This window comes from Neolewinella aquimaris (assembly GCF_014197245.1).
In the GTDB taxonomy this organism is placed as follows: domain Bacteria; phylum Bacteroidota; class Bacteroidia; order Chitinophagales; family Saprospiraceae; genus Neolewinella; species Neolewinella aquimaris.
In genome coordinates this window covers 115,343-173,013 of the sequence record NZ_JACIFF010000003.1, presented here as the reverse complement: position 1 = coordinate 173,013, position 57,671 = coordinate 115,343, and the positions used below count along the sequence as shown (strand labels likewise).

At 58.5% G+C, this 57,671-nt stretch carries 41 protein-coding genes (1 of these 41 cut by a window edge); 22 read left to right on the top strand and 19 right to left on the bottom strand.

Annotated elements, in window-relative coordinates; all coding sequences use genetic code 11:
• Positions 1–788: the final stretch of a cellulose synthase family protein gene (locus GGR28_RS07380; RefSeq protein ID WP_183495130.1), read on the top strand. 811 nt of this gene lie to the left of the window's left edge; 788 of the gene's 1,599 nt are visible here — the last part of the coding sequence; the start codon falls outside the window, past its left edge; it ends in the stop codon at positions 786–788.
• Positions 789–1,021: 233 nt separating this feature from the next.
• Here GGR28_RS07380 and nqrF read toward each other — a convergent pair whose 3' ends face one another.
• From nqrF to GGR28_RS07350, 6 genes are all read right to left on the bottom strand, one after another.
• Positions 1,022–2,296 carry an NADH:ubiquinone reductase (Na(+)-transporting) subunit F gene (nqrF, locus tag GGR28_RS07375; protein WP_183495129.1) on the bottom strand — a complete coding sequence of 425 codons (1,275 nt, stop codon included), beginning with the start codon at positions 2,294–2,296 and terminating at the stop codon, positions 1,022–1,024.
• Positions 2,297–2,358: 62 nt separating this feature from the next.
• On the bottom strand, positions 2,359–2,970 hold the full coding sequence (gene nqrE, locus GGR28_RS07370) for an NADH:ubiquinone reductase (Na(+)-transporting) subunit E (protein ID WP_183495128.1): 612 nt from the start codon (positions 2,968–2,970) through the stop codon (positions 2,359–2,361).
• Positions 2,971–3,053: 83 nt separating this feature from the next.
• Complete coding sequence (locus tag GGR28_RS07365) at positions 3,054–3,812, bottom strand: NADH:ubiquinone reductase (Na(+)-transporting) subunit D (RefSeq protein WP_183495127.1); 759 nt, start codon at positions 3,810–3,812, stop codon at positions 3,054–3,056.
• Between the two features lie 46 nt (positions 3,813–3,858).
• Positions 3,859–4,602 (bottom strand): FMN-binding protein, encoded by a 744-nt coding sequence (locus GGR28_RS07360; protein ID WP_183495126.1) that lies wholly within the window; start codon positions 4,600–4,602, stop codon positions 3,859–3,861.
• 18 nt (positions 4,603–4,620) lie between these two features.
• Positions 4,621–6,024 carry an NADH:ubiquinone reductase (Na(+)-transporting) subunit B gene (locus GGR28_RS07355; RefSeq protein WP_183495125.1) on the bottom strand — a complete coding sequence of 468 codons (1,404 nt, stop codon included), beginning with the start codon at positions 6,022–6,024 and terminating at the stop codon, positions 4,621–4,623.
• Positions 6,025–6,078: 54 nt separating this feature from the next.
• Complete coding sequence (locus GGR28_RS07350; RefSeq protein ID WP_183495124.1) at positions 6,079–7,692, bottom strand: Na(+)-translocating NADH-quinone reductase subunit A; 1,614 nt, start codon at positions 7,690–7,692, stop codon at positions 6,079–6,081.
• A gap of 295 nt (positions 7,693–7,987) precedes the next feature.
• Here GGR28_RS07350 and mnmG point away from each other — a divergent pair, with 295 nt between their 5' ends.
• Both mnmG and hisH read left to right on the top strand, forming a co-directional pair.
• Positions 7,988–9,853: a tRNA uridine-5-carboxymethylaminomethyl(34) synthesis enzyme MnmG gene (gene mnmG / locus GGR28_RS07345; protein WP_183495123.1), complete on the top strand. Its 1,866-nt coding sequence runs from the start codon at positions 7,988–7,990 to the stop codon at positions 9,851–9,853.
• A gap of 184 nt (positions 9,854–10,037) precedes the next feature.
• Positions 10,038–10,628, top strand: a complete 591-nt coding sequence (hisH, locus tag GGR28_RS07340; RefSeq protein WP_183495122.1) for an imidazole glycerol phosphate synthase subunit HisH — start codon at positions 10,038–10,040, stop codon at positions 10,626–10,628.
• Positions 10,629–10,735: 107 nt separating this feature from the next.
• On the opposite strand, the gene GGR28_RS07335 is transcribed toward hisH, so the two are convergent.
• The 3 genes from GGR28_RS07335 to GGR28_RS07325 all read right to left on the bottom strand — a co-directional run bounded on the left by GGR28_RS07335 (position 10,736) and on the right by GGR28_RS07325 (position 17,815).
• Positions 10,736–13,357 carry a DUF5686 and carboxypeptidase regulatory-like domain-containing protein gene (locus GGR28_RS07335; RefSeq protein ID WP_183495121.1) on the bottom strand — a complete coding sequence of 874 codons (2,622 nt, stop codon included), beginning with the start codon at positions 13,355–13,357 and terminating at the stop codon, positions 10,736–10,738.
• Between the two features lie 170 nt (positions 13,358–13,527).
• Positions 13,528–14,823, bottom strand: coding sequence for an amidohydrolase family protein (locus GGR28_RS07330; RefSeq protein ID WP_183495120.1), 1,296 nt, complete (start codon positions 14,821–14,823; stop codon positions 13,528–13,530).
• 10 nt (positions 14,824–14,833) lie between these two features.
• The gene (locus GGR28_RS07325) at positions 14,834–17,815 is read right to left on the bottom strand and encodes an amidohydrolase family protein (protein ID WP_183495119.1); all 2,982 of its coding nucleotides are present in this window, start codon (positions 17,813–17,815) and stop codon (positions 14,834–14,836) included.
• 113 nt (positions 17,816–17,928) lie between these two features.
• Here GGR28_RS07325 and GGR28_RS07320 point away from each other — a divergent pair, with 113 nt between their 5' ends.
• From GGR28_RS07320 to GGR28_RS07305, 4 genes are all read left to right on the top strand, one after another.
• A complete protein-coding gene (locus GGR28_RS07320; RefSeq protein ID WP_183495118.1) occupies positions 17,929–18,351 on the top strand; it encodes a DUF1801 domain-containing protein in 423 nt (140 codons plus the stop codon).
• A gap of 279 nt (positions 18,352–18,630) precedes the next feature.
• A complete protein-coding gene (infB, locus tag GGR28_RS07315) occupies positions 18,631–21,504 on the top strand; it encodes a translation initiation factor IF-2 (protein WP_183495117.1) in 2,874 nt (957 codons plus the stop codon).
• Between the two features lie 10 nt (positions 21,505–21,514).
• Positions 21,515–22,189 (top strand): SOS response-associated peptidase, encoded by a 675-nt coding sequence (locus GGR28_RS07310; protein WP_183495116.1) that lies wholly within the window; start codon positions 21,515–21,517, stop codon positions 22,187–22,189.
• Positions 22,190–22,194: 5 nt separating this feature from the next.
• On the top strand, positions 22,195–22,749 hold the full coding sequence (locus GGR28_RS07305; RefSeq protein ID WP_183495115.1) for a GNAT family N-acetyltransferase: 555 nt from the start codon (positions 22,195–22,197) through the stop codon (positions 22,747–22,749).
• Here the strand turns inward: GGR28_RS07305 and GGR28_RS07300 are convergent.
• Positions 22,746–23,540: a DUF1206 domain-containing protein gene (locus GGR28_RS07300; protein ID WP_183495114.1), complete on the bottom strand. Its 795-nt coding sequence runs from the start codon at positions 23,538–23,540 to the stop codon at positions 22,746–22,748. The two genes, GGR28_RS07305 and GGR28_RS07300, sit on opposite strands and share 4 nt — an antisense overlap.
• A gap of 161 nt (positions 23,541–23,701) precedes the next feature.
• On the opposite strand from GGR28_RS07300, the gene GGR28_RS07295 reads away from it, so the two are divergent.
• From GGR28_RS07295 to GGR28_RS07280, 4 genes are all read left to right on the top strand, one after another.
• Positions 23,702–24,973 carry an adenylosuccinate synthase gene (locus GGR28_RS07295; RefSeq protein ID WP_183495113.1) on the top strand — a complete coding sequence of 424 codons (1,272 nt, stop codon included), beginning with the start codon at positions 23,702–23,704 and terminating at the stop codon, positions 24,971–24,973.
• Positions 24,974–25,031: 58 nt separating this feature from the next.
• Positions 25,032–25,367, top strand: coding sequence for a TfoX/Sxy family protein (locus GGR28_RS07290; RefSeq protein ID WP_183495112.1), 336 nt, complete (start codon positions 25,032–25,034; stop codon positions 25,365–25,367).
• A gap of 91 nt (positions 25,368–25,458) precedes the next feature.
• Complete coding sequence (locus GGR28_RS07285; protein ID WP_183495111.1) at positions 25,459–27,444, top strand: collagen binding domain-containing protein; 1,986 nt, start codon at positions 25,459–25,461, stop codon at positions 27,442–27,444.
• 181 nt (positions 27,445–27,625) lie between these two features.
• Positions 27,626–28,342: a hypothetical protein gene (locus GGR28_RS07280; RefSeq protein WP_183495110.1), complete on the top strand. Its 717-nt coding sequence runs from the start codon at positions 27,626–27,628 to the stop codon at positions 28,340–28,342.
• Positions 28,343–28,358: 16 nt separating this feature from the next.
• On the opposite strand, the gene GGR28_RS07275 is transcribed toward GGR28_RS07280, so the two are convergent.
• On the bottom strand, positions 28,359–29,318 hold the full coding sequence (locus GGR28_RS07275) for a TIGR03885 family FMN-dependent LLM class oxidoreductase (RefSeq protein ID WP_183495109.1): 960 nt from the start codon (positions 29,316–29,318) through the stop codon (positions 28,359–28,361).
• A 97-nt stretch (positions 29,319–29,415) separates the two neighbouring features.
• On the opposite strand from GGR28_RS07275, the gene GGR28_RS07270 reads away from it, so the two are divergent.
• The 9 genes from GGR28_RS07270 (at position 29,416) to GGR28_RS07230 (ending at position 43,958) form a co-directional block, all read left to right on the top strand.
• Entirely contained in the window at positions 29,416–31,056 is a 1,641-nt protein-coding gene (locus tag GGR28_RS07270) for an alpha-amylase family protein (protein WP_183495387.1), read from the top strand.
• A 301-nt stretch (positions 31,057–31,357) separates the two neighbouring features.
• Positions 31,358–32,359: a Gfo/Idh/MocA family protein gene (locus tag GGR28_RS07265; protein ID WP_183495108.1), complete on the top strand. Its 1,002-nt coding sequence runs from the start codon at positions 31,358–31,360 to the stop codon at positions 32,357–32,359.
• 134 nt (positions 32,360–32,493) lie between these two features.
• Positions 32,494–34,422, top strand: coding sequence for an endo-1,4-beta-xylanase (locus tag GGR28_RS07260; RefSeq protein WP_183495107.1), 1,929 nt, complete (start codon positions 32,494–32,496; stop codon positions 34,420–34,422).
• 63 nt (positions 34,423–34,485) lie between these two features.
• Complete coding sequence (locus GGR28_RS07255; protein ID WP_183495106.1) at positions 34,486–34,869, top strand: hypothetical protein; 384 nt, start codon at positions 34,486–34,488, stop codon at positions 34,867–34,869.
• Positions 34,870–34,912: 43 nt separating this feature from the next.
• Positions 34,913–36,460 (top strand): ComEC/Rec2 family competence protein, encoded by a 1,548-nt coding sequence (locus GGR28_RS07250; protein WP_183495105.1) that lies wholly within the window; start codon positions 34,913–34,915, stop codon positions 36,458–36,460.
• 130 nt (positions 36,461–36,590) lie between these two features.
• A complete protein-coding gene (locus GGR28_RS07245) occupies positions 36,591–38,015 on the top strand; it encodes a pyridoxal phosphate-dependent decarboxylase family protein (protein ID WP_183495104.1) in 1,425 nt (474 codons plus the stop codon).
• 402 nt (positions 38,016–38,417) lie between these two features.
• Positions 38,418–40,712: a GH92 family glycosyl hydrolase gene (locus GGR28_RS07240; protein WP_183495103.1), complete on the top strand. Its 2,295-nt coding sequence runs from the start codon at positions 38,418–38,420 to the stop codon at positions 40,710–40,712.
• Positions 40,713–40,938: 226 nt separating this feature from the next.
• Entirely contained in the window at positions 40,939–42,480 is a 1,542-nt protein-coding gene (locus GGR28_RS07235) for an FAD-binding domain-containing protein (protein WP_183495102.1), read from the top strand.
• Positions 42,477–43,958, top strand: coding sequence for a deoxyribodipyrimidine photo-lyase (locus GGR28_RS07230; protein ID WP_183495101.1), 1,482 nt, complete (start codon positions 42,477–42,479; stop codon positions 43,956–43,958). Before GGR28_RS07235 ends, GGR28_RS07230 begins: the two co-directional genes overlap by 4 nt.
• A gap of 105 nt (positions 43,959–44,063) precedes the next feature.
• On the opposite strand, the gene GGR28_RS07225 is transcribed toward GGR28_RS07230, so the two are convergent.
• A complete protein-coding gene (locus GGR28_RS07225; RefSeq protein WP_183495100.1) occupies positions 44,064–45,020 on the bottom strand; it encodes an isopenicillin N synthase family dioxygenase in 957 nt (318 codons plus the stop codon).
• A 35-nt stretch (positions 45,021–45,055) separates the two neighbouring features.
• A complete protein-coding gene (locus GGR28_RS07220; protein WP_183495099.1) occupies positions 45,056–46,105 on the bottom strand; it encodes a gliding motility protein GldB-related protein in 1,050 nt (349 codons plus the stop codon).
• A 64-nt stretch (positions 46,106–46,169) separates the two neighbouring features.
• Here GGR28_RS07220 and GGR28_RS07215 point away from each other — a divergent pair, with 64 nt between their 5' ends.
• Positions 46,170–46,922 carry an outer membrane beta-barrel protein gene (locus GGR28_RS07215; RefSeq protein WP_183495098.1) on the top strand — a complete coding sequence of 251 codons (753 nt, stop codon included), beginning with the start codon at positions 46,170–46,172 and terminating at the stop codon, positions 46,920–46,922.
• Positions 46,923–47,106: 184 nt separating this feature from the next.
• Positions 47,107–51,489 (top strand): T9SS type B sorting domain-containing protein, encoded by a 4,383-nt coding sequence (locus GGR28_RS07210; protein ID WP_183495095.1) that lies wholly within the window; start codon positions 47,107–47,109, stop codon positions 51,487–51,489.
• A gap of 1 nt (position 51,490) precedes the next feature.
• Here the strand turns inward: GGR28_RS07210 and GGR28_RS07205 are convergent, their stop codons facing one another.
• From GGR28_RS07205 to GGR28_RS07180, 6 genes are all read right to left on the bottom strand, one after another.
• Positions 51,491–52,168 (bottom strand): Crp/Fnr family transcriptional regulator, encoded by a 678-nt coding sequence (locus tag GGR28_RS07205; RefSeq protein WP_183495093.1) that lies wholly within the window; start codon positions 52,166–52,168, stop codon positions 51,491–51,493.
• Positions 52,169–52,206: 38 nt separating this feature from the next.
• The gene (locus GGR28_RS07200) at positions 52,207–53,037 is read right to left on the bottom strand and encodes a coiled-coil domain-containing protein (protein WP_183495091.1); all 831 of its coding nucleotides are present in this window, start codon (positions 53,035–53,037) and stop codon (positions 52,207–52,209) included.
• Between the two features lie 49 nt (positions 53,038–53,086).
• The gene (gene dnaB / locus GGR28_RS07195; protein WP_221233831.1) at positions 53,087–55,348 is read right to left on the bottom strand and encodes a replicative DNA helicase; all 2,262 of its coding nucleotides are present in this window, start codon (positions 55,346–55,348) and stop codon (positions 53,087–53,089) included.
• A 165-nt stretch (positions 55,349–55,513) separates the two neighbouring features.
• Positions 55,514–56,716: a hypothetical protein gene (locus GGR28_RS07190; RefSeq protein ID WP_183495090.1), complete on the bottom strand. Its 1,203-nt coding sequence runs from the start codon at positions 56,714–56,716 to the stop codon at positions 55,514–55,516.
• Positions 56,717–56,732: 16 nt separating this feature from the next.
• Complete coding sequence (locus GGR28_RS07185) at positions 56,733–57,257, bottom strand: DUF421 domain-containing protein (RefSeq protein WP_183495089.1); 525 nt, start codon at positions 57,255–57,257, stop codon at positions 56,733–56,735.
• A gap of 48 nt (positions 57,258–57,305) precedes the next feature.
• Complete coding sequence (locus tag GGR28_RS07180) at positions 57,306–57,668, bottom strand: rhodanese-like domain-containing protein (RefSeq protein ID WP_183495088.1); 363 nt, start codon at positions 57,666–57,668, stop codon at positions 57,306–57,308.
• Between the last annotated feature and the right edge of the window lie 3 nt (positions 57,669–57,671).

The window sequence follows — 57,671 nt, the reverse complement described above, 5'->3', positions numbered from 1 at the left end:
CGCTGACGGAGGACCTGGACCTGAGCATCCGTAGCCAACTGGCGGGGTACAAGATTCGGTACCTGGAGCGGGTGGGCAGTCCGGCGGAACTTCCGGTGGAAATGAACAGCTTCAAGAGTCAGCAGCACCGCTGGATGAAGGGGGGCGCGGAAACGGCCCGCAAGATGCTGCCCGACGTATGGCACAGCGAGCTGGCACTAGGACATAAGGTGCAGGCGACCGCTCACCTGCTGGCTTCGTCGATCTTTCTGTTCGTATTCCTCTGTGGGGTGTTTAGCGTGCCCCTGCTATTTCTCTTCAGCGAACTGGCCCAGTATGGCTTCAGCAAAAATTTCTTTGCCCTCTTTCTCGCCGGGTTGCTGTCCGTGATCGGTATCTACTACGTAGCAAACGTGCAGAGCGTGGCGAATAAAGAAAAGAACTTTGCTAAGTCGGTATTCAAATTCGTCTTCCTGTTTCCCCTCTTTCTTGCCCTGAGCATGGGCCTGTCGCTGCACAATTCTGTGGCGGTGCTGCAGGGGTACCGGGGAAAGAAGAGCCCGTTCGTACGCACGCCCAAGTTCAACATCAGTACGGTGCGCGACAAGCTCAAGTCGAAGAAGTACCTATCCGGTAAGCTGAACTTAATCACGGTGGGTGAAGGGGTGCTGTGCGTATACTTCCTCTTTGCCGTCTGGGGGGCCTTCTACCTACAGAATACCACGTTTGTGGTCTTCCATGCCTTGCTGGCACTGGGGTATGGCGCGATCTTCTTTTTCAGTGTGAAGCACCTCGGCCTCGCTAAGTAAAACGCGGCCTCCCCCGATAGCTATTGGGGCGGGAGCACGATGCTGCCTCCGGCAGCGGTGTAGAATGCTGCCTCCGGCAGCACTGGATGCAACACTGATACGGGCCGAAGAAAGCCTCCCGAAGGTATTCCCAGCAAAGTCCACGAAAAAGCCCGCAGCGCGTATGCGCTGCGGGCTTTCCCCGCGCTGCCGGAGGCAGCTTTGTACTTTCGCGGTCAGGAGACCGCGTTGTACTAGCTACCGAAGTCGTCGAAGGCGATGTTTTCCTCGGGTACGCCGAGCTCATCGAGCATATTCTGAACGGCCTGCAGCATCAGGGGCGGGCCGCAGAGGTAGTACTCGATTTCTTCGGGTTCGGGGTGATCCTTGAGGTAATTGTCAAGGACGGCCTGGTGGATGAATCCGGTCATGCCGTTCCAGTTGTCTTCGGGCAGGGCGTCGCTGAGGGCGATGTGGTACTTAAAGTTGGGGAAGTCCTTCTCAATGGCTTCGAATTCCTCCGTGTAGAAGAGTTCGGCCTTGGAGCGGCCACCGTACCAGTAGCTGACCTTGCGGTCCGTCTTCATGGTGTGGAAGAGGTGGAAAATGTGGCTCCGCAGGGGGGCCATGCCGGCGCCACCACCGATGTAAATCATTTCCTTGTCGGTGGGCTTGATGAAGAACTCACCGTAGGGGCCGGAGATCGTCACCTTATCGCCGGGCTTCTGGTTGAAGACGTAGCTGGAGCAGACACCGGGGTTCACGTCCATGTACGCGTTCTTCTGCCGGTCGAAGGGCGGTGGCGCGATCCGGATGTTGAGCATGATGATGTCGCCTTCCCCGGGGTGGTTCGCCATGGAGTAGGCGCGGAACTGTTCTTCGTCGTTCTTCATCTTGAAGTCCCACATGCCGAACTTGTCCCAGTCGGGCTTGAATTTATCGGCGGGAGCTCCCTTATGGAAAATCGGGTGGGGCGTGATGTCGAAATTTTTGAAGTCGACTTCGATCTTGGGTACGTCGATCTGGATGTAGCCGCCCGATTCGAAATCCAGGCTCTCCCCTTCCGGTAACCGCACCACGAACTCCTTGATGAAGGTCGCGACGTTGTAGTTCCGGTCGACGGTGCATTCCCACTTCTTGATGCCGAAAATTTCTTCGGGGATGTGGATTTCCATATCCTCACGCACCTTCACCTGGCAGGCCAGACGCTTGTGCTCAGCTACTTCCCGACGGGTAAGGTGGTTGAGCTCGGTAGGCAGTACGTCGCCGCCGCCCTTAGTGATCTCACACTCACACATGGCGCAGGTACCGCCGCCGCCGCAGGCGGAAGGCAGGAAGACGCTCTTGTCGGACAGGGCCGTAAGCAGCGTGTTGCCCGGCTGAACCAGTAGGGGATTCTCCGTATCTCCGTTGACGATGATCTTTACTTCACCCTGGGGGACGAGTCTCCGACGGGCCACCAGCAGCATGGTGATGAGGGCAAGCACGATGGCCGTAAAAACTACAACCGCTGCTCCGATGGTAATCATGGTGGGATATTTTACGTATAAGCCGGTTCCGGGACCGACGGTTTATCTATTCAGGGTAAAACTTACTCGGCAACGCCGCTCCAACCGGCGAAGACGGCGGGATCGATACCGGTAAGGCTCAGAAACGCAATGCCCATCAGGCCGGTGATCAGGAAGGCCATTCCCAATCCACGCAGGGCGGGGGGAACGTTGCTGTAGCGAATGCGCTCGCGAATGGCCGCCAGAGCGATGATGGCCAGAAACCAGCCAAAACCGCCACCTAAACCGAAGGCGATCGACTCGGTCAGGTTGTACTCCCGGCTCACCATAAAGAGGCTACCCCCGAGGATGGCGCAGTTCACCGTGATGAGGGGAAGGAAGATTCCCAGGGCGGCGTAGAGGCCGGGACTGAACTTCTCCACCACCATTTCCACCAGCTGTACCGTAGAGGCGATAACGGCGATGAACAGAATGAAGCGCAGGAATTCGAGCTCCGCGGGAATGAGGATAAATTCGTTGATCACCCAGTTGATCGGCATGGTGATGCCGAGTACGAAGATGACGGCAAGTCCGAGTCCGGTGGCGGTGGTCAGGGTCTTAGATACGGCCAGGAACGAGCACATACCGAGAAAGTAGGCGAGCACCATGTTCTCGATGAAGGCCGACTTGATGAAGATGTTGAGGAAGTCTCCCATGGGGTGAAGGATTGAAGGATTGAGGGGGGAGAAGGAAGGATCGGGGGTAAGTAGGGATTGAGGGATTGAAGGGGGGGAAGGCCCTACGATACGTCTACCAACTTCGTGTTGTAGCTGCGCTGAATCCAGATGAAGACGGCGATCACGAACATGGCGGCTGCGGGCAGTACCATGAGGTTGTTGTTGGCGTACCAGCCGAAGAAGCTTCCGATGCCGCTTTCGGCGGCGGTGTTGATCCAGTACTGGGTGGTGTCGCCGCTGGGGCCGATGATGTTCATGGCGATACCGGAACCGGCGAAGAGGCTCCCCTTGCCGAACAGTTCGCGGACGACACCGACGGCGACCAGAATCAGACCGTAGCCCAGTCCGTTACCTACTCCGTCGAGGAAGGAACGCCAGGGCTTGTTGGCCATCGCGAAGGCTTCCAGGCGGCCCATCACGATACAATTCGTGATAATGAGACCGATGTAGACCGACAGTTGCTTATATACGGGGAAGGCGAGGACCTTAAGTGCTTCGTTCACCAGAGTTACGAGGGTAGCGATAATTACCAACTGCACGATCAGACGTACGGCCTTCGGGATAATGTTGCGCATCAGCGAGGTAAACAGGCTCGAGAACGCGCAGACGAATACCACCGCTACCGCCATGACCAGGGAGGGGTACACGAGCGAGGTGACGGCCAGGGCCGAACACACACCGAGTACCTGGATGGTGATGGGGTTGTTGTCGAGCAGGGGGTCGGTAATCAGGATCTTCTCCTTCTTCCCGAACAGGGGCTCCTTTTCCTGACCGGCGGGATCGGCTACGACACCGGTTCTAATTTCAGTTGATTCTGCCATGTTTGTAGCTATAGGTCACCACCGGCATCGACCGGCGGGGATAAGTTTACTTTAGGTTCATGCTGGTGGCACCGTTTTCGGCACGCTGCTCCTCAATGAAGGGCTCATATGCCTTGAGTCCGTTCCAGAGCATCTTGGTTACGCCGTCACCGGTTACGGTAGCACCGCTCAGGCCGTCCACGTCGTGATCCGGGTCGACGGCACCGCCCTTACGGACGATGATGCTGACGAACTTATCGCCATCGAAGATCTTCTTGCCCTTAAACTGCGATTTCCACCCGGAATTGTCCTTGATCTCGGCGCCCAGTCCGGGAGTTTCGCCGGCGTGGTCGAAGCTGGCTCCGGTGACGGTATTGAGGTCGGAGGCCAGGGCGATGTTGCCCCAGATGGCGTCCCAGAGTCCATTGCCCCGTACGCTGAAGACGTAGTACTTGTCGCCGTTCAGGTCGAAGATATTGACGGGGTAGATGCGGGCATCCTCCGGCTTCTTGTACTCCTTGGCAAGGTCGAGGGCGGAAAACTCCTGATCGACTTGTTCGCCGGCGGAGTTCACGAGCACCTGTTCCACCTGGTTATCGAAAATTTCCAGCACCTGCTCGTCGGTCAGGGTACCGATCGGCGTACCGGCTTCAGCCAGGGGTTCGGCCACGGTGGCGAGAATTTCCCGCTTGTTGAAGATGTCCTCGTTGCGCGCGGCGGCGTCGGCGGTCACCGTACGGAAGCCGGCCAGTACGAGGGCTACGACCACCGTCATGATGACGCCGAAGGTGTAGATATATTTGGTACTCATGGTCGAGTGATATTTAGGTTAGTAGTTCCCTACGTTACCGACGGGTCGGTAGCCTTCGGCATTCTGGGGGGTGAAGATCTCCACGTCGTCGTTCCGCTTGGTGATCAGTTCGTCGCGGGTCTTAGCCATCTCCGAGGTGCGCTTGGCACGACGCTTGATGTTAGCCTGGTACACGTAGTGGTCGATCAGGGGAGCGAAGGTGTTGAGCAGCAGGATGGAAAGCATCCAGCCCTCGGGATAGGCCGGGTTGAGTACCCGAATAATCAGGCCGATGAAGGCGATCAGGAATCCGTAAATCCACTTGCCGGTCGGGGTGTCGGCGCTACTGACCGGATCGGTGGCCATGAAGGTGATGGCGAAGAGGAAGCTGCCCATGATCATCTGCCGCAGCGGGTGAATGGCCATAAACTTGAAGATACCGGGGGTGTCCTCGGTCAGCTCGGCGGGAGCAATGGCATTGAGCATGAAGCCGGCAACCAGCAGTCCGATGATTCCACCGACGATGATGCGGTAGTCGGCAATGCGGGTAAACATGATGAAGGCCATACCGAAGAGGATCAGCGGTACGCTCGACTCACCGATGGAACCGGGAATCGTGCCCCAGAAGATTTCACTCTGAGTATAAACGGCCGATACGCCCTCCCAGCCTTCTTTGGCGGCAATACCCAGTGGCGTTGCCCCGGTGAAGCCGTCAGCGACCAGCGTGCCGCCCTGACCGAAGGTATTCCAACCCAGGCCGGCGAAGATCCAGTCGAAGCCGTGGTGCACGAAGTTGTAAGCCTCGCTGGCGTAAACGCCTACATCGATCTTTTCGATACCGCTGATCCATACTTCGTCACCAGATATGGTCGTGGGGTAAGCGAAGAAGATGAAGACCCGCGCCAGCAGTGCGATGTTCCAGATGTTCATGCCCGTGCCACCGAAGGCTTCCTTACCGAGAATAACGGCAAAGGCCACCGAGACGGCCAGGATCCACAGGGGAATATCGGGAGGCATGATGAGGGGAATCAGGGCACCGGAAACCAGAAAGCCCTCCTCCACGGAGTGGCCCTTCTTGGCCGCGTAGAGAAACTCGATACCGAGACCGACCACGTGGGTGACGATGAAAATCGGAATGACCTGAATCAGGCCGTACACGATCTTAAGGTGAAAGCCCTCCAGCAGGCCGGTGTGCTGGCCCAGCGCCGAAAAGTGCTGCTGGCCGATGTTCCAGGTACCGAAGATGTAAAGCACCTGCAGGGCAAGCACGACCCACACCATCTGGCGCTTAAGGTCCATGCCGTCGCGTACGTGCACGCCACCCTGGGTGACGGCGGGTGGCTGGAAGAGGAAGGTATAGAAAGCGTCGTAAGTCGTGTGCAGGAAGGGGGAAGTCCCGTGATCCGGCTCAAACTTCTTAACAAAATCGTGCAATGCTTTCATGTCAAGCTTTATAGTTGCGGACTGCTGAATTCAAACAGTCCGTTTATTTTATAGTTATCCCTGGGCGATCATCGTGTCATGCCCCTGACGCAATATCTGTTGCAGGGGTTGTTTGCTCACGCAGGCGAACTCCGCCAGCGCTACATCTTCCGGAACGAGCTCGTAAATGCCCAACCCTTCCATGCTCTCGAGGTCGTTGACGATGATGGATTTCATCAGTTGGGTCAGGTAGATATCCATCGGCATCACCTGTTCGTAATCGTTGTTGACCACGAAGGCCCGCTTCTCCCCGTGGCTGTTGGTGGTGATGTGGATATTATCACTCAGCACCGGAATGGTGGGGGAGATGGACGCCCGCGGCTTGAGGGGCAGCAACCAGCCGAACACTTCGGCTTCGTTACCCTCGGGAATTGCGGTGACCTGGTTGTCGAAGAAGCCCAAAAAGCCTTCCTCCGACTTCTGGATACCGGAGAGCACGTCGCCACTGATGATGCGCGAGTTCGGCTCCAGGGTCTGGCCGGCGATCAGCTCGCCGATGTTGGCACCGGCCCGGGTGCGAACGTAGCTCGGGTCGCTGAAGGAACCACCGGAGATGGCCACCAGGCGGGTAGTGTCGTAGCGTCCGTGCTGGAAGAGTTCGCCGAGCAGAAGTACTTCTTCCACACCAAGGGTCCAGACGGTGTTCTCACCTACGCCGCAGGGGTGGATGTGGTGAATTTGTACGCCAACGTTGCCGGCCGGGTGGGCACCACGGAAGTAACGCTTCTCGGCTCCGGAGACGGCGGCAAAGGGGGAGTCCGATTCGCCGCGACCATCGAGGCCGAGGTAAACAAGACCGGGCGTCAGGCGACGCAGTACGTTGACGCCGGCCTGGAAGACATCCATACGTCCACGTACGGTAAGGTTCAGATTAGGGCCGACGGGGGAGGTGTCGAAGGTCGAGACAAAGATGTCGCGGGGCACCACGTCGGGGTTCGCGACCAAATTGTAGGGACGCTGGCGGATACATGGCCAGGCACCGCTTTCCAGCAGAAATTCTACCAACTCCTCGCGGGAGGCACCGGCGGCGGGCAGTTCGTAGCTGCGGCTTTCCTGTTCCTTATCGGCCAGAATGACGATTTCGGAAATGGAGCGCTTCAGTCCGCGAGTCACCGAGATCACCTCACCGGAGACGGGAGCGGCGAACTTGATGCGCGAGAGTTGCTTGTCGAAGAAAACCGGATCGCCGGCTTTCACTACGTCGCCTTCCTCGACCAGCAGTTTGGGAATGGGGCGCAGGCCGAAGAAGTCGGGGGGTGAAATGGCGAAGCGGGTCACCTTGGCGTCGCGGATGGTTTCCTGGGGTTCGCCGTCCATCGGGATATCGTATCCCTTGGTGAGGGTGTATACGTGTGCTTCCTTCAGGTAGCCGGGTTTCTTGCTTGCGAACATCTGCCGGAAATCGGGGAACAGTCCGGCACGGTTCTCATCGTCGAGACCCATCTGCTTTGACTCGATGACCATGAAGTTATCGGCCACGCTAACCACGATGTAGAAGAAAATGAGGAGCGCCAGGGCGGCAAGGCCGTAGAAGACCAGGTTCCCACCGGACATCGATGACTGCGACTGAAGCGATACCGCGGCAAGTAGCAGTAAAGATAGGCCGGCCGGTCTCTTAAAATTATTCATACGCGGGGTATGCATTGTTACGGTTGACTCGACTGGGGTAAGCCGAAAGAGATCAAAAGTCGGTCAATTTACCTGACTTTTGGGAATTGCGGCAAAGTTACGACATCGGCAACATCTAGGCCACCCAAGCCTACGCTTGTTAAGTATTGGGCCTTATTTAGATTTTGTATAATTAATCGCCCCACCACTCAACCCTGCTTTACGGGTTTGCCCGGCACCCGCGCGCCCGCCCTAATGAAAACCGTAACTTTGTGCGTTTACCGCGCGTTAGTAACACTCCGCCAAACCGAAAATTATGTTTCCTACCTACGACGTCATTGTGGTCGGTGCCGGTCACGCCGGCTGTGAGGCTGCCGTCGCTGCGGCCAACCTGGGCGCCAAGGTACTCCTGGCCACCATGAACATGCAGACGATCGCCCAAATGAGCTGCAACCCGGCCATGGGCGGTGTCGGTAAAGGACAGATCGTACGTGAGATCGACGCCCTCGGCGGCTACTCCGGCATCGTGACCGACGAGACCATGGTGCAGTTCCGCCTCCTCAACCTAAGCAAGGGACCCGCCATGTGGAGCCCGCGCGCCCAGAGTGACCGCATGGCCTTCGCCCTGAACTGGCGCGAAAAACTGGAAGCCCACCCGAATATTGATTTTTGGCAGGAGATGGTCGTTGGTCTGGTGGTGAAGGATGGAAGGATTGAGGGCGTGAGGACCGGCCTCGGTATGGAGATTCCCGGCAAGTCGGTGGTGCTTACCAACGGCACCTTCCTTAACGGCACCATCCACATCGGCGAAAAACAGTTTGGCGGTGGAAGGGCCGGAGAGCGATCGGCCACCGGCCTTACCGAACAATTAAAGGAACTCGGCTTCGAGGCTGGCCGCATGAAGACCGGCACCCCCGCCCGCCTCGACGGCCGTACCCTCGATTATAGCGCCATGACGGTGCAGCACGGCGACGAAAATCCCGGCCGCTTCAGCTATACCGATACCCCGCCGCTGACCGATCAGCTGCCCTGCCACGTGACCTACACCAGTCCGGAAGTGCACGAAACCCTGCGCGAGGGCTTCGACCGCAGCCCCATGTTCAACGGCCGCATCCAGGGACTCGGGCCCCGCTACTGCCCCAGTATCGAAGACAAGATCGACCGCTTCGCCGGCCGCGACCAGCACCAGTTGTTCGTGGAGCCGGAGGGCCGCAACACCTGCGAGATCTACGTGAACGGCTTCAGCTCCAGTCTGCCGGAGGATGTACAGTATAAGGCCCTGCGCAAGGTGCGCGGCTTCGAGAACATGAAGATGTTCCGTCCCGGCTACGCCATCGAGTACGACTTTTTCCCGCCCACCCAGCTCGGCCCTACCCTGGAGACGCGGCTGGTCGACGGCCTTTTCTTCGCCGGACAGATCAACGGCACCACCGGTTACGAGGAAGCGGGCTGCCAGGGCCTCATCGCGGGTATGAACGCGGCACTGGCCGTTCAGGAACGCGATCCCTTCATCCTGCGGCGCAGCGATGCCTACATCGGCGTGCTCATCGACGACCTTATTAATAAGGGCACCGAGGAGCCCTACCGCATGTTTACCAGCCGGGCCGAGTACCGCATCCTCCTGCGGCAGGACGATGCCGACCTCCGTCTTACCCCCATGGCCGCCGCACTAGGCGTACGTGACATGGATGGCCGCATAGCGCGGGTGCAAAGTAAACGGGCAGGAGTAGCGGACATTTCCGGTGAGCTCCGTCAGCACAGCATCACCCCGGAGCAGATCAACGGCTACCTCGAGAGCGTCGGTACCGCCTCCCTGAAGCAGGGCGTAAAACTGGATTCCATCCTCGCCCGTCCTGGCGTAAGCCTGGAGGGAATGGCCGATGCCGTGCCCGCCCTGCGCGACTTCCTCACTCCCTACGATGCCGAGACCGTCAATCTGGCCGAAGTCACCCTCAAGTACGAAGGCTACATCGAGCGCGAGCGGCAGGCCGTCGAGAAGATGAGCCGCCTGGAGGGCATCAAGTTGGGCAAGGCCTTCGACTACGAGCAGCTCACCGCCCTCTCAAAGGAGGCCCGCCAAAAACTGAATAAGCTCAAGCCGGTGACCATCGGCCAGGCCAGTCGCATCAGCGGGGTGAGCCCGGCGGACGTGAGTGTGCTGCTGGTGCATCTCGGCCGGTAGTACGATGCTGCCTCCGGGGCGGTACGATGCTGCCTCCGGGCAGCGATAGTACGAGGCGCTCTCCGAGCGCGCGGGACTAGTTATTCAGAATGGATGAAGTCGCTGCCGGAGGCAGCGTCGTACTATCGCGGCCGGGAGGCCGCATCGAACAGCGCGGCCAGAGGCCGCATTGTACTTTCGCCCCATGGTAGCAGTAATCGACTACAACGCCGGCAACATTCGCTCCGTCCTCTACGCACTCGAGCGCATCGGGGTGGAGCACGAGCTGACCAGCGATCCCGCCAAAATCCGCGCGGCCGATAAGGTCATCTTCCCCGGTGTCGGCCACGCGGCCTCCACCATGAAGCACCTAAACGAAACGGGACTGGCCGACCTCATTCGCTCCCTCACCCAGCCGGTGTTCGGGGTTTGCGTGGGCATGCAGCTGCTGTGCAGCCACAGCGAAGAGGGCGACGTGGAGTGCCTCGGCATCTTCCCGGAGCGGGTACACCAATTTCGCCCCACCAACGGCGACAAGGTGCCCCACATGGGCTGGAACGAGGTGAAACTCGCTCCCACCAACGACTGGGTCAGCAAGGAGGTCGACGGCGATTTTTGCTACTACGTCCACAGCTATTACGTCGAGCCAGGACCGGATACCGTGGCCACCACCACCTACTGCGGGCGGGAATTTGCGGCCATGCTGCGGAAGGATAACTTCTACGCCGCCCAGTTTCACCCCGAGAAGTCGGCGAAGGTGGGGGAAAGAATTATTCGGGATTTCTTAGCGGTCTGATGGTCGTCGGCCGAGCAGCGCTCGTCCGCCAACTGAAGGTGTGCCCTCGGCGGACGAGCCTCGTTCCTCGGTCGGCCGACGAGGCGCCGACGAGGGGCCGACGAGGGTCAAAACTCATCATCCACATCATCGCCCCCGCCGAAGGTGGTCGTGAAGCTCAGCCGCACCCCGAAGTCGTCGTACTTGCCGTCCCGGAAGGAGGTAACGAATTCCAGACGCAGCACCCGCAACAGGTTATCCAGGGAGTAGCCCACCTCGGTATAGTGCTCGCTGGTGGGCGTGTAGAGGTAGTTGACGAAAAGATCTTCCTTCAGTCCCATCAGGTGCAGCTGCCAGATGTTGGTGAGCAGCAGTTTGCGAAACTGGTAGTGGGCGTAGACCTCCACGTACTCCTCTCCGGTGCTGTTGCGGTAGTAGGGCAACAAACGGTAACTGCCGATGGGGTCGAGGCGGGTGAGGATGATCTCGGAAGTCGCGAAGTGCTTGAAGTCGGGGAAGTCCACATAGGTATTGCTCACGAAAGCACCACCACGGATCAGCAAGTTGACCGCTCCCTTTCGCCCGGCTTCGAAGCGGTGACGGTAGCTGGCCTCCAGCAGCGTAAAGTCGGACACACTCTCCGCCAGGGAGGGCAGTCCGGTCTGCACGCGAAACCCGAGCGTCGGCGCGGAATTTTCGATCATACGCTTCCTTCCGTTGCGGATGAGATATTTGAGCCCCGGCCGCCAGGCCGCCTGGACCTCCAATAGCGCTGCATTTTCTACCCGGTTCACGGCACCCCGCTCCTCATTAAAGGGCTGGTTAGGAGCATAGGCGAAATCATCCTCGCCGCCCCAGCGGTGGTCGGTAGTATTCCTGACGGCGCGGCGGTCTTCGTAGGTGACGGAGCCGCCCAACTTAAAGGCGTCGCTGAATCGTTTGCTGTAGCCCGCCGTTCCGTATGCTCGCTCGTAGAGGCGGACGTAACTATCCCCCCACAGTAGGGCCGTAAAGCTGTTAAGGATGGGGTCGATGGCCGGACTGGCATCGAACTGCCGCAAGTAACGACCACCTGAAATATAGTACTTGCCCGCCCCCTGCTTATTCGTCCAGTTGCGGTAATCAAGCTCCCAGCTGCCCCGTTTCCACGCAAATCCATAGCGGGTGCGCAGACTGAGCTCGCCGAATTTCACCTTATGGCTGCTGGTATCCTCAACGACGGTCCGGCGCAGGTTCTTGGTGAATTTCGCTCCCACGGCGTAGCCCTCCACGGGATTAAACTGCAGATCGGGGCTCACGTCGAAGCGCAGGGCGGGGGGCAGCGGCTTTTTTCCTGGCTTGCTTTCACTCGGCGGTTTCTCCCCACGAGCTTCGGCGATAGAATCAAGCCGCTCCACCCGGGCAATGCTGTCCTGATAGCGGTAACCGACGATTTCCTCCTGCGTGAGCGGTATGGGCCGCACGGCCTCCCAGGCGGCCGAGTCCCGGATGGTCTTTACGCTGTCGTCCTTAAAGGTGTAGTTGCCCACCACCTCGGGTTTATCGGTGGCTTCCTGTTCCTCCTTTTCGTAATTGCGCATCAGCTTCATAAGCTCCTTGCGGGTGAGCTCGCCGCCGGATTCGAGTGTTTCCTCGTAGCCGGCTACCTGGTTTTCGCGGCGGGTAGTGGCGGCCGCCTCCGGCTGGGTTTTTTCATCGATGACCTCCACGTAGCCCCCGAGATCGGGGTTAAGCTCGATGTCGTAGTTGCTCGTACTGGCGATGTAGCTGGCACTGATCTTGATGCCGATGATGCCGCCGCTGCCCTCGATGGTAGTGGTAGTGGGCATCCAGATGCGATCGGCCACCTCATTGTAGTTCACCTTAATGTCTATGGTGAATCCCATGCCGTAGGTACGCAGATCGAGGCTGTGGAGCGCCCAGTCGTCCTGCACGATATAGACGTAGCCTTCGAAAACATCCTCTCCCCGACTGCGCGGTATGACGCGAATCTTGTTGATAAGCTTTCCCTGGTCCAGGAAGACGCCCTCGTGCTCGAATTTGTAGTAGGCAAACGATTTGGGCGAGAGCGGACTTACCACGCTGGCCACTTCGGGCTGGTAAAAGGAAGAAAAGATGTAGCCGCTGACCGAAAAATTCTCTTCCCCCACGACGTACTTCGACACCACCTCCTCGGTGAAGGTATTCGGCCGGGTGTAGCTGATGCGGCTGGTGGTCTCGCTGGTGAAGCTCTTGCCGATCATTTCGGTAACCTCCTTCCGCTCCTCCTTCGGCACCAGCTTTTGGTAAAGCTTCGGGATCTTGTCCACCTTCCCCTTACCCTTCAGGTACACGTCGGCCGTGTAACGGTCCACCTGGTTGCGGTGGTAGTCGGCCTTGGCAATGGCCCGACGGATAACGCTGTAGCTGAGGTCTTCCGCCCCGCTGAGCACTTCTACCTGGTCCAAATCGAGGGCTTCGGTGCGCAGTTGTACGTCGAGCGATCCGCGGCTGCTCTCCACGTTCACCACCTGCGTTTGGTAGCCGAGGTACTGAAAGACGATGGTGTTGCTCCCTCCCCGCAGTTTAAGCTCGTAGCGCCCTTCAATGTTGGTGGTCGCACCGGTACCGGTCTGCTGTACGTAAATGGATGCGTAGGGCAGCGCTTCTCCAGTAGCCTCGTCGGTCACCCGACCGGTCAGGGTCTGCGCGGTCGTCAGGCCGGTCAGGAACAGCAGGGAAGTACAGAGGAGTTGGCGGGCGACGGTCATGCAGTGCAATTGGAAGTACCCGACGAAAGTAACGACCTCCGATCTACTCCACCCTCCTATTAGAAGTACGCAGTCAACCACCTGACGAACGGCCCAAAACCAGGAGTGGCCCGCATCTCCCTGAGGAAAGCGGGCCACTACACTGAAAAATTGCTGGGTACGGTAGGCGGTTACCGGGTCACCCGGCTATATTTTTCGGTAAACTTGCGGTAGAGCTCGGCCTGTTTGTTGTCCAGGTTGACATCTCTTCCATCGATGTACGCTTTCTCGACAACGCTGCTGCGCATGTCCAGCAAATCGCCATTTACGATCACAAAGGTAGCACTTTTTCCGGTGGCGATGCTTCCGTAATCCGCCGCGATGCCGACGATCCGGGCCGGGGCCAGCGTAATCGCCTCTACTGCTTTCTCGTAGGGCAGGCCGAATCCGACCGCCTGTCCGGCCACGAAAGGCAGGTTGCGCTGCTGCCAGTAGCCTTCGTGACTAATGGCGAATTCCACTCCCGCTTCTGCCAGCAGGGCCGGGTTGCGGTAGGGCTGGTCGACGGCATCGTCCTGTGAGTTGGGCAGGGCCTGGGTGCTGCTCAGGATCACCGGCACGCTTTCCCGCTTCAGAAAGTCGGTGATCAGGTAAGCCTGACTACCGCCCACCACGACCGGCTTGGCCCCGATGCGCTTCATCAGCAGTACGCCGGCCTGGATGTTACGGGCTTCGTCGGCGTGGAGGTAGGCATTGGCGTTGCCCGCGATCGCCTCGCAGAAGGCCTCCAGCTTCAGCAGTCGGCTGCCCTCCCCTTCCGGCCGGCCGCAGTAGCCAATGGCCTGCTCCAGGAAGGATTCGAGTTCACGCACCTGCTCGTCGTAGTTCTCGTTTGGCTTCAGGTCGCCGGTCTGCCAATTGTAGCTGTTGCGGTTGGGCCAGTTGATGTGGATGCCATCATCGGCCAGCACCGCGGCGTCCTCGAAGTTCCAGCCGTCGAGTTGCATGATGCTGCTGCGGCCGCTCACCAGGCTTCCTTCCGGGGTGGCCTGGGCCAGCAGTACGCCGCGCGCCCGTACGGTAGGGATTACCTGGGAGTCGGTATTAAAGGCAATCAGGGCCCGCGCGTTGGGATTGAAGGTCCCCACTTCGCGCTGATCGTTGGTGGCCCGTACGGCACCGATCTCGGTAAGGCCCAATTGGCTGTTGAGGGCGATCAGGCCGGGATACACCTCCTTACCGCTGGCGTCCAGCGTTTCGTAGCCGGCGGGGACCGGCAGGTTACTCCCTACATTCTCGATTTTACCGTTACGGATGAGCAGGGTGGCATTTTCGATGACCGTTCCGTCGCCTACGTGTACCGTTACACCGGTTACGGCCAGGGGGGCGGCCTGTCTTGCTGCCGGCGTGGGATTCTGGGCGGGGACGCAGGTGCAAAGAAATAGGACCAAAAGCAGGGTCAGTGGGTTCTTTATGCTATAGTTCATGGTTCTTTCTTTAGTGGTTTACGCTATCGCAGTGAAGCAGGCGGCGGCTGTTGCCCTTCGGCGACTGCGTTTTGGCCCCGCTTTTCTTGTCGTCGAGGCTTGCCTGGATAAGGGCATTGCGTTCGGCGAGCAGCTCGGTACGGCGGGCCTCGTTTTCCTCGCGGTTGAAGTATTCCTTGCCGTCAACGTAGGTGCGTTCGGCGCGGGCGTAGATGCTCATGGGGTGATCGTTCCAGAGCACGAGGTCGGCATCCTTTCCCGTACGAATACTGCCAACGCGGTCGTCGATGTGCAGCATTTTAGCCGGATTGAGGGTAACGAATTTCCAGGCTTCCTCCTCATTCACGTCACCGAACAGGACGGCCTTAGCGGCTTCCTGGTTAAGGCGACGGGCCATTTCGGCATCGTCGGAGTTAAAGCCGGTAAGTACACCCTGTTCGTGCATCAGGGCACCATTGTAGGGGATGGCTTCATTCACCTCGAATTTGTAGGCCCACCAGTCGGAGAAGGTTGAGCCGGCCGCGCCGTGTTCGGCCATCTTATCGGCCACCTTGTAGCCTTCCAGGATGTGGGTAAAGGTGTTGACGCGGAAGTCGTGGCGTTCGGCCAGTTCCATCAACATATTGATCTCTCCCTGCTGGTAGCTGTGGCAGGTGATGAAGCGTTCTCCGTTGAGGATTTCCAGTAGGGTTTCCAGTTCCAGGTCGCGGCGTACGTTTTCGCCGGCCTTCACGGCACGGCCGTACTCCGCGGCGCGGCTGAAGTAGTTCTCGAAGATCTGCTCCACGCCCATGCGGGTTTGGGGATAGCGTACCCGATTCATATCGCCCCAGTTGGACTGCTTCACGTTCTCTCCGAGGGCAAACTTGATGAAGGGGTCGGCACCCTCGAACATCATTTCCTGGGGAGTTGCGCCCCAACGAAGCTTGATCAGGGCCGACTGGCCACCGATCGGGTTGGCCGAACCGTGTAGAAGCTGACTGGTGGTCACCCCACCCGCGAGCTGGCGGTAGATGTTTTCGTCCACGGCATCGACCACGTCGGCCATGCGCACTTCGGCGGTGCTCGACTCGGTGCCTTCGTTCACGTCGCTGAGGGCAATGTGGCTGTGCTCGTCGATGATGCCGCTGGTGAGGTGCATGCCCGTAGCATCGATCACCTGTGCCCCGCGATCGGACAGGTCCTTACCGACCCGGCTGATCTTCCCGTCTTCGATGAGTACGTCGGTGTTTTCCAGGATACCGTCGGCTTCGTTGGTCCAGACGGTGGCGTTGCGGAAGAGCACCTTTCCTGCCTCGGGCATTTCGGTCAGGCCGTAGGAAATATTGGGATAGGTGAGCCGGCTCTTGTATTCCGGACGTTCGTCTTCCTTTTTCTCGTCTTTCTTAGCTTCTTCCGCCTTAGTTGCCTTAGCCGGAGTAGCGGTGAAGGTGACGATGTTGCCTTCGGGATCGCGGCCGGTGCCGGTGTAGCCTTCCCCGTCGGGGGTGGCATTGATGCGGTAGTAGCCTCCCTCCTTGCCGGGGCGGAAGCGGAAGGTGATCACGCCGCCGCTCTCCGTGAAGGTGACGTCGGCGGTAGTGGTATCGCCGGCCGGGCTGACGCTCATTTTCTGGCTGCCCGGATCGCCCGTGATGTTTGCGGAAAATTTACTGTCTCCCAGGGTGATGTCGTATGCATCAGCCAGATCTACGGACTGTAGGGGCTTGAGCTCAAAGGCTTGTCCCTGCACCCAGTTCTGGTAGATGGTGGCTTTTTCCGTAAAGGGATCCTTATCGGTCACAATGAAGTTGGCCAGCTTGCCCTTTTCCAGGGTGCCTACGAGTTGATCGATGCCGAGGAGTTTGGCCGGACCGGTCGTGAGACCGGCAAGCACGGTAGCGGGATCGGCACCCGCCTCGATCGCCTTGCGCATGGCATCGTGGAGCTCGGTGGGCTTTTCGAGTCCGTCAGCGGTGAGGACGAAGGGAATGCCGGCCTGCGCTACGGCGGCGACGTTACCGGGAGCCCGCTCCCAGTGACGGAGTTGGCCGACCGAGATCAGGTCGGCGGCGAAGGGGTCGCTTACATCGTAGGTTTCGGGAAACTTAAGGGGAAGGATAAAGGTGGCCCCCGAAGCCTTTAGTGGTTGTAGCCGCTGGTACTCGTCGCCGCTTCCCCGGATCACATATTGCTTCCCGAATTCATCGCCGACCTGATCGGCGCGCAGGGCATCCTGCCAGTTGTCGACGGCAAAGATTTGGGGCAGGTCCTGTAGTTTGCTCCAGGCCTCGAGACTCAGGTTGGTTTCCTCCCCGCGCTGCTTTGCGTACCAGTCGGCGTCGAGGTAGGTCTGCCGCAGCAGGGCGATCTCACCCATGCGGGAGTTGGGGTAGGCCTGTCCGGACGATCCCTTGTCGAAGGAAAGGTGGTGGGCGGCGTTGCGCTTGATGAGCACTTCGTTGTCGTTGCTTTCGGCCAGGGTGACCACGGCTGCCGTCCCGCGACTGATGCCGTCGGGGTGGTGGGTGGAGACGGTACCGAATCCGGCCTCCCGCAGTGTCTTTGCCGCTTTGGCATCGATCGTAAACAGGGCCGAGGCGTCCGTTTCCGGGCGCAGGGCCTGGTTCCAGGCGTAGGCGCCATCGGTGTTGCTTTCCAGCTGGGGTGGGGTGCCACGACCGCGGCTTCCCTCCTTTACTTCGGGCATACCGTAGTCACCGTACACTTCGATGAAGCTTGGGTAGATGTGTTTGCCGCTCATGCTGACTTCCACTGCTCCTGCGTTCACCGCCCCCCCGGCGACAACGGAGACGATCTTCCCGTCGCGAATGGTAAGGGTAGCGTCTTCCAGCGTTTGCTCCGGACTCACGTGTACCGTGGCTCCCGTGAAGGCGTAATGGCCCTCGCGCTGGTCGTAAACACCGTTGTAGGGGAATGTAACCTGGGCGCGGGCGTAACCGGCGCAGAGGATCAGGGCCAGGACGGTGGCCGGCCAGAGTCTTATCGACATGGAGGTAGAATTATTGAGGCGATGAATTCGGTTGGTCTTTGGAGAGCGTAAATCCTAAAAAGCGTGGCGGAAAAATACGAACTTACGCAAATACAGCACATATACCCAGCACCATGGCAACGAATAAGACGCAACCTACCCAGCAATCGGTAGCCGAATTCATTGAAGGCATCCCGGATCCCGACAAGCGTGCCGACAGCCAGGCCATCATCGACCTGATGACGGAAGTGACCGGTGAACCGCCGGTGATGTGGGGAGACAGCATCGTCGGATTCGGGACCTACCACTACGTATACGCGAGCGGTCGGGAGGGCGACTGGATGGAAGTAGGCTTCAGTCCGCGCAAGAATGACCTCACCGTTTACCTGATGGGTGGCATAAAGGGAGAAACGGAGCTGCTGGCGAAACTGGGCAAGCACAAGACCGGTAAGAGTTGCCTGTACCTTAAACGGCTTACCGAGGTGGACGTGGATATCCTGCGCTTGCTCGTCGAGTCTACGGTAGCGAGAGTAAGGAAGGGAAATATCGCGTACTGATTGCCTTCAGGGACAAGGTGTGGGTCGTAAAAGAATCATTGGGGGTGGGGAATAAACCATGTTTGCGTACAGGCGTTTACCCAGACACGGTACAAAGCAGGTGAGCCTGCCGCATTGTACCTTAGATTGAGTTATATTTGCGTCGCATTCGGATAGTGTTCCGGAAGTTGTCCTCCAACGCGGCGTCAGGCAGATGGGGGAAATCGGCTTTTTAGGGTAGTTCTAAATGGCCCCGCGGCGGCACCCCGCGGTAAAACAACGACGTGCTTAAGAGATCGAATGAGTAAACGACTAATTAAAGTAGCGAAGGAATTGAACGTGGCGACCTCGACGATAGTCGAGTTCCTGACCGGTAAGGGCTTCGAGATCGAGAATAAGCCGATCGCGCAAGTCAGTAACGAGATGGAATCCGCCGTGCGTCAGGAATTCGCCAAGGCCATATCGGACAAGGAGAAAGCGAGCAAGATGGAGTTCGGCACCCGCCCAACGGCCCCGCCGCCCCCACCGCCTCCGCCCGTCGTGCGCGCTACCCCACCGCCACCGCCCCCCCGTCCGGTAAGCGTCCCGGCCCCGCCGCCCGTGCAGCCCCAGCCGGTAGCAAAAGCTACCGTGCCCGCCCCGCCGCCGCCCGCTCAGGCCCAGCCGGAAGCCAAGCCCGTGCAGAAGCAGGAGGAGACAGCCGCCAAACCGCAGTCGCCCGCTCAGTCGGCACCCCAAGCGCCGCAGCAACCGCCCGCCGCCCAGGAACCGCAAAAGCGCGAAGTGCCCGGCCTGAAGGTGATGGGAAGGATCGATCTGGACGCCAACAAGCGCCGGCCCGCCAAAAAGGACCAGCCCCGGACCAAGCCCGATCAGCGCAAGCCCGCCCCCCAGCCACAGGCCAAACGAGCCCCGCAGGAACAGGCGCCGCCCAAACCTGCCGCGCCCGCCGCAGCAAAGCCGAACAAACCGGAACCCACCGCACCCGTCACGGAAGTGAAGGCTACGGATACTCCCGATTTGCATGTTACGGCCGAACCAAAACTGCGTGGCCTGAAGGTGCTCGGTAAGATCGAGATTAAGAAGCCCGAAAAGCGCGGTGCCACCTCTACCGACGACAGCCGCAAAAAGCGGAAACGGAAAAAGATCACCACCGGACCGCCCCAGACCGGCGGCCAGCGCGGTGGAGCACGTGGCGGCAGCGACCGCGGCCGCACCGGTGGTCGCAACGACGAACCCCGTGAGGTTTCCGCTAAGGACATCGAAGACAAGATCAAGGCCACCATGGCCCGCCTACAGGGCGGCGGCGGCAAGAAGAAACGTCAACGCCAACGTCGTGACAACCGCGATCGCATCCGCGAGAAGCAGGAAGCGATGGAGCACGAACAGACCAACGACAAGCTGCAGGTGACGGAATTCGTGACCGCGCAGGAGTTGGCTAACATGATGGACGTCGGTATCGGCGAAGTCATCACCGCCTGTATGAATGCCGGCGTGATCGTCTCCATCAACCAGCGACTCGACGCCGAGATCATCGAACTCGTTGCCGAAGAATTCAACCACGAGGTCGAGTTCATCAACGTCGACGAATCCGAAGAGGAGGAAGAAGAATTCTTCGACGATCCCGAAGACCTGGAGTCTCGCCCACCGATCGTGACCGTAATGGGACACGTCGATCACGGTAAGACCTCGCTGCTCGACCGCATCCGCGACTCCAACGTAATCGCCGGAGAAGCCGGTGGCATCACCCAGCACATCGGTGCCTACGAGGTGAAACTGGACAACGGAAAGGAAATCACCTTCCTCGATACGCCCGGTCACGAAGCCTTTACGGCCATGCGTGCGCGGGGTGCGAAGGTGACCGACATCGCCATCATCATCATTGCCGCCGACGACAACGTGATGCCCCAAACCAAGGAGGCCATCAGTCACGCCGAAGCCGCCGGAGTACCCATGATCTTCGCGATCAACAAGATCGACCGTCCCGGTGCCAACCCCGACCGCATCAAGACCGAACTCGCCTCCATGGGCTACCAGGTCGAAGAGTGGGGAGGCAAGTACCAGTCGCAGGACATCAGCGCCCTCAAGGGAGAAGGCATCACGGAACTCCTCGAAAAGGTGCTCCTCGAAGCCGAAATGCTGGAACTCACCGCCAACCCCGACCGCCCCGCCGTAGCTACCGTGTTGGAAGCCTCGCTGGAAAAAGGTCGTGGCTACGTAACCAAGATTCTGGTACAACACGGTACCCTGAGGGTGCAGGACATTCTTGTCGCCGGCGAAGCCAGTGGACGCGTCCGTGCCATGTTCAACGAGCGCAACAAGCGGGTAACCGAAGTTGGTCCCGGTTCGCCGGTGCTCCTGCTCGGTCTCGATGGTGCCCCGCAGGCCGGTGAGATCATGAAAGTGATGGCCAGCGAGCAGGAAGCCCGTCAGCTGGCCAGCCGCCGCGCCCAAATCAGCCGCGAACAGGCCAACCGTGCCGCCAAGCGCGTTTCGCTCGATGAGATTGGCCGTCGTCTTGCCCTCGGTACCTTTAAGGAACTCAACCTCATCGTCAAGGGCGACGTGGACGGTTCCGTAGAGGCCCTGTCCGATTCGCTCATCAAGCTATCGCAGGAGACCGTACAGGTAAACGTGATCCACAAGGCCGTCGGTCAGATCATCGATTCCGACATTCTGCTGGCTACCGCTTCGGATGCCATCATCGTTGGTTTCCAGGTGCGTCCCAGCTCATCCGCCCGCAAACTCGCCGAACGCGAAGGGGTGGAGATCAAAAGCTACTCGATCATCTACGAAGCCATCGACGAGATCAGCAGCGCCATCGAAGGCATGCTCGAGCCGACCCGCGAGGAGAAGACCACCTGTCAGGTCTCCGTACGGGAAGTGTTCAAGATCTCCAAGGTTGGTACCATTGCCGGCTGTTTCGTGGAGGAAGGAAAGATCACCCGCAACACGCTCATTCGCGTCATCCGCGACGGTATCGTCGTCTTCCCCCTCAAGGAAGGACAACAGGGCGAACTCGCCAGCCTCAAGCGCTTCAAGGACGACGTCAAGGAAGTACGCAACGGCATGGAGTGTGGTCTTAACATCAAGAACTTCAACGACATCCGTGAAGGTGACGTGATCGAAGGATACGAGATCATCGAGATTAAGCAGAAGATGCAGTCTAATTAGATCTCTCCCCATGTGTGGTCGCTATTCCGTAGTCATCGATGAAGCCAAGCTGCGTAAGCAGTTTTCCAGGGAGCTTGTACATCCTGATGGCGGACTTAAGGCCAACTACAATATGGCTCCTACTCAGGACGGGTTGGTGATCACGGACCAGGCGCCGGACCGGCTATCCTCCTTTCGCTGGGGACTGGTGCCCTTTTGGGCCAAGGACCTTGGCATCGGAGCCCGGATGATCAACGCCCGGAGTGAGGGGATCGAGGACAAGCCCAGTTTTCGCAAGCCCATCCGCGAACGGCGGTGCCTCGTGATCGGCGACAGTTTCTACGAATGGCAACGCAAGGACGGCAAGAAAACCCCCTTCCGCATTATGCCCGCCGACGAGCAGCTACTGGTTATGGCCGGCATCTGGGAGGAATGGCGACCGAAGGACGGCGGCGATACCGTATTCACTTATTCGGTCATTACCGGAGCACCCAACGCGGAGATGCAACCCATTCACGACCGGATGCCCATGCTGCTGCTGGACGACGAAATGCAGAGTCAGTGGCTCGATCCGAACGCCGCTCTTCCGGATATTCTTGGGCTCCTGCGCACCCCGCCCGATGGCACCCTGCGCCCCTATGCCGTGTCTTCGAAAGTAGGAAACGTGCGTAACAATGGCCCTGAATTGCACGAGCGGGTAAATTAGCCCCCATGCAGACGTACCGCATCGTACCCGCTACGGCGGCTGATTTCCCCACCATTGAGCGACTGGCTCGGCTGATCTGGCCAGAGACCTTCGGAAGTATTCTCTCTACTGCCCAGATCGAGTACATGCTTGACCTCATGTACAGCGAGGCAGCCCTGATGGAGCAGGTAAAAAAGGGGCACGTCTTCCATCTTTTGCTCGACGCACTGGGTGATGAAACATCCGGCTACAGCCACCACGCGCAACTCAGGTACCGGCCGGTGGGCTACGTAAGTCACGAAGTGAATAACCTGCCGGGCACCACCAAGATCCATAAAATCTACTTGCTCCCCGGTACCCAGGGCCGCGGATACGGTCGGGCACTGATCGACAAGGTGGAGGCGATTGCGCGCCGCGCGAACCAAACCAAGCTGCGTCTGGACGTCAACTTTCAGAACCCGGCCGTCAGCTTTTACGAGCACTTAGGTTTCAGGAAGATCGATCGCTTCGATACGGAAATCGGCCAAGGTTACCTGATGGAAGACTGGCGAATGGAAAAAACGTTGCTGCCCCGAGACTAGACCCGCTCGTAGCGCGCCCGGATGAACATGAAGAGCCCGTAGGCTAGCAGCCCCAGTCCGACGATCACAAGTAAGGCGGCTCCGTACGATTGGTTTTCGATGTAGGAGAGCGACTCACCAATGCCCTTGAACTTGCTCGCGTCGTCCATGGTGGCGGCCTTGAAGAGGGAGTAGGCGATGATGCCGTAGACAACAAAGCGGGCGGTAAGCCCTACCTCACCGGTTTTCTTGAAGGTTTCGCGTTCGTCGTGGCTGAGTTGCTGTCCCTCGATACCGTCCATGTGTTTGTTGGTGACGGCCCGGTATAATTGGAAAATCGCGACGCCGGCCATGATGAGGGCGATGGCACCGATAACGTAAGGACCCCAGCTTTCGGAGAGGATGCGGGCGATGATGTCCTGCTTGCTCTGTCCGCCACCGCCGCTGCTGTTCGTGAAGGCCAGTTTGAAGGCATGGGCGCTCAGAATTCCGTAGGCCGTGCCGCTGACGGCGTAGGCGATGCGCTTCACGATGCCTTCCTTATCCTTTCCTTCGTTCTTTTTGTCCTGTACGGCCGTGTACCAGCGCCAGCTGCAGTAGGCAAGCAGCCCCACTCCGATCAGAAACAGGAGGACCTGACCGAAGGGGTTGGTGCCGATCCAACTGATGACGGCCTTCGGCCCACCACCGGAGCCGCCTGCACCACCGACTACGCCGGCGATGGCGAAGATGCCGATGAGTGAGTAGACGATCCCCTTGGCCGTGTATCCGGTGATGAACAACTTGTTTTCGGTAGAATTACTCAGTGCCATTTCGGGAAGTTTATTGATGTAAGGGTGTTTTGCCACCGTAATGTTCGGTCAATCGGGGCGGGGTCGCGGGTGCAATGAAGATAAATAGGTCTACCTTTGCCCACGTTTTTAAACGGGCGCATCGCAAAGAAGCGGTGGAGTGCCCCCAAAAGGCAGTTGTAATGGCCGTAGACGTACTATTAGGTCTCCAGTGGGGAGATGAAGGCAAGGGGAAGATCGTAGATGTTCTGGCCCCTCAGTATGACATCATCGCCCGTTTCCAGGGCGGCCCCAATGCGGGACATACCCTCATCTTCGACGGAAAGAAGTTCGTGCTGCACACCGTCCCCTCCGGGATCTTTCGCAGGGAGCAGCATAACCTGATCGGCAACGGCGTGGTCATCGATCCCATCACCCTCTCCAAGGAACTGGACCAGCTTGACGCCGCCGGCATCGACTACCGCGGCCGGCTCTTCGTTGCCCGCAAGGCGCACATGATCCTGCCGACCCACCGGTTGCTCGACGCCGCCCGGGAAAACGCCAAGGGGGAGCGGAAAATCGGCTCCACCCTGAAGGGAATCGGACCGACGTACATGGATAAAACCGGCCGAAACGGCATGCGCGTGGGGGATTTGACTGCCCCCGACTTTCAGGATCGGTACAAACGTCTTAAAGAAAAGCATCTCCAACTGGTGGGACTGTACCCCTACATTGAGTTCGATCTCGCGGGCGAGGAAAAGGCCTGGTTCGAAGCCGTGGACCGGCTTAAGGAACTTCCCTTCGTCGACGGCGAGTACTACATCAACGAAGCTTTGGATGCGGGCAAGAAAATTCTCGCCGAGGGAGCTCAGGGAAGTATGCTCGATATTGATTTCGGCACCTACCCCTACGTTACCTCGTCCAACACGATCACCGCCGGCGTCTGCACCGGCCTGGGCGTAGCCCCGCAGAAGATCGGAGAGGTGATCGGCATCACGAAGGCGTACTGTACCCGCGTCGGCGGCGGCCCCTTCCCGACCGAGTTGCACGACGGAACCGGAGAGTTTCTGCGGAAAGAGGGTGCCGAGTTCGGTGCTACCACCGGTCGGCCCCGCCGCTGCGGCTGGATCGACCTGGTCCAGCTTCGCTACACGATCATGCTCAGCGGCGTAACTCAGCTGGTGGTCACCAAGGTCGACGTCCTCAACAAATTCGAGACCATTCGGGCCGCCGATGCGTACCGCGTGGAGGGAGAAATCAGCCGCGAGTTGCCCTTCGACCTGGTGCACGAAAATTACGAGGCCGTATACACCGATATCGATGGTTGGAACTCGGACCTGTCCGGGACCAAAACCGAAAGCGAGCTACCGGAAGCCTGCGTCAACTACGTGATGTTTCTGGAGAATAAGCTGGGCGTACCGGTGACCATGGTGTCGACGGGTCCGGACCGGGAGGAATTGGTGTTGCGGAAGTAGCCTGCTCCCGCGTCCCCGCCTGGAAATGCTTAGCTTAGTAAAAAGCTACGCACCTTTCATGGCCGTTTCCGAAGACTACATTGCCTATTTATACGATCAACTTTCCGAGATTGACGAGATCCGGGGGAAGAAGATGTTTGGTGGATACGGCTTCTTCCAGGCGGGGAAGATGTTTGCCATGGTGGGCCAGAACACCTTTCGGCTGAAGGTCGACGAAACCAATAAGCAAGACTTTCTCGAACGGGGAATGGAGCCCCTCCGGTCGGCGTCTAAAAAGCAGGTCATGCCCTACTACGAAGTACCCGCGGAGGTACTCGAGGATCGGCCTACGCTGGTACGTTGGGCCAGGAAATCGATCGATATCGCGCACGCTTCCGGGTTGAAGAAAAAGTAGAATTGCCCGCCCCCTTGACTTTACGTGTTTGAACCCGTAAATTCCATTGACGCCTTACCCGGAATTTACTCACTTAGAACAGCACGCAAAGATGCCCGCTCCACTACTTGCCGGCCTCGGGGCCAAAGGCGTTTCCGAACTCATTGCCATTGGCGGCATCGTCGTCAGTACGGGCACCACCGTTGCCACCCTTCCGAGTAGCACCGTTACCATCGGCTCCATCTCCCTCTCGATGGCTACGGCCGGCACCATTTACGTCGGCGATCGCTTCATTATTACGGGGCACGTCGAGGTTTCCTACGGTGAAGTAAGTGCGGGAGAGGGCAAAATCAAACTCGAGATCGTTGAGGAAGGACACGGGGTGTTGAAGACCAAGGAGGTCAGCGGTCAGGCGCCGAAGGAGCGGGTTACGATCCGGCTGGTGGGGCAGACCATCAGCCACGGCAAGAAGTTTTATTACCTGCGGGCTACTCCGACCGGCGAGGAAGACCTGTCGTGGTGGCCTACGGGCGACACCGTGGTTACGAAGGCTCCGTCCATTTCCAATTCCCTGGCCATCGAGGTGCAGAAACCCCTTTCCTTTTCCACCAAACTGCTTTCGGCCTTCGTCAATCACGGGGAAAAAGCGCGGGCCATTATGAAGGTGACCAATCACAGTGAATCCAGGGCCCGGCTGCTGGCTCGGCTGTCAACCACCAACTACAGCTTACCGAGTGGGAAGTACCTGGATCCGAAAACCAGCGATCTGATCATCATCGACCACCGGGGCAGCCACCCGGGCGACGACCATGCCAACGAGCAGACGTTCTACTTCGAGCCGGTAAAGCATTATTACCACAGTCACTTTATCAAGCACGGCAACCTGCCCCTATCGATCTACGATCAGCTGCTTCCGAGTAAGGAGCAGGTATTTGACCCCATTCCCGTGCTCTGTAAGGGACAGCAAGCGGACCGCCGCGTGGGGTACCTGCCCGGTCATGGATTTCCAGGAATTCGGGAAGGAGAATACGCCTACGCGTGCATTGTGCAGGATGAAAACGAAAGCGGCATACGCGCCTTCGCTACCCTGAGCGACGCATTTGGAAACGCGCTCGAGGCCACCTCTTCAGCTAACGGCAGACTCGCCTTTAGCGGTACCCTCATGGGGCAAATCGCTACCCTAACCATTACGCCCGAAGCGGAGCGGTATGCTCCGTATTCCCGGCGTCTTTTCCTCGATCAGCCGTCCCTCACGGAAAGCGACGACGCCTACGTGTTTCATCCAAAACCCCTTCCCCCCATCGTCGGTGTCATTATGCTGCCTGGCGAGCGTAAAGTGATTCCCGGCACTGTAGTCCAGTTGCTCGACCGGGACGAGGAGGTTGTCAGCGAGACGATCAGCGGACAGGACGGTGGTTTCACGTTTGACACCACTGCCGCCAGCTTCCCCGGGGGCCGGGCGCTGGTACGGGCTCATTTGCCCTGGAACATCACCTACGACTGGGACGAGCCGGTACCCCTCCTCAAGATCCCCCTTCAGGCGGTAGTTGCGGGTGATGCAGTATTCCCCGTGAAGGCAAGCGTTCGGCCCGCGGAGGCAATGGTCACCATCAAGGGGATAACCGGTCTGAAGGACTTTGCCTCCCGGGCGTTCGTACCGGCGGGTGGAGTAACGATTGTCGTACGTACCGAGACCTACAAGGTGGTTGAAACCGCGACGAGCGCCGATAACGGCCAGTTTTCCTTTCGGGTCAACGCAGGCACCTATCTGGTTGAGCTTTCCAATGCCGGCGAACTGGGCTACCGCGAGGTACCGGCTAAGCTGATGGAATTGCGGTCGACCCGCACCGGCGTGCATGTCATTCTTCGCTTCCCCACACCCGAAGTGGAACGCATCACCCCTCACGTGATCCGGTGGCGGGGTGGTTACCGGGAGGGGGATATGCTGGCCGTGCTATTGCAGGGAGAGGTAGTCCGGGCATTCGAGGTTGAGGAAGGAGGCACCTACATCGATCTGCGGGAGTTGCAGGCGGAAGGTGAGCTTCGCGTAGCGATAAAGCGGGGGGAGCATTTGGGTCCAGGGATTTCAGTGCCGTAAGGAAACCAAAAATATACCGTAGGCGGGGGCGCGGGTGCAGGGTTGATGTGGAAGCAGCGAGGCGTCGTTGGCCGACTAAGGTAGTTAGCGCACTGTTAATTAGTTTTAACCTTCTGTTATATATCCAGAAATAACATCTGTAGTATTACGAAGGGCCTATACTAGCGGAAACAGATCGCTCGTGAACTACTTAGTTGCTATTGCAAGTTTAATTCTAGCCGTAAATTCCTTCTCACGGGCACAAACCTTAGAAATAGAGCGGAAGAACCTCCTTCGCCTGTATGAAGAGGATATAATAAATGCCGACGCCTACCGGGATAATGCCGATAGATTTTCAATTATAATAAACGACTTGGGTGGATATCCCAAACTACCCCTTTCGGCGGATAATCAGATTAATTTTGGGGATACCCTGATAACGGGGCTACCAAAGAAAACGAACTTCAATGCATTGAGGGAATGGTCTGCTATGAACTTCGGGTCGTTCGAACGGGATGGTACACTATACGAAGATGTTGAATCGGGCAGACTTATAGTTTCAGGGTCTATTATTATGAATAAGTTCAAAGATGCGCGAAAACTATTCAGGAGGAACGACCCCATAGAAGTACGGTGTCACTTTATACTTAATGCATACGTCAAAGACCAGAAGGTCAAAGTGGAGTTTATCGCACCAAAGTTTGGGTATAAATACGGATGGATAAGCGTCGAAGATATAGTATACAGCGAAACGATACGATACGCAAAATTGTCCGAAATGCTGCCCGTAACTTCGGCAAGCCCAAGCTACTGGAAAGGGGATTTGGATTTATTAATGGAGTTGCCCGGTCGGTTTGATGATATATTAAATTCGATTAAAAACTACCTTGCCGATCATCAAGAGCGCTCAGACTTTTAATGATTTGGTCCATACGCTACAGCCGCGGCAGCACCTCCTTTCCGAAAAAGTCAAAGAAGTACTCCTGATTCAGGCCAACGTTGTGAAAGATGATCTTATCGAAGCCGAGGGCTAAGTCTTTCTTGATGAGCTCCACGTGTTCCTCGGGGTCGAGGGTCATGCGGATCGAAGCTGCGACCTCCTCCTCTCCGATAAACTGGCTGGCGGCTTCGAACTGCTCCGGTGTGCGCAGTTCTCCGTGCACCGATCCCGTACCGATGTTGGTTCGCCACTGTTCGTGGGCCAGTCGGCGGGCTTCTTCCATCGTAGGGGCCACGCTGAGGTCTACCTTCAGGTAGAGCGGTTTGCCCTCGCCGCCGTTGCTGCGAAAGGCATCGATGACGTCGTCGAGCTTGTTGTGGGGCTTCCATACGGTGTAGAGCGCATCGGCCCAGGGAGCGATCTCGGCCGCGGTGCGGGCGGTGATGGCGGCACCGACGGCCAGTGGCGTCTCCTCGGGCAGGGTGAACAGGCGCACCTCTTCGGCGGTGATGAACTCGCCGCGGTGGGTGAAGCGCTCTCCGGCCCAGAGCCGCTTCATGATCGACACGGCCTCGGCCAACTTGCGGTTGCGGGCGGCTTTTTCGGGCCAGTGGTTGCCGGTGATGTGCTCGTTCAAAAATTCTCCGCTGCCGAAGCACGGCCAAAAGCGACCGGGGTACATCTGGCAAAGGGTGGCCACCGCCTGGGCGATGACGACCGGGTGGTAGCGTTCGTAGGGACAATTGACCACGCCGCAGGGAAGACCGGTAGCCTCCAGGGCAGAACCGAGCCAGCTCCAGACGTAGCCGGACTGCCCCTGCGCATTGCTCCACGGAAACAGGTGATCGGAGCTCGCCAGCTCCCCAAATCCGGCACGTTCCGCTTGTTTGGCCAGGTCAAGCAACCGGCGGGGCGTAAACTGTTCGTGGGAAATCTGGTAGCCAAAGGTGGGCATGGGTCGGTATTTGCTCGTTAAATCGTTATTGCGTGCCGGATGTTTATATATGTCCACCACCCAGTGCACCACACCGGCCCAACTTCGTTACAGGACCATGATCGACGACTACTGGTACAAAAACGCCATCATCTACAGCCTCGACCTTGAAACCTTCATGGACGGAAACGGCGACGGGGTGGGAGACTTCCGCGGCCTTAGCGAGCGACTCGACTACCTCCACGGGCTAGGCGTGGACGTGATCTGGCTCGCCCCCTTTCAGCCCACCCCCAACCGGGATAACGGCTACGACATCAGCGACTACTACGGGGTAGATCCACGCCACGGCAGCGGCGGAGACTTCGCGGAATTCATGCACCTGGCCAACGACCGGGGCATGAAGGTCATCATCGACCTGGTCATCAATCACACCAGCGACCAGCATCCCTGGTTTCAGCAGGCCCGGCAGGGGGAGGACAACCCCTACCACGACTGGTACGTCTGGAGCAAGGAGAAGCCGGAGGATGCCGAGGAGGGCATCATCTTTCCCGGCGTGCAGGAACGCACCTGGACTTACGACCGTAAGGCCCAGAAGTACTACTTCCACCGCTTTTACGAGTTCCAGCCCGACTTGAACATGGGCAATCCGGCCGTACGCGAAGAACTGCACCGGGTAGTAGGGTACTACCTCTCGCTCGGGGTGGCTGGTTTCCGGGTAGATGCCGTACCCTTCGTACTGGAAACTCAGGTACCGGGTGGCCTGGATAACGTCAAGATCCGGTTTGAGATACTCGAAGACCTCCGCCAGTTTCTTTCGTGGCGGCGCGGCGACGCCGTCCTGCTGGGGGAGGCCAACGTGGATCCGAAGCAGGCTAAAAAATACTTCGGCGATGGTGGCGGACTGCACATGATGTTCAACTTTTACGTCAACCAGTTCCTTTTCCACGCCCTGGCCAGTAAGGATACCGGTCCGCTGCGCAAGGCTCTCGAACAGACCCGAATGGACCTACCCATGGCACAGTGGGGCCACTTTTTACGCAACCACGATGAGCTCGATCTGGGCCGACTTTCCGAAGAACAACGGCAACTCGTATTCGAGCACTTCGGACCGAAAAAAGAAATGCAGCTCTACGACCGGGGCATCCGCCGCCGTCTGGCCCCGATGCTCAGCGACCGGCCGCAGATCGAGCTAGCCTATAGCCTGATGTTCAGTCTGCCCGGCACGCCGGTGATGCGCTACGGCGATGAACTCGGAATGGGCGACGACCTGAGTCTCAAGGAACGCGATGCCGTGCGCACTCCGATGCAGTGGAGCGAGGACAGCAATGCTGGCTTTAGTTCCGCGTCCACCAAAGATCTGGTGCATCCTCTCATTGATAAGGGACCCTACGCCTTTCGCCTGCTCAATGTCGAGGAGCAGATGCGCCGCGACGACAGCCTCCTCAACTGGACCAAGCGAATGGTGCGCCTGCGCAAGGAATGCCCCGAGATCGGCTATGGCGAGTGGGAACTTGTGGATACCGGTCAGCCCGCCGTTCTCGGCATTCGCTACCGCTTCCGGGGGAAGATCGTCCTGATCTTGCACAACCTGAGCGACGAGCCGCTGGTCGTGGAGCTGAAGAAGAAACCGGAAACCGCGTGCCGTCTGATCGATCTCCGGGAGGTCGTGGCGCTCGCCCCGGAAAAAGACGGCACCCACTTGGTGCGGCTAGGCTCACTGGGGTACCGGTGGTTCCGGTTGAAGGAGGTACGAGATTAAGCAGCCGGACGGCTGAAGGCCGTCGCCACCAGTAGCGTCGCGCTTTAGCCGACAAGCTGCAAGTAACAACCCGTAACAAAGCAGCCGGACGGCTGAAGGCCGTCGCTACTTGTACATCGCTTCAGCCGACACGCTGCCTGAATGAACTGCCTTAAGCAGCCGGACGGCTGAAGGCCGTCGCTACTTGTACATCGCTTCAGCCGACACGCTGCCTGGACTAACCGTAACAAAGCAGCCGGACGGCTAAAGGCCGTCGCTACTATGTCGTAGCTTCGGAAGTTAATCACCAACCCATTTGGCTATGCCCAGCTCCCGCGTTTTCTCCGCTCCCGTAAACTGGGGCATCATCGGGTGTGGCAACGTTACCGAGGTCAAGAGCGGGCCTGCCTACCAGCAGACGGAAGGGTTTCAACTTGCGGCTGTGATGCGCCGGGATGTGGAGAAGCTAGAGGATTACGCCCGCCGGCACCAGGTGAAAAAAACCTACTCCGATGCCGATGAACTGATTCAGGACCCGGCAATCGATGCCATCTACATCGCCACTCCCCCGGATACACATCGCTATTACGGACTCAAAGTCGCCGCCGCCGGCAAACCCTGCTGCATTGAAAAACCCCTCGCCCCCAGTTATGAGGACAGTCGTGCGATCACCACTGCATTCCAGGAAAAGAACCTCCCCCTCTTCGTGGCTTACTACCGGCGGTCGCTGCCCCGTTTCGTGCAGGTGAAGCGGTGGCTGGACGAGGGAGCCATCGGCGCGGTACGACACGTAAGCTGGCAACTCAACAAGCCCCCCGGAGAGTATGACCGCTCGGGAGAGTACAACTGGCGGACCGACCCTACCGTAGCCCCGGGAGGTTACTTCGATGATCTGGCAAGTCACGGCCTCGATCTACTTACTTACTTCCTCGGCGACATCCGAACCGTTCACGGCATCAGTCTAAACCAGCAGGGACTCTACGCTGCAAAAGACGCCATCACGGCCTGCTGGCAACACGGGAGCGGGGCAACCGGAATGGGATGCTGGAACTTCGGCTCCGCCATCGCCACGGACCGGGTGGAGATATTTGGCAGTTCCGGAAAAATTAGCTTTCCGGTATTCGAAGACCAACCGCTATTCCTGGAGGGCGGCGGCGCGCAGGAGCAATGTATGATCGAAAACCCGGCAACCGTACAATTACCCCATGTGGAAAACATGAAACGGCAACTGTTGGACGGAATCCCTCATCCGTCTACCGGCAAATCGGCACTGCACACCAGTTGGGTAATGGATCAAATACTGGGACGAACTGGTGCGACGTAGGCCTTCGGGAGAGCGAAAAGTCGCACACGAAACAATTGGGGTCAAGTGATAATATATTTAATTACATTTATCAACCGCCGCTGTCAAATATGCGTGTCGGCCTTACCCACGTTCCCACACTTAAACGCCCGATTATGAAATTACTCTACACATTGGTTATCCTCCCCCTTTTAGTACTGCTGCCGGCGGGGGGGCTATTATCCCAGAATTTGATCTCCAATCCCGGCTTCGAAGTTGGCACCGGTGATGATTTCACCAATTGGAGCAAGCTCAACGGTGCGGACTACCTGCTGGCAACCGAGGAAGCTGGTGAGGTACGTAGCGGCGACCGAGCGCTGTATGTCTCCAGTCCCGGCTTCCCGGGAGAGCAGTGGAGGGTGCAACTCATTTCTGATCCCGTACCCACTACCGTAGGAAACAGTTACACCTTCACAATCTGGGGGAAAGCCGCGGAGGCGGGGGCAAATATCCGCTTCTCCACTCAGCCCAATGCACTTTATGGCCCCGATACCGCCGTGCCGGCGGATGTTTGGACGCAGCTGTCGTGGACCTTTACCGCGAACGAAACCATGACCCGAATTGCCCTCGATCTGGGCCAAACCGCCGTCACGTTCTTCCTCGACGACGCCGAGATGACCACACTTGACGACACACCATGCGTGGATGAATTTGACGTGCCGGATGATCAGCAGCCGATCGCGACGGGAAAGGGCAAGTTCCTGGGCTCCATCTACAGTGCTGCCCAGCAGAAGGATCACGAGCACTACTTCAACCAAGTTACTCCGGAGAATGCCGGTAAATGGGGGAGCGTCGAACGGGTAGAGGGGGTGTACGACTTCTCCGACATTGACGAGGCCCGCGCCTATGCGGCGCGCAATAACTTCCCCTTCCGCTACCACGTCCTCCTGTGGGGCAACCAGCAACCAACCTGGCTACGCCCCATGAGCGATTCGGAAAAGATCGCAAAGATCCGCGCCTGGTTTCAGGCCGTAGCGGACCACTTCGACGGCAGCTCCGACGCCCGTGCCACCCTGGAATACCTGGAAGTTGCCAATGAGATCATCAACGATCCGCCCAACGGCATCGACAACGCTCCCTATTCGAACAACTCCGCCGACGCCAACAGTGGCGATTACGTTAACGCACTTAAAACGCTGAATGCCGAATTGGGGACCGAGCCCGGCGAATACGACTGGATCGTGAATGCCTTTAAACTCGCCCGCCAGTACTTCCCGTGTGAGGAGACCAAACTAGTCCTCAACGAGTACAACGTGCTCACCAACTTCCTAAACATTACGGACAAGTACCTCGAGGTCGTCGACCTTCTGATGGCCGATGACCTGGTAGATGTACTTGGATTTCAGGCCCACGCCTTTACCACGCGGAAGTACGACAGCGGCTCCTTTGAAAATCACACCGCCTTCCTCCGCAGCCACGTAGACCGTCTGGCCGCTACCGGCCTACCCCTGCAGGTGACCGAACTGGACATCGATGGCAACGTCGACGATACTTATACCCCCACCGACGACGTAGCGGTAAGGGATTCCTTCCAGAAGGCCGAATACCAGCGCATCTTTGGTATGCTTTGGAACCACCCCGCCGTCACCGGCATCACCCTCTGGGGGTTCCGTACCGGACACTGGCGCTCCGCCCAGCTCGCCTACCTGATCGATCCCTGTACCGACCGGGAACGGCCGGCCCTCGGCGAATACCTGAACGACAGCATTCGTAATGGACCCATCCCCCCCCTGAATGATTACGCGTACGCCTGCCCCACCACCGCCCTGTGGGGCGGCTACGATCAACTGACAACCCGGGTGGAATTATTTCCCAATCCCACCCGTGGGATGACAACCCTGCTGCTCGGTACGCCCCTTCCCGGTGCGGAACTACGGTTGTACGATCGACTGGGCAGGGAGCTGCTCCGGAAACCGATCGGGGACCAGCAACAACGGATCGACCTCGACCTGCCTTCCCTCGGATTGACAACCGGCGTTTATTTTGTCACGATCCACGCGGGGGACCGGCAGCGCAGCCTGAAGCTAACCGTCGCACCGCGGTAACCAGTCGTCCGAAGTGGTTGGCGTACCTTACAAGTTGCCATTTCTTTGCCTTCCCTTCATCGCGTGAAATTTATCTACCTAACCGAGGTTCTCGACCTTCAGACACTGACCCTGATCAAACTGTCGCTTGGTAGGGAGGGATTGGCGTACCGGGTCATGCACGAAAACGGCCTTAACGTCGGACCCTACCTGCTCGGCGGCCGCGGTGCGATCGTGGAAGTGGCGGAAACGGACTACCCAAGCGCCGTAGCACTGCTGGAAGCCGAAGGCATCCCTACCGATACACCCGCCGAAGCGAGTGCGTTTGGACGACTCCATGAGCTGGAATTGCTTACCGAAAGTCTGCCGTTGGTGGGACGGTGGAATGTCGTCGCTCGATTTCTGATTCTTGCGCTGGTGCTTGCCGGAGTAGTAGCCGTACTGATTCATCAGATCGTCCTGCGCTAAAGCCCGTACCTTCTGGTGGGTTTTCTCATCAATTGGTACATACATGGCCCATACTTACGTCGACCTTGGCGAGAACGGTAGTTCCGTTTACCTCTATGCCTTCGATCCGGGGGAGGGTCAGTTCAAACGTGCCCGTCAGGTACTCTGGGGCGACTGGCTGCGGCTAGCCGATCACCGTCGCCACCCGGCGGTCGGGCCAGAATGGTTGGCCATCAACTGGGCTCCGCGTACCGAAGACCGTATCCTCTACATCCCCCGCGAGCATACCACCGACCGGCGCCCACTCGAGATCATTTTCCTTGATGTTGGGCAGGGGGACGGTGCGGTACTCATCACTCCCGAGCGCGACGCGGACGAGAAGATCGTCGTGATCGACGCCGGTGACTCCTCGCACATGCGGGCCTTTCTCGACGGCCGCTTTCGGGCCTACCGGGGGTTCCAGTTCGAGGCGGCCATCATGACCCACCCCGACACCGATCATTACCGCGGTTTCAGGACCATCTTTAGTGACTCCCGCATTGGTTTCAATACGGTCTACCACAACGGTTTGGTGGAACGGCCCACCGGCAGCGGCTACGATAAAGTAGGCGGGCTCACCGAAGACCCGCCCGGCAGCGGGCAGTACTACATTGAAGACCTGGCCGTGGACCGTGCCGATATTCTCCGCCACTTCGACAATGCCTCCACCTTCGGCAATTACCGCTTCGCACCCATCATGCACAGCGCCCTGCACAATCCCCTGATCGGCGACATCCGTATGCTCTCGACCGATTCCGCCCACAGTATCCACGTCGACGGCCGTGCCTATCTGCCTGAGTTTGCACCGCGGCCGGACCGCCCCTACAGCATTGAAGTACTGGGGCCGGTAGTAGAGTTCGGAGCTTCCAACCTCCCGCGGCTTCGCAGAATCAGTAGCAACTACAACAAGACTAAGAACGGCCACTCGATCATCCTGCGCCTCCACTTTGGCAAGTATCGGATCCTGTTTGGCGGTGACCTGAACGTGCCCGCCGAAAAATATTTGCTTAGTCGCTACGCCGGTTTGCCGGCATTTCCCCGCAGGGGCACTCCCGATTACGACCGGATGATGGAGGAGACTCCTCACTGGTTTCGCGCCGAAGTACTCAAGGTTTGTCACCACGGCTCGGAAAAGGTGACCGACGAATTTTTGGATGTGGTACATCCGGCCTGTTTCGTCATCTCCTCGGGTGATCAGGAGGGCCACGTGCACCCCCGCCCCGACCTGCTGGGCCGACTGGGCAAAGCCGGTCGGGGAGCAGCGCCGGTGATCCTGGCTACGGAGTTGCAACGTTCCACCCGCGAACTGGAAGATCCCGCCAACGTAAAGGAGCTCAATGACGAGATCGATGTGCTGGCCCGTGAGGGGGGAAGTGCCGACCTGCTCCGCTCCATCAGGGAACGCATTCGGAAACTGGCCCGGACCAATGTTGACGTGTACGGCGCTATTTACCTTAAGACCGACGGGGAGCGGTTGATTACCGCCTTTAAGCTAGAGGAGCTGTCGGATAAGAAGAAGTGGTTTTACTATGAGTACGTGATCGATGAGGCGGGGGAGTTGGAGTTGAGGTAGGGGGGCGCTGCCGGAGGCAGCATTGTGCTTTCGCCGCCTGAGGCAGCATTGTGCTTTCGCCCCGATAGCTATCGGGGGAGACCGCATTGTACTGGTATTGCGTAGTATTGGCGACCGATAACTCCTGCCAATGATCCCTTTCGACCTCACGCCAGATCACCGCCGCCAGCTGTTCGACGAGCTGCTGCCGCAGTTGGAAGCTTACTATACCCATACGCGTGACCGAAGGGTTGCGCCGGAGCTCGATCCGCAGCGGGTAAGGGATATAGTGGGTGGATTCGACTTCTCGAAGCCAGTGCCGGCAGGGGAGGCCGTTGATTTTGTCGTGAACAGCCTGCTGGAGCACCAGGTGCACGTGCCGCATCCGATGTACTACGGACTGTACAATCCACGCACCAACTTTCCCTCCATACTGGCGGATCTCATCGCGGCCTACTTTAATCCGCAACTGGCGGCGTGGAGCCACTCGCCCTTTGCGGCGGAGGTGGAGAGCTACCTGGTACGGGAGTACGGCAAGCGATTCGGTTACGACGGGGCGACGGTCGACGGCACCTTCACCAGCGGGGGAGCGGAAGCCAACCTCACCGGGGTACTTTGCGCAATCAACCACCGGTTTGCGGACTACGCCAATCGGGGATACAAAGCTTTCGACGCGGAGCCGGTCGTGTACTGCTCCGACCAGGCCCATCACTCCGTGGTCAAAGCGGCCCGGGTGGCCGGACTCGGCCTCGATAGCGTGATGCAAATTCCAACGGACGAAGGCTTACGGATGTCGGTACCCGCCCTGACCGACCGCCTTGCGAGCGATGTGGAAGCAGGCAGGGTTCCGGTAATGGTCATCGCGACCGCCGGGACGACGGGTACGGCATCCATCGACGATCTACCGGCCATCGCCGACCTTTGCGAGCACTACGGAATCTGGCTACACGTCGATGCCGCATTTGGCGGAGCGGCGGTACTCAACGAAGCGTATAGGCACTGGCTAAGGGGGATCGACCGGGCCGATTCCATCACCACCGACATTCACAAGTGGCTCTCGGTGCCCATGGGGACGGGGATGTTCCTGACCCGCCACCCAACCATTCTCGATCGGACCTTCCGTACTACGGCCGAGTACATGCCCCGGGAGGGCAGTTCGCTGTCGATCGTAGACCCGTATACCCACACCATTCAGTGGTCGCGGCGCTTTCTGGGGCTGCGGATGTACCTGTCGCTGCTGGTCTTCGGGTGGGAGGGGTACGCAAAGACGATCCGGCACCACGTAGAAATGGGCGATTATCTGCGCGACCGGCTGTCCGCCCACGGTTGGACCATTGAGAACGATACTCCGCTCCCCGTTGTCTGTTTCTCCCGGACGGGCGGTAGCAGCGATTATGGGACTGAGGCTCGCGCCATATGTCAGCGCGTAGTAGATTCGGGGGAGGCGTGGCTTTCGGTTTATCCCGTTCGCGGCGTCGACGTCCTGCGGGCCGGCATCACCAACTACGCCACTACGCGGGAGGACATCGACCGACTCGTGGAATTACTCAGCCGCTTACGGGACGATGCCGATTAAGCTGGCTCTTTTAAGTAGTTGCTTTGCTCCTGCGCTCCGCCGCCCTTATTTCATGTTCCTATGGACCTTGAAAAAATGAGGAAAGCGCCATCGCTTTTTACCGCATGGTCATTTGTTTCCCGCAGATCGCGCGGATTTTTGCAGATACTCAGGTCAAGCGGCCGCTGGTCCGAGACAAGTAAAGGGCAAGCGGATTACGGTTTAAGATCGCCGCTGCGCGGAAGGTTTTTTCACCACGGATTACGCGGATTTTCGCAGATTTTAGGTCGAGGCGTTGCACGCCGAGTTATTCGCAGATATGCGCCGAGCTATTCCTCCGGTCCGAGACAGCCACAAGGCAAGCGGCTCATAGGTATACTCTAAATATTGAATACCATACCTTAGTCGGCACACCCGTACACTATGAAAGGCACCCTTTACCCATTCCTTCTGTTACTGCTATTCTCGACCGCAGCTAGTGGTCAGACCGCTTTACTGGGGAAGATCGACAATCCCGTCGATTACGCCGATCCGCTGCTGGGGACCGACTCCCACTACAGCCTTTCCAACGGCAACGTGTACCCGGCGATCGCGCGGCCGTGGGGGATGAACTTTTGGACGCCGCAGACCGGCGAGATGGGCAACGGATGGGCATACACCTACGACGCAACCAAAATTCGCGGCTTTAAGCAGACCCACCAGCCGTCGCCGTGGATGAACGATTACGGGCAGTTTTCGCTGATGCCGGTGACGGGTACCCTCCGCTTCCGCGAAGAGGAACGGCAGAGCTGGTTCTCGCACAAGGCCGAGGAAGTAAAACCCCACTACTACCGGGTGTACCTGGCAGACCACGACGTTACGACCGAGATCACCCCCACGGAGCGGGCGGCGCGCTTTCGCTTTACTTTCCCGGAGACCGACAGCAGTTTCGTGGTCGTCGATGCCTTCGACCGGGGATCGTACGTGAAGGTCATTCCGGAGGAGCGCAAGATCATCGGCTACACCACCCGAAACAGCGGGGGCGTGCCCGATAATTTTAGGAATTACTTCGTGGTGATCTTCGATAAGGATTTCGGGCTGACGAAAACCTTCAGCGATACCACCCTAACCGATGCACTGGAGCAGGAATCGAACCACGCGGGCGCGGTCATCGGATTCAAAACGGCGAAGAGAGAGCAGGTCAACGCCCGGGTGGCGTCCTCCTTCATCAGCTACGAACAAGCGGAGCGGAACCTGGAGGAGATCGGGAGCGACGACTTCGATGCAGTACGGGAAGCGGGGCGTGAAATCTGGAACGAAGAGCTCGGTCGCATCGCGGTAGAGGGCGGCACCATCGATCAGTTTAGGATCTTTTACAGCTGCCTGTATCGTTCGTTGCTCTTTCCGCGCAAGTTTTATGAGTTCGATGCGGAGGGAAAGGTCGTGCACTACAGCCCCTACAACGGCGAGGTGCGTCCGGGATATATGTTTACAGACACGGGTTTCTGGGACACCTTCCGGGCCCTTTTTCCCTTCCTCAATCTGATGTACCCGGAGCTGAACGGTCACATCCAGGAGGGGCTTTCCAATGCCTACACCGAAAGCGGGTGGTTGCCGGAGTGGGCCAGTCCGGGACTGCGCAACGTGATGGTGGGCAACAACTCCGCCTCCGTGGTCGCCGAGGCCTACCTGAAGAGTGGCGACACCTACGACTACGACATTGAAAATCTCTACGAAGCGCTCATTCACGGAGCGAATAACGCAGGACCGATGACCGCCGTGGGCCGGGCCGGCGCCGAGTACTACAATGAGCTGGGCTACGTACCCTACGACGTCGGCATCAACGAAAACGCGGCCCGTACCCTGGAGTACGCCTACGACGACTTCGCCATTTACCGGCTCGCAAAAGCCCTAGGCAAGCCCGCCGCGGAGGTGGAAAAATACCGGCAGCGCAGCCTCAATTACCGCAAACTTTACGATCCCGAAACCAAGCTGATGCGGGGCAAGAATCGCGACGGACAATTCATGGCCCCCTTCAACCCCTTCAAGTGGGGCGACGCCTTTACGGAGGGCAACAGTTGGCACTACAGCTGGTCGGTCTTTCACGACGTGCAGGGACTGATCGATCTGATGGGAGGCGAGGACGAGTTTACTGCCCAACTCGACCGGGTGTTCTCCCTGCCGCCGGTCTTCGATGAAAGCTACTACGGCCAGGTGATCCACGAGATCCGCGAGATGCAGATCGCCGATATGGGGCAGTACGCCCACGGCAACCAGCCCATCCAGCACATGATCTACCTCTACAACTACGCCGGCCAGCCCTGGAAAACCCAGCACTGGGTGCGGGAAACCATGAACCGCATGTACCTACCCACCCCCGACGGCTACTGCGGCGACGAGGACAATGGCCAGACATCGGCCTGGTACGTCTTTTCGGCGCTGGGCTTCTATCCCGTCGCGCCGGCTACGGATGAGTACGTACTGGGTGCCCCCCTGTTCCGGAAGATCACGCTGCAATTGGAAAACGGCAAGACGGTAGTCATCAATGCGCCGGAAAACAGCGATGAGAACCGCTACGTCCGGCAACTGCGTCTAAACGGCGAGGCGTACAACAAGAACTGGATCGGCCACGAGGCACTGATGGAGGGTGCCACGCTGGATTTCGAGATGACGGACGAACCGAATGAGGAGCGGGGCAGTACGAGTACGTCTTACCCCTATTCCCTCTCCACCGAGTAGCGACGGCTTCAGCCGTCAAGCTGTTTATTCCTTCGTGCAGCGTGGTGACTCAAGTAAAGTAGCGACGGCTTCAGCCGTCAAGCTGTTTCTAATATTTATGCAGCATGGCGACTGAAGTCGCCGCTACGGATATGGCTAGCCGTCAAAGTTGTTTCCGGCAGACAGACAGCGTGGCGACTCAAGTCGCCGCTACTTGGGAACACAAATGATGCATTTACTCTTGTAGATGTCAAACGACCACCCGATGAACCGTCCGCTGACCCTGTGGTGGATCAAGAAAGACTTCCGGCTCGCCGACAACCCGGCCCTCACGGCTGCGCTGGCGCAGGACGAACGCGTACTGGCGGTATTCTTCTTCGAGCCCGACATTCTGGCGGCGGAAGAGACGTCGGCCTTCCACGTCGCTGCCTGGTGCGAGGCACTCACCGCGTTGCGTAACCGGCTGGCGCCCCACGGCGGGGAAGTGCTAGTGTTGCACATGGGCGCGGTCGCGGGTGCGGCGTACATCCACGAAAAGCAAGCCATTCGGGCAATTTTCTCTCATGAGGAGATCGGATCCGAGGTGACTTACCGTCGCGATCGAGCCTTCGGGGAATGGACCGCAGCCAACGGGGTGGACTGGCACGAACTTCCCCAGACCGGGGTATTCCGGGGTACCCTCGACCGCGACCGACGGGCGGCGCGGTGGAAAGCATTCATGCGGGCCGACAACATTCCACCCGTGCCGGATCCCGGACAACTACAAAAACTCAGCATCCCCTCCGACCATTTCGGCGAAAAAAACTTACCGAGCGAAGCGCTGCTTCCCCAAAATTTCGGTCACCCCCTCCGGCCCGATCAGTTGCAGTACCGACAGGCGGTGAGCGAACCCGCTGCGGAAGCTACCCTGCAAAGTTTTCTCTACGAGCGCGGTCAGTGCTACAGCGGTGGCATTTCCTCTCCCAACTTAGCCTTCACCTGCGGATCACGCCTGTCGGTACACCTGGCGTGGGGGACGCTAACGGCCCGGCAGGTATACGCAGCCACCGAAGCGCGGCAGGCGGAAGTGAAAGAAGCAGACAGTGAGGAAGCGAAAGCATGGAAGAATTCGCTGCGCAGCTTTAAGAGCCGGTTGCACTGGCGCGACCACTTCATTCAGCGATTAGAGACCGAAAGCGGCATGGAGTTCATGCCCCTCAATCCGGCCTATGCCGAACTGCCCACCCCCGGCGACGAATACCTCGAACGCTGGCTTGCGGGCCAGACCGGCTGGCCGCTGGTAGATGCCTGTATGCGCTGCGCGGCTTCCACCGGTTTCCTAAACTTTCGGATGCGGGCCTTCATCACCTCCGTAGCCGTCCACAGCCTGCGGATCGACTGGCGCAAGATTCTCTACCCCACCGCCCGCCTCTGGGCTGATTACGAGCCGGGTATCCACATCTCCCAGACCCAGATGCAGGCCGGGGTGGTCGGCATCAACCAGCTCCGTATCTACTCCCCCGACAAACAACTGGCCGACCACGACAGGGAGGCCACCTTCGTTAAAGCCTGGGTGCCCGAACTGCGCGAGGTGGAACCGAAGGCTATTCTACGTCACCACCTCTCCCCAATTTCTGACTATCCGACACCCCCCGTTGACTGGCGGGAAAACTCCCGGGCTATGAAGGCCGACTACTACGCCATCAAGACCCTGCCGGAATCCCGGGCACTCGCCGAGGAAGTCTACGCCAGGCACGGTTCGCGTAAGGGTCCCCGACGCCCACCCCGGAAAAAAACCACGACGCCTTGACTCCCCAGGAAATATTGCACCTGCGCACCCGCCCCCTCACGTCTCACCCCATCGAAACGGAGGGGAAAGAATACGTCCTTTGCTGGCTTATGCAGGCCCTGCGGGCTAAGGAAAACCCCGTACTGGATACGGCCATTCTGCTCGGCAACGAGCTCGGGTTGCCGGTAGTTGTCGTCCACGCGCTAGAGAATCGGTATCCCTATGCTTCCCACCGCCTGCACCGTTTTATCCTGGAGGCTAGCCTGGAACTCGGTCCGGATATCGAGGAGCGGGGGCTACGCTTCGTACGCTGGGTACGCCGTTCCGGGGAAAGTGAAGTGGACGTTATCGCCGAACTAGCCAAACGGGCAGCGGCCGTGATTGCCGACGACGTGCCCACCTTCGTGACTCGCACCTACGCCGATGCCCTGGCCGAACGCTTTGACGGAGCGGTATGGGGCGTTGATGCCTGTTGTGCCGTACCCATGAACGCCTTTTCGGAACACCTCGACACGACGAAGGCTTTCCGGGCGGCCCACACGAAACTGCGCGAGCTACACCTGCATACCGATCTCCAGCAGCATCCCGAACCGCCGCGTTTCGATGGCAAGCTGGACCTGGGCGACGGCGGTGCGACGGACCTGACCGAAGCCGGCCTGGACGAACTGATCGCCGACTGCGGGGTAGACATGACTCTCCCGCCAATCGCGGACTTTCCCGGCGGTCGCTCCGTGGCGCTGGAGCGGCTGAACTACGCAATTCGCGAGGTGATCCCCCGCTACAAGTGGACGCGCAACAATCCGGCCCTACCCGACTCTTCCACTCAGATCTCCCCCTGGATGCACTTCGGTGTGCTGTCGCCGCGCGAGGTGGCGGCGGCCGTCCTGAAGGCTGAAAAAGAGGAAGGACTGCACCGTGCGGCCCGCTACAAGTACCTCGATGAGCTGCTGACCTGGCGGGAATACTACCACCACCGTTGTCGGTTCGTAAGTGATTTTAACCAGTGGTCGGGCCTGCCGGACTGGGCCCGTGAAACCCTCGAAGATCATGCATCGGATCCCCGGGAAAACGTGTATAGCCTCGAAGCACTCATCCACGGCGAAACCAACGACGAAACCTGGAATGCCGCCCAGAAGGAATTTCTCGCCGGCGGCTGGATGAACAACAACCTGCGCATGTACTGGGTGAAGCAGATCATCCGCTGGCGCCCGGACCCACGGGAAGCCTTCGGCGTTGCCTGCTACCTCAACGATCGGTTCAGTCTCGACGGCCGCGACGCCTCCACCTACGGCGGCATCCGCTGGGGCTTCGGGGAAGCGAGGAAGGGCTACCGGGAGATCGAGCACTACGGATGGGTGGCACCCAAGGGCGACGGCGCCCTGCGCAAGCGTGACGGAATGCCGGAGTGGCTGGCGGAGCGGGCCGGGCGGGAGGTGGTGCGGGTGAGTGTACCGGAGATCGAGGAGGCGGTGGAGCGGTATTGTCGTCGGTCGAACTAGTCGTCGGCCGACCGAGGTACGAGGCTCGTTCGCCGACTAGGGACACTGAAGGCAAAAGAAAATTCTAACCCTTACTCGGCGGACGACTTAGCGTCGGCCGACGAGTTACTTTTTTAGGCCGATCTCGCGGAGGCGCTCGTTGAGGTATTCGCCGGCGGTGATGGGGGGATAGGCCTGGGGGCGGTCGGCGGTAACGGTGCTGGGCAGTACGTCAAGCTTGGTTTCGGGGCGGGGGTGGAGGAAGAAGGGGATGCTGAGGCGGGGCTTGTCCCACTCGGAGCGGGGGGGATTGACGACGCGGTGGGTGGTCGACTTCAGGTAGTTGTTAGTGAGGCGCTGGAGCATATCGCCGACGTTGATGACGATCTCGTCGTTTTCGGGGATGATCTCCTGCCACTCACCCGAGGCGGTTTGGAGCTGCAGTCCGCCGGCACTGGCACCAACGAGGAGGGTGATGAGGTTAATGTCCTCGTGTTGCTCGGCGCGGATGGCGCTCTTGGGCTCCTCCGTAATGGGGGGATAGTGAATGGCCCGCAGGATGCTCATGCCATCGTTGATGTTTTGGTCGAAGTACTTCTCGTCCAGACCAAGGTAGAGGGCAATGGCGCGCAGGAGGCTACTGCCGCTGGCTTCAAATGAGCGGTAGAGCTGGCTGCCCAGTGTCATAAACTGGGGCACTTCGGTCACCTCCGGGTTGGCCTGGAAGGCGCTGTCGTTGCGGTCGGCCAGTTCCTGGCCGATTTGGAAAAATTCTTTGAGGTCGGCTACCTGCGACTGCTTCGCGTGCTCCTTACCGAAGCTGGTATAGCCCCGCTGTCCGGCGGCTCCGGGCACCTCGTACTTCCGCTTGACCTCTACGGGCAGGGCGAAAAACTCTTTCGCGGCGTTATAGAAATCGTCGATCAGGTCCTTCGGGATACCGTGTCCGGTTACGCCCACGAAGCCGATGTTGTGAAACGCGGAGCCAAGTTGCTCGACGAATGCCTGGCGTTGGGCCTTATCTCCCTTTTCGAATTGAGAGAGGTCAACGAGGGGGATGGTACGGGGTGCGGTGGTGGTCATGATATTAGGTTTGTACTGGCCTAACATCGCGGGGCCTATCTCGGTTTGTAGCGGGCCCGCCGTAAAATCTCCTGTCCGTCGGTAAGGGTCATCAGTTCCGAAATGCTCACTTCGGGATTGGCGGCAAGAAAGGAGGCTACAATCTGTCGCCCGAGGTAGTTCACGGCCCCTCCGGGGGATTCCCGGGGCATTCCCTGTGAGTAGGGGGCAGGGCCGGTGTATTTTTTGATCTTGTCTACGTCGGTGGCGTACAGTTCATCTTCCCGCTGCAGGTAGGCGTAAATTTCCGTTTCATTTTGGCGAAGCCATTCCATTCCGTCCGTGGTGACCTCGTAGACTACGTGATCCGGGGTTTCCGGTAGGAGGAGTTCGAGCAGGTAAAGTTTTTTGCCTTCGTAGACCAGGTAGTCGATGAGGCGACCGCTGCGGGGGGCGGGGAAGTGGTCCTCGATGAGGATACGCAGCATTTTGCCGGTGAAGTGAGCCGGAGTGTAGCTCTGGGCAAGGTAGTCCGAGAAGATGGGCTCTTCCGGATTTACTTGCTGGTAGTCGAAGTCGGGTCCGAGGAAGAAATCCAGTCCTGCCGCCAGCTGTCCGTCGCCGTAGAGGAAACCGGCCAGTTCGAAGTGGGTGCTGTAGGTCACTAGGGTGTCCGGCAGGGGCGCTTCGGGTAAGTAGTGGCGATAGTACCGGAGAGATTGGCGCAGCTCTTCCGCCATAGCTTGCACCTGCGGCCCCGCCCCAAAGTGCTGTTGGACCAAGGAGTCGACGACGTGGGTAAGGGGGTAGGCGAGGTAGGCACGCAGGACATTCTGGCCCTCCGCCGGGCTGAAGTCGCCCCGCCGCACCGGCACCAGGTGGGTGAAAAACGCGTCCGTAAAGGTGCCGAATTCAGTATCCAATCGTTGGAGTTCGGTGGTCAGCTGCGCGGTATCTACATTCGGCAAAGCCTGGTCGAAGCGCAGTACGGTGAGTGGTACGTCGATGTTGCTCACATCGGGCGGGGGCGGCTCATCCGGGGTGCAGGACCCGAGGATCAGCAATATGATCGGGAGGAGGAGGGTTAACTGTCTGCTTTCTTTCATTGTTGGCTAAACACCGGCACCGCCGGCTCGTTTGACAACGATCCATGAACCCAATTATTTCCGAATGAAATCTCCTCTACTCCTCACCTGTGCCCTCTTGTTGGGCTCGCTCAGCGCTTCTGCCCAGATCAATCCCATTCAGTTTGGCTTTCAGCTCAGCCCGACCTTCAGTTATATGGGCACCGACAACAACCTCATCGAGGGCGACGGCACCAACCTAGGCCTGAAGCTCGGACTGATGGCCGAATATTATTTTCAGGACAATTACAGCATTCATACCGGCCTCAACATCCACTTCGGATCCGGCGGTGCGCTGCGGTACGACGAGCAGTTTACGGAGGTCGACATTTGGAATGAGTCGCTAGCGGAAACGCTGGTAACCGCACCGACGCCCGCTCAGTTAAGCGGCAAGACCTTCGATTATAAGATTCAGTTTGTGGAGATTCCCCTCGGCCTGACCATGCGTACCCGTGAATTTGGATACATGCGCTACTTCGTCCGGCCGTCCCTCAACCTGGGCATCGTGACCAATGCGAAGGGCAGCATTGAAAATGCCAGTTTCATCGGTTCGGACGAGAACTTCGGCATCGGTAAGGAAGTGAACGCCCTCAACCTGTCGTGGGGCTTTATGGGTGGCGCAGAGTATTCCGTCTCAACCCAGACTTCCATTGTGGGCGGCATCGGCTTTCAGTCGGGTTTCCTCGACCTGACCCGCGACAACAAGACCAGCCTGACCCGTACGGGTCGCAGTCCAGCTAAAGACGACAGCAAGGGCAGGGTAAATTCCATTGTTATCCTGCTGGGCGTCATGTTCTAGACGTAACGGCAATGGGCAGGGCGTCCCGATAGCTGTCGGGGCAATGAAATGAACCCGCCCAACGTTCGTTCGAAGTTATCCCCGCAGGGCGCGTCCCGGGCGGGAACCCTATCCCGTGTTTATGAACTTCACATGTATGCGTAATTGCTTGGTTACACGCACTTTGTTCTTTGCTAGTCTATTATTGCTGGGATCTGCGGGGCTGCGGGCACAAGGATTTGACCTGTTTCCCCTGACAAAAGGAGATGTTGTTACGAAGTCGTCCAGCCTGGCAAAAGCCGCCTGTACCAGCAATCCGGGCACGATTGACGGCTTCACGAACGTAAGCGTAAGCAGCAGTAGTTTTAGCGGCGTGGCTCCAGGTGGGTCGCTGGCCTTTGCTAGCAAGCCCGACACCATCTGGATGTGCATGGGTGATGAGCTGTTGGTAAATCACCGGGCAAACAGCGCAGACCTGAGTGGCGACCCGAATCCTGCCACCCGAGGCGGAGTTGGGTATGCGGTATATGATTGCATGCCTTCCGCTACTGGCCCCCTGGTCAATGACATCAACAGCGACCCCTGCAATCCGGACTTGGGGACCCCGCAGTACAATGGTGACTTGGCGATTGCGCCCCCCGTAGACTACTTTTCCAGGGATTACAATCTTACTGTCCGGAACCGAACTGACGGAATCACCACCCTTTTCGGTGGACCCACCGTACTATACTTTGCGCCCATCACCGTCGATTCTTTCGATACGAGCAATCAGGAATTCCGTTTTGAGGGCACTACCGGCGGTTCCGACCCCAGCCAGTGTACCGTCGTAGACCTAAACCAGACCTTCACCGTAGGCTTCCTGAATTCCGTTACTGCCAGCGAGGCCACCCAGAGCAGCACGACCTGCGCCGGCAGCTTCCGTATCGAAGGCGGGATAAGCGAACTGCGGGGTACGGGCGACTATACTATAAGCATTCGCAACACCGCAACCAATCAAACCGCCTCCCTGGACCGGCCCAGCGGCGCCTACCGTCACGGAGACGTAGTGAACTATACGACTCCCGTGCCTGGCGACTATGCAATCAGCATCACCGACCAAGTGAGTTGCGATTTTGTCGGCATGACCGTCACCCATACGGGTGCCTGTGTAACAACCGGCGGAGCGGCACCCACCTTCACGGCGGTGGTAGACAGCGTGAGCTGTCCCGGCGAGGACGACGGAAGCATCACAATCACCGTGAATGGTGGACTGGCACCATACACCGCGACCTACCGCCGGACCATTCCACCGCCCGCTACCAACGGCCCTACTCAAACGATCGCTACCGAGGGGGGAACGGCCACCTTTAGCGACCTCGTTGCCGGCTTCTACGACGTGACCGTCACGGATGCGCTGGGTGAAGACGTCACCCAGGAAATACAGGTCGTAGAGGGCGTCTCCTTCGGAGCGTCCATTCAGGTCGTACAACGCCCCCTCTGCAACGGCGACAACAACGGCATACTGGTGGTATCCATCTCCGAAAATGCTACTCCCGTCGACGACCCTAATAGTATGGGCTACCGCATTGCGTGGAATACGGGAGCCGCTACGGACACCATTTCGGGACTATCGGATGGAACTTATTCGGTTACCGTGACGGACATCGCCTCCGGTTGTACCCGCACAAGCAGCGTGACCCTCGACCAACCCAATGCGCTGTTTATTGACGTGAGCCAGTCTACCACCAGCGATGCTACGTGTAGCGGCTCCGAGGATGGAGCGATCCGTGTCCGGGTGTCGGGAGGAGTCCGGGACAACGGAAACTACAGTTTTACCTGGTCCGATGGATTTACGGAGTCTGCCGCTGAGTCTAACCGTACCAACCTAAACCCCGGCGACTACAGCGTGACCGTCACCGACCTCAACGGCTGCTCGAATTCCCGTTCCTTCTCGGTTGCGGCCGCTAAGATTCTGGTGATCTCTACCGATTCCACAAACGTGAGCTGTTTCGGTGATACGGACGGCAGCATTTCGATCGGTGGCAGTGCAACGGGATCTCCGGCTACCCTGCCGTTCCGGGCCGGTCTGCTCAACGAGGATGGGACTACCGCCCGACCCTTCTCCAATGTCCCTCCCGGGAATGCTTCCCGCGTAACTTTTGAAAACCTGTCCCCCGGTACCTATATCGCCGTGCTGCGCGACAGCGATCCGCAGGGGTGTGAGGTGCAAGAACGCGTCACCATCAGTGAACCGGAGTTGCTGGAGCTCGATGTGGTCACGACCGACGTTGGTTGCCCCGATCAGGCCGGAACGGCTACCGTCAACGTAAGTGGAGGAACGGCACCCTATACCTTCCGCTTCGTCAACGACAGCATCCCCTCCCCGACGGATACTACCATGACCTTCGACTCCACCACCCTGAGTAACCTGAATAACATCGGTGACCTGCAGCCCGATACGAATTACGTGGTCATCGTCACCGATGCGAACGGTTGTGTCGACACCTCTGCCTTTCAGATATTTTCTCCCCCGACCGCGATCATTCAGCCCATCGTCACGGACTTCGTTTCCTGTCCGGATGACAGCGACGGCCAATTGACCGTAGTAGCCTCTCCCCCGCCCGGTGATTCGATCACCATCACGGGTTACACCTGGTACCGCCTTAACCCCGACAACTCCCTCGGCGAGCAGGTCGACATCGGGCGCACGACCAGCGCCGATCTGACGGTGGGTGCTTATGTCGTTGAGATTTCTCTATCGAACGAGTGTATTTCCTACGGATTCGGACAGGTAGCGAGTCCCGGACTGGTCCAACTCGACACCTTCACGACCATCGATCCGACCTGTCTCGGAGACGATAACGGCAGCATCTTCGTCACGCCCACCGGTGGCACACCCAACTCGGATGGAACCTACAACTACCTCTGGTCGAATAACACCAGTGGCAACCCCACCCGATCCAACAACATCAACAACCTTGCCGCCGGCACTTACAGCGTCACCATTTCCGATGCGAATGCCTGTCAGCCCTTCTTCGATACCACCTTCGTCATCAACGACCCCGTAGGCATTACGGGTGATTTCACGACCGAAGACGTCAGCTGCCCGGACGAAACGACCGCCGATGGTACGGCCACCTTTACTGCCCGCTTCTCCGACGGTACTACCGGCACGTTCGACTTTTACTGGTCGACGGGCGATACCATCCTCAATCAGTCCAGTTCGACCCTGACCGACCTGGTTCGCGGGCCGATCTCCGTGACGGTCACGGACGGTACTTGCCCGCAGGTATTTACCGACACCATCGACAGTCCGGAAAACTTCGAAGTCACCCAGGATATTCGGGACGCCAGTTGCAATGGGGAAACCAACGGCGCGGCCACCGTATCCGTTACCGGGGGCACACCGGGTTACACCTTTGACTGGATCGATCGAACGGAAACCTCCGGCACGATCAACAACGTGCAGGCTGGTGTTTATCCTCTAGTGATCACCGATACCAGGGGTTGTTCGCCCGACACGGTACAGGTTGTCGTGGGGGAGCCGGACCCGCTGGTGCTGCAAATCGATCCTTCATTGACCACGCCCCGGGTTACCTGTACGGGCGACGAGGACGGAACGCTAGCCGTGTTCCTGGCCAGCACTAATAACAACCCGCTCGGCGACAATCCCTATACCTGGTCGGACAACGTCACTGACAACGACGACGAGATTGCCGATAATCTGGCTCCGGGAACCTACGGGGTTACCGTTACCGATGTTGAGGGCTGCCAAGACAGCCTGCAATACACCATTCTGGAGCCAAGCCCGATCTTCTTTACGGTAGAAGACATCATCCCCCCCCTCTGTTTCGGGGAGACGACCACTATCAGCCTCGATACGGCCTTTGGTGGTCAATCATCGAGTCTTAGCGACTTTACCTTCACGTTGAATGAAGATGGCTTCCTCTTCCCAGCCGATCAGCCCGGCACCACCTTCGCGGGCGAAGTTGTGGTCACCGTGTACGACTCCGTAGGTTGTACCGCCCAGGACAGCTTCAGTGTTCCGCAGCCTCCGGAAATCATCATCGACCTGCCCGAACGGATCACGGTCGAACTCGGAGACCGCCTCCGTCAGCTGAACCCCCTCATTAGTCCTGCTAATGATATGTACACTTACCAGTGGACACCACCGGATTCTTTGTCTTCCGACACCATTCGTGATCCCTTCGTGTTTCCCATAAGAAGCCAGGACTATACCCTTACGGTCACCAATCAGAACGGTTGTGAGGCGTTGGCTGATATTTACGTTGAGGTAGACGCCAACCGGAACGTCTACATCCCCAATGTCTTCAGTCCCAATCAGGATGGCCGCAACGATGATTTCCGCATTTACGCCTGCCAGGGCGTAGTGGGTATTACCCGGGTCAATATTTTCAACCGCTGGGGCGGATTAGTCCACGAATTGTCCAACATTCCGGCCAATTGTCTCGACGGTACGCTGCTGTGGGATGGATTTTCGGCTAGTGGCGACCGGGTTGATCCGGGCGTATTTGTCTACACCATAGAGGTAGTTTTTCTGGATGGGGTAACCCTCCTGTACCGGGGTGACATTTCCGTTCTCCGGTAGCTTACTGTAAGCGATCGAGGTCGCGGACGAGCATCCGCTTGCGGTCGAACGAAATAACCTCGTCGCGGCGGAGTTCGTTGAGTACGCTGTTTACGGTCTGCCGGCTCGTGCCGGTCAGGTCGGCGATCTCCTTATGGGTAAGCATATTCCTGACCTCGTGCTCGTAGCCTACCTTGCGTCCCCGGGTGTCGATCAGTTCCCGGAGGAAATCCGTGATTCGGGTTCGGCTCGATTTGAACATCAGGTTTTCCAGGCGCTTTTCCAGGCGCAGGGTACGATTTCCGATGAGTTGGAGAAAGTAGGTTTGCAGTTCACCCCGCTCCCGGAACATCTTATGGAGGTCCCCTTTTTCGAGTACGCAGAGGTCGGTGTCCTCGAGGGCGTAGGCAAAATCCCGCCGGCTTTCCTGACCGATCAGGGCCATTTCACCGAAAACTTCGCCCGTCGTGAGTATTGCCTTCGTGATCTCCTTTCCGTCTTCGCCGTAGGTGCCGATCTTAATGCGGCCACCGTTGATCAGGTAGATCTTCTGGGCAGGTTCTTCGGGTAGGTACACGTACTGGTGTGCGGCAAAGGAGAGGTGATCCACCGTCTCCAGATCACCCCGGTCAACCTTCTTGGGACAAAAAACGAACTGGAGATTGATGTTCTCCAGGAACCAGAGCTGTGAATCGGACATAGGGGTACGGCTGCTTCGACCTTGTATTGACGTGCATCCTATACCGATAGTTTAGTCTCACCGGCTATACGGGCGGACTCGATCTGCCAGTCGGCAATATCGTAAGTCGCATCGTCCAGATCCGCTTGGTAAAGAATCGCTCCGATCTCTTCGGTTGGAGTATTTGCCAGGGCAGTCCAGGATTGAATGCCTGCATCCCGGAGTGCGCGCGATACCCGGTTGTCGATACCGGAGATTCGGGTAAAGTCCGCGGCTTCCGGTTCGCTTACATCCGCCAGCGATTCTCCGATGCGAACCTGATGGGTCGGCTCACCGGTATTGATGGGTGGCAGCGCGGTCGGCTCCGTTTTGGCAAGGCTGGCTACCCGGATTTCCAGGGCCCGCAGGCGTTGCTCTACTGAATCGGTGGCTGCACCTGCGCCCCCGCCCAGTAACTGCTCGTTGCGGGTTTTGAGTCCGATGATCTGGTCGTTCAGGTCCTCGATGGTGGTGGCGTAGCTCTGGTTGGTGGCGGTCAGCCGGTCGTTGTCAGCACGAAATAGTTGGAGGTCGTTTCCGAGGGATCCGTTGCGGTGCTGTACCTCCCTAAGGTGAACGAGGATATCGTCCTTTTCCGTAGTGAGATTGACGAGTTCGCGGGCCAGGGCCTTTTGCTCTTCGTCGGTGGAGGTAACGCGTTCCCGGTAAGTTTCCATTTCTCGCTTAGTAGCCGAAAGCGACTGCCGGATTTTACTGGTTTTCCGTCGTTGTATGAGCCAGCCAAGGCAAATTCCGATGGTTAGGATCAGCAGCCCGAAGATGGCTAACCATAGGGTTTGTTCAACGGAGAGCGTGCCGAGGAAGTCAAGGAAGTCGTAATAGGTTTGCATGCCGGGAGGAGCGTGTTGGTCCCGGTAAGATAGCAAACTGCCTAGAAGGCTAGAATGGAATGTCGTCGTCGGTATTCATCTTACTCGGCAGGGTGCCCCCGCCGTAGGGCTGCTGGGGTTGTCCGCCGGTGATCGCTCCCGAGGGCAGTAGATCGAAGTCGGGGTCGTCGAGATCGCTGAAGCGGGCGAAGTCGCTGTCGAAGCGCAGGCGTATGTCCTTAGCCTCTCCGTGGCGGTTCTTCCCGATGATGATTTCGGCGATGCCGGCCAGGCTGTTTCCCTGCTCGTCTTCGGTGATCTTGTAGTATTCCGGCCGGTAGAGGAACATGACCATATCGGCGTCCTGCTCGATTGAATTATGAACGACCACGTCGTTAGCTACAAAGTTATGGGGCCCAGGTACGGTTAGGTCGAATACCTCCTCCATACCAGCCTCTTCTATACTGACGATGGAGTCCCAGAACAGATCGCTACTGGCCAAATCGGCTAATTCTCCGCAATTGGTGACAGCGGCTACCGTCGATGCACGCTCTCGACTGAGGTTGGACTTATAGAGAGCCGTACCACAGTAACTCATTTCCAGTTCGGCCTGCATTTGCCGGGTGGTAGCCAATTCCGCTACTTGCTCGGCCAGATCGCGCTCGCGCGTGGTGTACTGAATGCAATGTCGAGGTAGCGTACAACCGTCGCCAATCAAATGGCCAAGCAGCGCCAACTCTGCCTCCGTGCGCTCGCTGGGTGGTTGTCCGATATTTGGAATGCAGCGGGGAGTTGCTAAGTGGTCACCAACGGATAGCTCATCCAGCCGTTTCCAACCATCTACCGTCAGGAATTTGTGATTAGCCGTCGCGCGGATGGTCCGCCCCAGGCCCGTACGTAGCCGGTAAGTCATTTTAGTTCCCGTAGAGAAGGCTGCGGTGACCATCGCGGGAACCAACTGATGCTGTTCATTCGAAGCCCACACCCGAAAACCACCCCGGGGGTGTTTCTGTACCAATTCGCGGATGGGTATACGCCGACCATCTCCGGCAAGCGTCACCAGCGTGTCTCCCGTAAGGCAACCCGATTCGCGTAAGTCACTGAGCTGCGGGCGTTTATCTCCACCACGGGTCTCCACCGCCCGGCTCAGCTGGGAGAGGGCGATCACCGGCACTTCCAGCTCCTTGGCTAGTCCCTTGAGGGCGCGGCTGATGGCCGATACCTCCTGTTCGCGGTTGCCGCCCTTGTTGGCTTCTCCGGTGCCCGACATCAGCTGCAGGTAGTCGATGATCACCATGCTGATGCCCTTTTCAAGCTTGAGGCGGCGGCACTTGGCGCGGAGTTCGAAGACGTTGATGCCGGCCGTGTCGTCGATGTAGATCGGGGCCTCGCCGATGCGGTTCATGGCCTCAACCAGGCGGACCCACTCATCGTCGTCGAACTTACCGTTCCGCATTTTCTGGCCGTTGACCTCGGCGTCCTGACTGAAGATACGGCCGGCCAGCTGGGCGGCGCTCATCTCCAGGCTGAAGATGGCTACCCCGTGGCCAAATTCTGCGGCGGCATTGCGGGCCATGGAGAGGACGAAACTCGTCTTACCCATCGCCGGGCGGGCCGCGACGATGATGAGGTCGGAGGATTGGAGTCCGGAGGTAAGGCGATCCAGCTCCGTAAAGCCGGTGGGAATTCCGGTGAGGCCGTCTTCTTTTTCGCGGAGCATGGTGAGCTGGTCCATCAGCTGATTGGCCAGGGTACCCATATCGGCCACCTGTTTGCCCATGTTGCGCTCGGTGATCTCAAAAACGAAGTTCCCGGCCTTATCGAGCAGGTCAAGTACGTCGGTGCCGTCTTCGTAGGCGTCCTTGATGATTTCGGTGCTCGTGCGGATCAGCTCGCGCTGGATGAACTTCTCCGTAACGATCCGGGCGTGGTACTCGATGTTGGCCGAGCTGGTCACCTTGCTTGTAAGTTGGGCCAGGTAGGCTGCTCCCCCGACGACTTCGAGCTCCTCGTGCTTGCGCAGGTCTTCCATGACCATCAGCAGATCGATGGGCTGGCTCCGCTCGAAGAGCCGCCGCATGCTGCGGTAGATCGCCTGGTGGGCGGGCTTGTAGAACGAGTCGGCGGAGATGATGTCCAGCACCTTAGTCATGGCCTCCCGTTCGATCAGGATGGCCGAAAGAATGGCCTCCTCCAGGTCGGGTGCCTGAGGGGGCAACTTGCTATAAGCGGGTAGATTCGCCTCCTCCAGCCTGCTCCGATTACTGTAGGCCGTGGCCGTGCTGCCGTTGCCGTTGTAGTTCCGCCGTTCCATCTTTTTGTCCTTCGCCATCAGAATACAAAGATACGGAGTTTTTAAACAATTTGTTGTGGAAAAGGCTGTGGATAACGGCTTTGTTGTGTGGAGAACGTTGGGTACGTGCTTGTTTTTTTTACCGCAGATTGCGCGTGGATTTGGTTCGCGGATTTTCGCGGATTGGCTGAGGTGCTCGCCCCGTTAAGCCTTTTTGTACTCCCCCATTCCTACTTCGCTCACGTCCATCATTTCAAAGGGCTCCCAGCTGGCATCCGCCGCCAGGGCCTTGCGGTAGGCCAAGTGGACCCGGTGGATCTCGGTATTCATTTGCCGGCAGGTGTCGACCATGAGTTTGTTGTGGCCGCGGATGGTCGCCATATCCACGTAGCGGTAGGTGCGGCTGGTGTGGCGGTCGCCGCTCTGGAACATGGCATCGACCATGAGAGGATATACGCCCTGCCGCTGGTAATCCTTGGCGATACCGAAGGCGATGCCCTTGCAATTGCGGGGTTGCTTCTGAAATTTCAGGCGGTAAAGGAATTTTGGTAGCCCGAGCCAGTTCAGTTTTCCATTTACGCCCCCCAGGAAACAGTTGATGTCGGGGATGAGCCCGGCCAGGCCGATGGGCCGCCCATCCTTGTTGTAGGCGATGCAGGTGAGGTGGGGGTCCATAATGGGCTTCATCTGCTGGAAGGTGGGGTAGATGTCGTCTCCGGTCAGTGGCTTGAAGTAGGGCCAGTGATTAAAGGCGGCATTGTAGGCCTCGGCAAAATCGGCGGCCCCTTGCTTTAAGTTCTTCCGGTCGAGTTGTTTGGTATACAGGCCGTAGCGGTCCCGCACGCGCGCGGCCAGCTTGCCGAGCCGCTCGCCCGGAAACTCCGACACCACCCCCCGCATCGTCAGGCACTGCTCGTGGGCTTGGTAGCCGTTTTCCTCAAAGAAGGTCTGGTAGTACGGCGGATTGTAGGTTTCCTGGTAGATGGGCCGGTACCAACCCTTGACTAACAGTCCCCAAAATTTATCGCGCTCGCCGAAGTTGATCGGCCCGTCTACCGCCTGCATGCCCCTGTCGCGCAACCAGGTTTCCGCGGTGGTAAGCAGTAATCGGGCCATGTCAGCATCCTCGACCGATTCAAAGAACCCTATTCCCCCGGAGGGCAGGTCCAGCTCCTTGTTGCGTTCGACGTCGATGAAGGCCGCAATCCGCCCCACCGCCCGGTTGCCGTCCATCGCTACCCACCGACGAAGGTTATCTCCGGTGTGGGCGGCATTCTTTTCACTCAGGATGCCCTCGATGTCGCTGCGCAGGGGATAAACGTACTGCGGATTGCCCGCGTACACCATGTCCAGTACGCCGTGCCATTCTTCCCAGTCGGTATTTTCTTTGATCCGGTATTCAGCCATGCCGCGAAGGTAGCAACTAGCGCACCACGCCCTCGAGCAGCAGCTCCTCCAGTTCTCCTCCCCCTACTTCCTGGTGCAGGACGGAAATATCACCGGTCGTCTCCAGCACGACGGCCTTCACCTGCTCGAGCCGGATCACGTTAGCTTCCCGCAGTTTGGCAATGATGTCGGAGCGGCTCACGCCGGTTTTCTTCATGTTGTCGTGCAAGAAAGTGGTGCCGTCCATCAGTAGGGTCGGACTGTTTTCGGAGATCTGCTGGAAGGTATCCCAGCGAATCTTTAGTCCGGCAAAGATCTGCTGAAACAACATGATGGTGCCCAGGGCTACTACCCCCTTCACCAGGGAGGTGTCGCTGTTCATAACTACAGAGGCCAGGATGGACCCGATGGCAATGGTCGAAGCGAAGTCGAAGCTTGACATTTTTGCAAAGGTCCGCAGTCCGGAGATGCGCACCAGGACCACGATAGCGGTAAAAATGAAGAATACGGAGGCGATCGTTTCCAGCAGCAGGGACCAGGATACATTGAGCCAGTCTTCCATAAATTTTGCTTTCTTATTAAAGCAGGCAATGGCGGGCCAATGTTTCGTTTACCGCCCCTTCCAGGCCGTGTATCCCCCCTCCAGGTTGTACAGTCGTGCAAACCCAGCCTCCGACATCATTTCACAGGTCTGGCTGCTGCGGCCACCCACCGCGCAGTACACGAGGTAGGTGCGGTCCTTGTCCAGGCTTTCAATCCGTTGCCGGAAATCGGGGTCCCGAAAATCCATTTCCACGGCTCCCGGTATTTTCCCCTGGCTCACCTCTCCGGGCGTGCGCACGTCGAGCAGTACGACGTCTTCTTCCCCCATCCGTTGGCGAAATTCATCAACCGATACATTGGAGTAGGCAGTAGCGGGGGGCGGGGACGCGGGTGCTGTGTTAGCCTGACCGCAAGCCTCTACGAGAAGCATAAG

What these genes read in the sequence shown, in the direction of transcription:
- nqrF (WP_183495129.1), bottom strand. Translation starts at nt 2,296, where the DNA reads ATGATTACCATCGGAGCAGCGGTTGTAGTTTTTACGGCCATCGTGCTT.
- nqrE (WP_183495128.1), bottom strand. Translation starts at nt 2,970, where the DNA reads ATGGGAGACTTCCTCAACATCTTCATCAAGTCGGCCTTCATCGAGAAC.
- GGR28_RS07365 (WP_183495127.1), bottom strand. Translation starts at nt 3,812, where the DNA reads ATGGCAGAATCAACTGAAATTAGAACCGGTGTCGTAGCCGATCCCGCC.
- GGR28_RS07360 (WP_183495126.1), bottom strand. Translation starts at nt 4,602, where the DNA reads ATGAGTACCAAATATATCTACACCTTCGGCGTCATCATGACGGTGGTC.
- GGR28_RS07355 (WP_183495125.1), bottom strand. Translation starts at nt 6,024, where the DNA reads ATGAAAGCATTGCACGATTTTGTTAAGAAGTTTGAGCCGGATCACGGG.
- GGR28_RS07350 (WP_183495124.1), bottom strand. Translation starts at nt 7,692, where the DNA reads ATGAATAATTTTAAGAGACCGGCCGGCCTATCTTTACTGCTACTTGCC.
- mnmG (WP_183495123.1), top strand. Translation starts at nt 7,988, where the DNA reads ATGTTTCCTACCTACGACGTCATTGTGGTCGGTGCCGGTCACGCCGGC.
- hisH (WP_183495122.1), top strand. Translation starts at nt 10,038, where the DNA reads ATGGTAGCAGTAATCGACTACAACGCCGGCAACATTCGCTCCGTCCTC.
- GGR28_RS07335 (WP_183495121.1), bottom strand. Translation starts at nt 13,357, where the DNA reads ATGACCGTCGCCCGCCAACTCCTCTGTACTTCCCTGCTGTTCCTGACC.
- GGR28_RS07330 (WP_183495120.1), bottom strand. Translation starts at nt 14,823, where the DNA reads ATGAACTATAGCATAAAGAACCCACTGACCCTGCTTTTGGTCCTATTT.
- GGR28_RS07325 (WP_183495119.1), bottom strand. Translation starts at nt 17,815, where the DNA reads ATGTCGATAAGACTCTGGCCGGCCACCGTCCTGGCCCTGATCCTCTGC.
- GGR28_RS07320 (WP_183495118.1), top strand. Translation starts at nt 17,929, where the DNA reads ATGGCAACGAATAAGACGCAACCTACCCAGCAATCGGTAGCCGAATTC.
- infB (WP_183495117.1), top strand. Translation starts at nt 18,631, where the DNA reads ATGAGTAAACGACTAATTAAAGTAGCGAAGGAATTGAACGTGGCGACC.
- GGR28_RS07310 (WP_183495116.1), top strand. Translation starts at nt 21,515, where the DNA reads ATGTGTGGTCGCTATTCCGTAGTCATCGATGAAGCCAAGCTGCGTAAG.
- GGR28_RS07305 (WP_183495115.1), top strand. Translation starts at nt 22,195, where the DNA reads ATGCAGACGTACCGCATCGTACCCGCTACGGCGGCTGATTTCCCCACC.
- GGR28_RS07300 (WP_183495114.1), bottom strand. Translation starts at nt 23,540, where the DNA reads ATGGCACTGAGTAATTCTACCGAAAACAAGTTGTTCATCACCGGATAC.
- GGR28_RS07295 (WP_183495113.1), top strand. Translation starts at nt 23,702, where the DNA reads ATGGCCGTAGACGTACTATTAGGTCTCCAGTGGGGAGATGAAGGCAAG.
- GGR28_RS07290 (WP_183495112.1), top strand. Translation starts at nt 25,032, where the DNA reads ATGGCCGTTTCCGAAGACTACATTGCCTATTTATACGATCAACTTTCC.
- GGR28_RS07285 (WP_183495111.1), top strand. Translation starts at nt 25,459, where the DNA reads ATGCCCGCTCCACTACTTGCCGGCCTCGGGGCCAAAGGCGTTTCCGAA.
- GGR28_RS07275 (WP_183495109.1), bottom strand. Translation starts at nt 29,318, where the DNA reads ATGCCCACCTTTGGCTACCAGATTTCCCACGAACAGTTTACGCCCCGC.
- GGR28_RS07270 (WP_183495387.1), top strand. Translation starts at nt 29,416, where the DNA reads ATGATCGACGACTACTGGTACAAAAACGCCATCATCTACAGCCTCGAC.
- GGR28_RS07265 (WP_183495108.1), top strand. Translation starts at nt 31,358, where the DNA reads ATGCCCAGCTCCCGCGTTTTCTCCGCTCCCGTAAACTGGGGCATCATC.
- GGR28_RS07260 (WP_183495107.1), top strand. Translation starts at nt 32,494, where the DNA reads ATGAAATTACTCTACACATTGGTTATCCTCCCCCTTTTAGTACTGCTG.
- GGR28_RS07250 (WP_183495105.1), top strand. Translation starts at nt 34,913, where the DNA reads ATGGCCCATACTTACGTCGACCTTGGCGAGAACGGTAGTTCCGTTTAC.
- GGR28_RS07245 (WP_183495104.1), top strand. Translation starts at nt 36,591, where the DNA reads ATGATCCCTTTCGACCTCACGCCAGATCACCGCCGCCAGCTGTTCGAC.
- GGR28_RS07240 (WP_183495103.1), top strand. Translation starts at nt 38,418, where the DNA reads ATGAAAGGCACCCTTTACCCATTCCTTCTGTTACTGCTATTCTCGACC.
- GGR28_RS07235 (WP_183495102.1), top strand. Translation starts at nt 40,939, where the DNA reads ATGTCAAACGACCACCCGATGAACCGTCCGCTGACCCTGTGGTGGATC.
- GGR28_RS07225 (WP_183495100.1), bottom strand. Translation starts at nt 45,020, where the DNA reads ATGACCACCACCGCACCCCGTACCATCCCCCTCGTTGACCTCTCTCAA.
- GGR28_RS07220 (WP_183495099.1), bottom strand. Translation starts at nt 46,105, where the DNA reads ATGAAAGAAAGCAGACAGTTAACCCTCCTCCTCCCGATCATATTGCTG.
- GGR28_RS07215 (WP_183495098.1), top strand. Translation starts at nt 46,170, where the DNA reads ATGAAATCTCCTCTACTCCTCACCTGTGCCCTCTTGTTGGGCTCGCTC.
- GGR28_RS07205 (WP_183495093.1), bottom strand. Translation starts at nt 52,168, where the DNA reads ATGTCCGATTCACAGCTCTGGTTCCTGGAGAACATCAATCTCCAGTTC.
- GGR28_RS07200 (WP_183495091.1), bottom strand. Translation starts at nt 53,037, where the DNA reads ATGCAAACCTATTACGACTTCCTTGACTTCCTCGGCACGCTCTCCGTT.
- dnaB (WP_221233831.1), bottom strand. Translation starts at nt 55,348, where the DNA reads ATGGCGAAGGACAAAAAGATGGAACGGCGGAACTACAACGGCAACGGC.
- GGR28_RS07190 (WP_183495090.1), bottom strand. Translation starts at nt 56,716, where the DNA reads ATGGCTGAATACCGGATCAAAGAAAATACCGACTGGGAAGAATGGCAC.
- GGR28_RS07185 (WP_183495089.1), bottom strand. Translation starts at nt 57,257, where the DNA reads ATGGAAGACTGGCTCAATGTATCCTGGTCCCTGCTGCTGGAAACGATC.
- GGR28_RS07180 (WP_183495088.1), bottom strand. Translation starts at nt 57,668, where the DNA reads ATGCTTCTCGTAGAGGCTTGCGGTCAGGCTAACACAGCACCCGCGTCC.